The sequence below is a fragment of the Bdellovibrio bacteriovorus genome, assembly GCF_001592745.1.
Taxonomy (GTDB): domain Bacteria; phylum Bdellovibrionota; class Bdellovibrionia; order Bdellovibrionales; family Bdellovibrionaceae; genus Bdellovibrio; species Bdellovibrio bacteriovorus_B.
Window position 1 is genome coordinate 1,868,914 of the sequence record NZ_LUKD01000001.1, and the last position, 57,671, is coordinate 1,926,584.

Annotated in this window: 49 protein-coding genes (1 of these 49 running past the window's edge); 30 read left to right on the plus strand and 19 right to left on the minus strand. The window is 46.0% G+C overall.

Annotation, left to right across the window (positions count from 1 at the left end):
* Positions 1-35: 35 nt before the first annotated feature.
* The 4 genes from AZI87_RS08995 to AZI87_RS09010 all read right to left on the minus strand — a co-directional run bounded on the left by AZI87_RS08995 (position 36) and on the right by AZI87_RS09010 (position 6,017).
* Positions 36-2,714, minus strand: a complete 2,679-nt coding sequence (locus AZI87_RS08995) for a valine--tRNA ligase (RefSeq protein WP_063206213.1) — start codon at positions 2,712-2,714, stop codon at positions 36-38.
* Between the two features lie 576 nt (positions 2,715-3,290).
* Entirely contained in the window at positions 3,291-4,352 is a 1,062-nt protein-coding gene (locus AZI87_RS09000) for a porin (protein ID WP_063206214.1), read from the minus strand.
* Between the two features lie 106 nt (positions 4,353-4,458).
* A complete protein-coding gene (locus AZI87_RS09005; RefSeq protein ID WP_253696600.1) occupies positions 4,459-4,797 on the minus strand; it encodes a rhodanese-like domain-containing protein in 339 nt (112 codons plus the stop codon).
* 2 nt (positions 4,798-4,799) lie between these two features.
* The gene (locus tag AZI87_RS09010; RefSeq protein ID WP_063206216.1) at positions 4,800-6,017 is read right to left on the minus strand and encodes an MFS transporter; all 1,218 of its coding nucleotides are present in this window, start codon (positions 6,015-6,017) and stop codon (positions 4,800-4,802) included.
* Positions 6,018-6,046: 29 nt separating this feature from the next.
* Between AZI87_RS09010 and AZI87_RS09015 the strand changes: the two genes are divergently transcribed.
* The gene (locus tag AZI87_RS09015) at positions 6,047-7,195 is read left to right on the plus strand and encodes a hypothetical protein (protein ID WP_253696602.1); all 1,149 of its coding nucleotides are present in this window, start codon (positions 6,047-6,049) and stop codon (positions 7,193-7,195) included.
* Between the two features lie 18 nt (positions 7,196-7,213).
* On the opposite strand, the gene AZI87_RS09020 is transcribed toward AZI87_RS09015, so the two are convergent.
* From AZI87_RS09020 to AZI87_RS09045, 6 genes are all read right to left on the minus strand, one after another.
* Complete coding sequence (locus AZI87_RS09020) at positions 7,214-7,495, minus strand: DUF167 domain-containing protein (protein WP_063206218.1); 282 nt, start codon at positions 7,493-7,495, stop codon at positions 7,214-7,216.
* An 18-nt stretch (positions 7,496-7,513) separates the two neighbouring features.
* Positions 7,514-8,065, minus strand: coding sequence for a DivIVA domain-containing protein (locus tag AZI87_RS09025; RefSeq protein WP_063206219.1), 552 nt, complete (start codon positions 8,063-8,065; stop codon positions 7,514-7,516).
* Positions 8,066-8,125: 60 nt separating this feature from the next.
* Positions 8,126-8,953 carry a pyrroline-5-carboxylate reductase family protein gene (locus AZI87_RS09030; protein ID WP_063206220.1) on the minus strand — a complete coding sequence of 276 codons (828 nt, stop codon included), beginning with the start codon at positions 8,951-8,953 and terminating at the stop codon, positions 8,126-8,128.
* A 44-nt stretch (positions 8,954-8,997) separates the two neighbouring features.
* A complete protein-coding gene (locus tag AZI87_RS09035; RefSeq protein ID WP_063206221.1) occupies positions 8,998-9,657 on the minus strand; it encodes a YggS family pyridoxal phosphate-dependent enzyme in 660 nt (219 codons plus the stop codon).
* Positions 9,658-9,678: 21 nt separating this feature from the next.
* Positions 9,679-10,521, minus strand: a complete 843-nt coding sequence (locus AZI87_RS09040; RefSeq protein ID WP_063206222.1) for a S1 family peptidase — start codon at positions 10,519-10,521, stop codon at positions 9,679-9,681.
* Between the two features lie 128 nt (positions 10,522-10,649).
* A complete protein-coding gene (locus tag AZI87_RS09045) occupies positions 10,650-11,246 on the minus strand; it encodes a Maf family protein (RefSeq protein ID WP_063206223.1) in 597 nt (198 codons plus the stop codon).
* A gap of 29 nt (positions 11,247-11,275) precedes the next feature.
* Between AZI87_RS09045 and AZI87_RS09050 the strand changes: the two genes are divergently transcribed.
* The 6 genes from AZI87_RS09050 to AZI87_RS09075 are packed head-to-tail and all read left to right on the plus strand — an operon-like array spanning position 11,276 to position 18,067.
* The gene (locus AZI87_RS09050; protein WP_253696604.1) at positions 11,276-12,184 is read left to right on the plus strand and encodes a type II secretion system F family protein; all 909 of its coding nucleotides are present in this window, start codon (positions 11,276-11,278) and stop codon (positions 12,182-12,184) included.
* A gap of 2 nt (positions 12,185-12,186) precedes the next feature.
* Positions 12,187-12,537, plus strand: coding sequence for a DUF192 domain-containing protein (locus tag AZI87_RS09055; protein ID WP_253696606.1), 351 nt, complete (start codon positions 12,187-12,189; stop codon positions 12,535-12,537).
* A complete protein-coding gene (locus AZI87_RS09060; protein WP_063206224.1) occupies positions 12,524-14,188 on the plus strand; it encodes an FHA domain-containing protein in 1,665 nt (554 codons plus the stop codon). The genes AZI87_RS09055 and AZI87_RS09060 overlap by 14 nt, the downstream gene beginning before the upstream one ends.
* Positions 14,188-15,339, plus strand: a complete 1,152-nt coding sequence (locus AZI87_RS09065; RefSeq protein ID WP_063206225.1) for an FHA domain-containing protein — start codon at positions 14,188-14,190, stop codon at positions 15,337-15,339. Before AZI87_RS09060 ends, AZI87_RS09065 begins: the two co-directional genes overlap by 1 nt.
* A complete protein-coding gene (locus tag AZI87_RS09070; protein ID WP_063206226.1) occupies positions 15,339-17,381 on the plus strand; it encodes an FHA domain-containing protein in 2,043 nt (680 codons plus the stop codon). The genes AZI87_RS09065 and AZI87_RS09070 overlap by 1 nt, the downstream gene beginning before the upstream one ends.
* A complete protein-coding gene (locus tag AZI87_RS09075) occupies positions 17,381-18,067 on the plus strand; it encodes a hypothetical protein (protein ID WP_063206227.1) in 687 nt (228 codons plus the stop codon). Before AZI87_RS09070 ends, AZI87_RS09075 begins: the two co-directional genes overlap by 1 nt.
* Positions 18,068-18,069: 2 nt before the next feature.
* Here the strand turns inward: AZI87_RS09075 and AZI87_RS09080 are convergent, their stop codons facing one another.
* Positions 18,070-19,881 (minus strand): sulfatase-like hydrolase/transferase, encoded by a 1,812-nt coding sequence (locus tag AZI87_RS09080; protein WP_063206228.1) that lies wholly within the window; start codon positions 19,879-19,881, stop codon positions 18,070-18,072.
* 78 nt (positions 19,882-19,959) lie between these two features.
* Here AZI87_RS09080 and AZI87_RS09085 point away from each other — a divergent pair, with 78 nt between their 5' ends.
* Both AZI87_RS09085 and AZI87_RS09090 read left to right on the plus strand, forming a co-directional pair.
* A complete protein-coding gene (locus AZI87_RS09085; RefSeq protein WP_063206229.1) occupies positions 19,960-20,589 on the plus strand; it encodes a MotA/TolQ/ExbB proton channel family protein in 630 nt (209 codons plus the stop codon).
* Between the two features lie 3 nt (positions 20,590-20,592).
* Positions 20,593-21,000 carry an ExbD/TolR family protein gene (locus AZI87_RS09090; protein ID WP_063206230.1) on the plus strand — a complete coding sequence of 136 codons (408 nt, stop codon included), beginning with the start codon at positions 20,593-20,595 and terminating at the stop codon, positions 20,998-21,000.
* Positions 21,001-21,050: 50 nt separating this feature from the next.
* Here the strand turns inward: AZI87_RS09090 and AZI87_RS09095 are convergent, their stop codons facing one another.
* On the minus strand, positions 21,051-22,136 hold the full coding sequence (locus AZI87_RS09095; protein WP_063206231.1) for an immunoglobulin domain-containing protein: 1,086 nt from the start codon (positions 22,134-22,136) through the stop codon (positions 21,051-21,053).
* Positions 22,137-22,274: 138 nt separating this feature from the next.
* On the opposite strand from AZI87_RS09095, the gene AZI87_RS09100 reads away from it, so the two are divergent.
* The 6 genes from AZI87_RS09100 (at position 22,275) to AZI87_RS09125 (ending at position 27,996) form a co-directional block, all read left to right on the plus strand.
* Entirely contained in the window at positions 22,275-22,784 is a 510-nt protein-coding gene (locus tag AZI87_RS09100; protein ID WP_063206232.1) for a hypothetical protein, read from the plus strand.
* A gap of 226 nt (positions 22,785-23,010) precedes the next feature.
* Entirely contained in the window at positions 23,011-23,598 is a 588-nt protein-coding gene (locus tag AZI87_RS09105) for a diacylglycerol/polyprenol kinase family protein (protein WP_253696608.1), read from the plus strand.
* A gap of 37 nt (positions 23,599-23,635) precedes the next feature.
* Complete coding sequence (gene pssA, locus AZI87_RS09110) at positions 23,636-24,490, plus strand: CDP-diacylglycerol--serine O-phosphatidyltransferase (protein WP_063206234.1); 855 nt, start codon at positions 23,636-23,638, stop codon at positions 24,488-24,490.
* Entirely contained in the window at positions 24,474-25,481 is a 1,008-nt protein-coding gene (locus tag AZI87_RS09115; RefSeq protein ID WP_063206235.1) for an aspartate-semialdehyde dehydrogenase, read from the plus strand. The genes pssA and AZI87_RS09115 overlap by 17 nt, the downstream gene beginning before the upstream one ends.
* Before the next feature lie 110 nt (positions 25,482-25,591).
* Positions 25,592-26,920 (plus strand): CFI-box-CTERM domain-containing protein, encoded by a 1,329-nt coding sequence (locus tag AZI87_RS09120; protein WP_063206236.1) that lies wholly within the window; start codon positions 25,592-25,594, stop codon positions 26,918-26,920.
* The gene (locus AZI87_RS09125) at positions 26,917-27,996 is read left to right on the plus strand and encodes a hypothetical protein (RefSeq protein WP_063206237.1); all 1,080 of its coding nucleotides are present in this window, start codon (positions 26,917-26,919) and stop codon (positions 27,994-27,996) included. Before AZI87_RS09120 ends, AZI87_RS09125 begins: the two co-directional genes overlap by 4 nt.
* Here the strand turns inward: AZI87_RS09125 and AZI87_RS09130 are convergent.
* On the minus strand, positions 27,990-28,247 hold the full coding sequence (locus AZI87_RS09130) for a hypothetical protein (protein WP_063206238.1): 258 nt from the start codon (positions 28,245-28,247) through the stop codon (positions 27,990-27,992). The genes AZI87_RS09125 and AZI87_RS09130 overlap by 7 nt on opposite strands.
* Positions 28,248-28,461: 214 nt before the next feature.
* Between AZI87_RS09130 and AZI87_RS09135 the strand changes: the two genes are divergently transcribed.
* The 4 genes from AZI87_RS09135 (at position 28,462) to rpsI (ending at position 30,965) form a co-directional block, all read left to right on the plus strand.
* Positions 28,462-29,133: a L,D-transpeptidase family protein gene (locus tag AZI87_RS09135; protein WP_081112157.1), complete on the plus strand. Its 672-nt coding sequence runs from the start codon at positions 28,462-28,464 to the stop codon at positions 29,131-29,133.
* An 80-nt stretch (positions 29,134-29,213) separates the two neighbouring features.
* The gene (gene truA / locus AZI87_RS09140; RefSeq protein WP_063206239.1) at positions 29,214-30,002 is read left to right on the plus strand and encodes a tRNA pseudouridine(38-40) synthase TruA; all 789 of its coding nucleotides are present in this window, start codon (positions 29,214-29,216) and stop codon (positions 30,000-30,002) included.
* Between the two features lie 110 nt (positions 30,003-30,112).
* Positions 30,113-30,553, plus strand: coding sequence for a 50S ribosomal protein L13 (gene rplM / locus AZI87_RS09145; RefSeq protein WP_041871184.1), 441 nt, complete (start codon positions 30,113-30,115; stop codon positions 30,551-30,553).
* A gap of 13 nt (positions 30,554-30,566) precedes the next feature.
* On the plus strand, positions 30,567-30,965 hold the full coding sequence (rpsI, locus tag AZI87_RS09150; protein ID WP_041871182.1) for a 30S ribosomal protein S9: 399 nt from the start codon (positions 30,567-30,569) through the stop codon (positions 30,963-30,965).
* An 881-nt stretch (positions 30,966-31,846) separates the two neighbouring features.
* On the opposite strand, the gene AZI87_RS09155 is transcribed toward rpsI, so the two are convergent.
* Positions 31,847-32,230 carry a hypothetical protein gene (locus AZI87_RS09155; protein WP_063206240.1) on the minus strand — a complete coding sequence of 128 codons (384 nt, stop codon included), beginning with the start codon at positions 32,228-32,230 and terminating at the stop codon, positions 31,847-31,849.
* 222 nt (positions 32,231-32,452) lie between these two features.
* Here AZI87_RS09155 and AZI87_RS09160 point away from each other — a divergent pair, with 222 nt between their 5' ends.
* The 3 genes from AZI87_RS09160 to AZI87_RS09170 all read left to right on the plus strand — a co-directional run bounded on the left by AZI87_RS09160 (position 32,453) and on the right by AZI87_RS09170 (position 37,305).
* A complete protein-coding gene (locus AZI87_RS09160) occupies positions 32,453-34,300 on the plus strand; it encodes a hypothetical protein (protein ID WP_063206241.1) in 1,848 nt (615 codons plus the stop codon).
* A gap of 19 nt (positions 34,301-34,319) precedes the next feature.
* The gene (locus AZI87_RS09165; protein ID WP_063206242.1) at positions 34,320-36,617 is read left to right on the plus strand and encodes a hybrid sensor histidine kinase/response regulator; all 2,298 of its coding nucleotides are present in this window, start codon (positions 34,320-34,322) and stop codon (positions 36,615-36,617) included.
* Positions 36,618-36,720: 103 nt separating this feature from the next.
* Positions 36,721-37,305 carry a hypothetical protein gene (locus tag AZI87_RS09170; protein ID WP_155722523.1) on the plus strand — a complete coding sequence of 195 codons (585 nt, stop codon included), beginning with the start codon at positions 36,721-36,723 and terminating at the stop codon, positions 37,303-37,305.
* A 68-nt stretch (positions 37,306-37,373) separates the two neighbouring features.
* Here AZI87_RS09170 and AZI87_RS09175 read toward each other — a convergent pair whose 3' ends face one another.
* From AZI87_RS09175 to AZI87_RS09190, 4 genes are all read right to left on the minus strand, one after another.
* Positions 37,374-38,312, minus strand: coding sequence for a trypsin-like serine peptidase (locus AZI87_RS09175; RefSeq protein ID WP_063206244.1), 939 nt, complete (start codon positions 38,310-38,312; stop codon positions 37,374-37,376).
* Positions 38,313-38,470: 158 nt separating this feature from the next.
* The gene (gene alaS, locus AZI87_RS09180; protein WP_063206245.1) at positions 38,471-41,197 is read right to left on the minus strand and encodes an alanine--tRNA ligase; all 2,727 of its coding nucleotides are present in this window, start codon (positions 41,195-41,197) and stop codon (positions 38,471-38,473) included.
* Positions 41,184-41,648 carry a regulatory protein RecX gene (locus AZI87_RS09185; protein WP_063206246.1) on the minus strand — a complete coding sequence of 155 codons (465 nt, stop codon included), beginning with the start codon at positions 41,646-41,648 and terminating at the stop codon, positions 41,184-41,186. The genes alaS and AZI87_RS09185 overlap by 14 nt, the downstream gene beginning before the upstream one ends.
* A gap of 11 nt (positions 41,649-41,659) precedes the next feature.
* The gene (locus AZI87_RS09190) at positions 41,660-42,814 is read right to left on the minus strand and encodes a metallophosphoesterase (RefSeq protein ID WP_081112158.1); all 1,155 of its coding nucleotides are present in this window, start codon (positions 42,812-42,814) and stop codon (positions 41,660-41,662) included.
* Between the two features lie 107 nt (positions 42,815-42,921).
* On the opposite strand from AZI87_RS09190, the gene AZI87_RS09195 reads away from it, so the two are divergent.
* The 8 genes from AZI87_RS09195 (at position 42,922) to AZI87_RS09230 (ending at position 56,662) form a co-directional block, all read left to right on the plus strand.
* A complete protein-coding gene (locus tag AZI87_RS09195) occupies positions 42,922-44,610 on the plus strand; it encodes an AMP-binding protein (RefSeq protein WP_063206248.1) in 1,689 nt (562 codons plus the stop codon).
* An 80-nt stretch (positions 44,611-44,690) separates the two neighbouring features.
* Complete coding sequence (locus AZI87_RS09200; protein ID WP_172795508.1) at positions 44,691-45,482, plus strand: substrate-binding periplasmic protein; 792 nt, start codon at positions 44,691-44,693, stop codon at positions 45,480-45,482.
* 365 nt (positions 45,483-45,847) lie between these two features.
* Positions 45,848-46,327 (plus strand): phosphatidylglycerophosphatase A family protein, encoded by a 480-nt coding sequence (locus tag AZI87_RS09205; RefSeq protein ID WP_253696617.1) that lies wholly within the window; start codon positions 45,848-45,850, stop codon positions 46,325-46,327.
* 2 nt (positions 46,328-46,329) lie between these two features.
* Positions 46,330-46,830 (plus strand): CinA family protein, encoded by a 501-nt coding sequence (locus AZI87_RS09210; RefSeq protein ID WP_063206250.1) that lies wholly within the window; start codon positions 46,330-46,332, stop codon positions 46,828-46,830.
* A 67-nt stretch (positions 46,831-46,897) separates the two neighbouring features.
* Positions 46,898-48,025 carry a recombinase RecA gene (gene recA / locus AZI87_RS09215; RefSeq protein WP_063206251.1) on the plus strand — a complete coding sequence of 376 codons (1,128 nt, stop codon included), beginning with the start codon at positions 46,898-46,900 and terminating at the stop codon, positions 48,023-48,025.
* Positions 48,026-48,268: 243 nt separating this feature from the next.
* A complete protein-coding gene (locus AZI87_RS09220; protein WP_063206252.1) occupies positions 48,269-52,090 on the plus strand; it encodes a tail fiber domain-containing protein in 3,822 nt (1,273 codons plus the stop codon).
* Between the two features lie 182 nt (positions 52,091-52,272).
* Entirely contained in the window at positions 52,273-56,184 is a 3,912-nt protein-coding gene (locus tag AZI87_RS09225) for a tail fiber domain-containing protein (RefSeq protein ID WP_081112160.1), read from the plus strand.
* Between the two features lie 106 nt (positions 56,185-56,290).
* A complete protein-coding gene (locus tag AZI87_RS09230) occupies positions 56,291-56,662 on the plus strand; it encodes a hypothetical protein (protein ID WP_063206253.1) in 372 nt (123 codons plus the stop codon).
* 26 nt (positions 56,663-56,688) lie between these two features.
* Here the strand turns inward: AZI87_RS09230 and AZI87_RS09235 are convergent, their stop codons facing one another.
* Positions 56,689-57,671, minus strand: partial view of a methyl-accepting chemotaxis protein gene (locus tag AZI87_RS09235; protein ID WP_063206254.1) — the 3' portion only. Its footprint extends 463 nt past the window's final position; the window shows 983 of its 1,446 coding nt (coding positions 464-1,446); its start codon lies off the right edge, out of view — the gene reads right to left on this strand; it ends in the stop codon at positions 56,689-56,691.

Sequence of the window (57,671 nt, forward strand, 5' to 3'; positions counted from 1 at the left end):
TGACCTCGCCTTTTTATTTTAATAGCTTACTAAGCTTACTGGAAGCGTGTTAACGCGTCTTTCAGTGATTCCAACTGGATCTTAGATTGCGCGAGCAAAGCTTTATCCGTTGCTACCACGTCTTCATCCGCATTGGCGATAAACTTTTCGTTCGAAAGTTTACCTGTCAGCATTGTGATATCTTTTTGAAGTTTTTCGATCGTTTTATTGATGCGTTTTACTTCTTCATCAAAATCCACAAGGCCTTCAAGTGGGATGATCACTTTCACGCTGGCATCTTTAACCACAACCGGTGCAACGGCACACTTCATCAGATTGCCTTCTTCACCGATGTCCAAATTTTCCAAGCGGCCCATCGTCATGATAGCTGTTTTGTTGTTGCCCAAGATTTTTTGAACTTGGTCATTCATCACTCCCAGGCGCGCATTGATTTTCGTCGCTGGGCTGATGCGGTTTTCACCACGGATGTTACGAATCGCTGTGATCACTTCTTTCACGATATCGATTTCTAAAGCCGCTTGAGCAGAGCCCAGGCTTAAGAATTCTTTGTCGTTACGAGTGTTCGGGAATTGATCCACGATACAAGCAGCACCCTTGATCGGAAGCTTTTGGTAGATCTCTTCAGAGATGAACGGAGCAAAAGGATGCAACAAACGAGTGATGCGGTTTAGAACCTGAGCAATCACAAGTTGAGTTGCTTTTTTCTCATCTGCGTTTGTTCCATTCATAATTGGTTTTGTGAACTCGATATACCAGTCACAGAACTGATTCCAGATGAAGTGGTAAAGAGCGTTGGCAGCGTCCGAGAATCTTTCTGTCTCCATCGCTTCTTCAACTTCTTTTGTCACCTCTGCCAGTTTTGTAATGATCCATTGGTCAAACACGCTGATATCTGATTGCTTCGGAAGAGCTTTCACGCCTTCTGCAGGCACTTGGAAATCCTGCAAATTTGAAAGTGCGAAACGAGCCGCATTCCAAATCTTATTCATGAAGTTTCTGTAGCCTTCAAGACGTTGTTCGCTAAATTTAAAATCTTTTCCAGAATACAAATGAGCCGAGAACGTGAAGCGCAAGGCATCTGCACCATATTTCTCGATCATTTCGACTGGATCGACAGAGTTCCCCAAAGACTTAGACATCTTACGACCTTGAGAATCGCGAACAAGTCCGTGGATGTAAACCGTACGGAACGGAACATCACGCTTGAACTCAAGACCTAGCATGATCATACGAGCCACCCAGAAGAAGATGATATCGTGACCAGTAACTAGATAATTCGTTGGGTAGAATGTTTTTTGCGTTTCAGTGTCATTCGGCCAACCCATTGTAGAGAACGGCCATAAACCTGAACTGAACCACGTATCCAACACGTCTTCGTCTTGGTGAATCTTCGTGTTGCCACATTTTTCACAAGCCGTTACATCGGTTTCGCTGACAGTTTGGTGTTCGCAGTTTTCGCAATACCAAACCGGAATGCGGTGACCCCACCACAATTGGCGAGAAATACACCAGTCTTCAATATTGTTCATCCAGTGAAGATAAACTTTTGTCCAAGACTCGGGTTCAAAACGAATTGTTCCGCTTTCAACCACGCGTTTAGCTGGGGTTGCAAGTTGTTCCATTTTTACGAACCACTGTTCAGACAAGAAAGGTTCTACCACCGCGCCCGAGCGAGAGCAGTGACCTACTGAGTGAACATGAGGTTCTTCCTTCACGAGGAAGTTCAACGCTTTTAAATCTTCAAGAATGCGCTTACGAGCTTCTTGAACTTTAAGGCCTTTGTATTGACCCGCGTTTTCATTCAACTCCGCTTTTTTTGTCAGAATGTTGATGAATTCAAGGTTGTGAGCTTTACCGATTTTGTAATCGTTGAAGTCATGCGCCGGAGTGATTTTTACCACGCCCGAACCGAAAGACTTATCAACATACGTATCGGCGATCACTTTGATCTTTCTGTTGATCAAAGGGATGATCGCATTTTTACCGATCAAGTGTTTGTAGCGCTCGTCTTCAGGATGAACACACAAAGCAGTATCACCCAACATAGTTTCAGGACGAGTTGTTGCTACAGTCACAGTCTCTTGTGTGCCTTCAATAGGATAAGAAATATGGTACAACGAGCCTTTGATTTGTTTGTGTTCAACTTCCAAATCAGAGATGGCTGTTTCAAGAGGGCCTGACCAGTTCACCAATCTTTGGCCACGATAGATCAAACCTTTTTTGTGCAAAGTAACGAACACTTTACGAACGGCTTTAGAAACGCCTTCGTCCAAAGTGAAAACCGCGCGATCCCAATCACAAGAATCACCTAAGCGGCGCATTTGCGAATAAATACGATCGCCGTATTGGTGCTTCCACTCCCACACTTTTTCCACGAATTTTTCGCGGCCTAAATCATGGCGAGTAACGCCGTCTTTTTTAAGTTCTCTTTCAACAACAGATTGCGTAGCGATACCCGCGTGATCCGTTCCCGGCAACCACATCGCATTGTAGCCATTCATTCTTTTCCAACGGATCAGAATATCTTGAATCGTATGATCCAAAGCATGACCCATGTGCAAAAAGCCAGTGACGTTCGGCGGAGGAAGAATGATAGAGAATGGAGGTTTTGTGGATTGATCTTGGGCTTTGAAATAGCCGGAGGATTCCCACCACTGATACGTACGACCTTCAACTTCAGCAGGATTATAACGATCCGATAATTGTTGTGACATTTAAGCGACCTCTAACTGACTTTAAGAATAAGAAATTCTTAGGTTTTTAACCGTTAGAGATTAGCAAATTCGGGGGCTTTGCGATAGTTCTAATGCCCTTGATCGGACCTTCCTTTCTTCTCTGCGTCACGGGCTTTGGTCTTAAGGGGTTCTTTAGATGGATTTAAATCGCTTCGAGCGACGGATTTGGGTTTGGGAGGAGGCTTGGTGATGGGCCGCTTCGTGCGGGCACGCCATCCGGGCTCGGTCGGTGCCGAGGCTTTGCCTCGGTTCGCGCCATCCAGGCGCCACCGAAGGCCCTTACTTCGGGCCCATCACCAAGCCTCCTCCCAAACCCAAATCTGTGCTGATGCTTTAATCGAGCTTCGACTTTTAAAATCACAGCGGATGTGGGCGGTATGAAAATGGAAAAACGTGCTGAGGGATTTAGAAAATCAAAGGAACGATTTTGAAATATCCAAAGGTAGGAACTTAGAAAAATCTTTTTTAATGCGGTTTGCGGGCATAAAAAAACCCACAACATTTTTGTTGTGGGTTTTTTCTTGTGAAGTTGATTTGGTTGAAGTGTTTTTGGGATTACTTCAAGAAATCGGCCATAAGGCGTGCGCCAACAACCACTTCGTCTCTTTTAACATCGTCGCCTGTTTCTGGCTTTTCTGTGATGTTGTTGTAAGAAAGGTGGTAGCGGAAGTTTGTGTCTACGTAAGGTTTGTATTCAACAACTACGCCGTAGCCCATGAATTTTTGAGTGATGTCGCCCGCGATTTCTTGTTTGTCTTCTGTTGATGTGAACTCAAGACGTGGAGTCCATTGTTCCCAACCAGTGTATGCCAATTTTGCTACCATAGATGTCGTTGTGTCTTTTGCATCTGTTGCATCTTGTTTGAATTCAGATACTAGGTAGTCGAATTGGAATGTGATTGGAGATGAGTTCCACAATACGCCTGCTGCCATAAACTGATGTTTGTCATCAGCTGTTGGGCCGGCCATTGTGTGGTAGCTCAGGTTGAAGTTCAAAGCTTTTTCTAGGAAAGCGCCACGGTAGATCACGCCGTACATAGAAGAGTTTTGAGATGCTGAAGGTCCTACAGCTGTGTCGCCGCCAGCTTCGTTTGTTGCTAGAACGTGAACTGTTTGACCAGAGAAAGAGAAAGTACCTTTAACACCAGTTGCATATAGAAGAGCAGAAGTACCTAGGTTGAAAGCACCCAAAGTTTGGCCCGCAGCACCTGTCAAGTTAGAGCGAGTGTAGAACTCAGAAGTTAGATACAAGTCAGCGCCACTTGTTGCACCTTCGAAACCACCGAATTCTGTGTTGAATTTACCGAAGCTCAAAGAGAAAGTGTCGTTCATTTTGTGTGTCAAGTAAGCGTATTCAACAGCTGTTTGTGCTGCATCTACACCACGAGTAGCGTCTTTATTAAAAGCAAGACGTACACGGAAAGAAAGATCTTCTAAAGCTTTTGCTTGGTAATCAAGACGACCTGTTTTGAAGTAGAACTTCGTTTGGTCTGGCAGAGTTGAATCTGTGTAAGTTGTTGAGTTGTAGTCAGCGCGCAAGTCTAGGTTCAAAGAACCTGCTTGAGCTGACAAAGCTGTCGCTGTTGTCACCAATGTCGTGAACAAAAACTTTTTCATAGTACATCCTTGTGTAAAGTTTTAAGTTGTTTCGATGTACTTAATGCTACAAACAAGAGCGTCGACTAACAACGCTTTCTTTTGTTTTTTTATTATATGAGTTTTGTCAGATTTGCTGCGTTCGTTCGTTCGCTAAAGCGGTGAATCCGCCTTTGACATAGTACGCGTTTGTAAAGCCGGCTTTTTCTAAAGCCTCCACCGTGGAAGCACTTCTGATGCCATCGTTATCCAAAACCAGAACAGCATAGTGCATGGGTAATTTTCTTTCTTGCACCAGAGATAACACTTCTTCCGGTTTAGAGTGGACAACTATATTCTCTAAATGAAGACGCGTTACCTGATTGAACCACGGTGCTAGATCAATGTTGTCTAAAAGCACCAGTAACATAGGAATGCGGCCTTGGATCAGGTTGTTGAATTGGAAGTATCCGATTGTGTTAAACATAATTATGCCACTCTTCCGTGTTCAGGAATGAATCTATAAATATAAAGAACGATCGCAAGACCCGTAAATGCCAATGCGCCCGAAGCCCAAAACGGTGCGGTGATGGCCACGGCTCCGTACAAAAAACCACCGAAGGCAGGGCCAATGATGCGTCCTAAAGAGGCCATGCTTTGTGTGACTCCCATAGTAACACCTTGCTCTTTGCTGTCAGTAAGTAGACTGACACTTCCTAAAATGCTCGGGTTAGAAAGTCCGTTTCCCAAAGAAAGCAACGTCATCGCTACGGCCATCATGCCGATACTATTGGAAATGGCGATTGTCGTTAAACCCAAAGCAAAAAGTGTCAGACCCAAGCGAAGGACTTTTCTTTCGCCCCATTTTGGTAAAAGTCGGCGTACTAAGAAGCCTTGGGTGAATACAATGATCACGCCAATATAAGCAAAACCGAAACTGACTTGTTTAATGTCCCACTGAAATTTTTCACCCATATAAAGGATCAAAGTCGCTTCCATTGAAGACATCGCAAAAGAGGCCAACAAAAAAACCGCCATCAAGGCGCCCACCGTTTTGACATTCAGGTAATGCCACATCACTGAGAATCTCTTTTTCTTTTCTGCCGATTCGCTCTTGGCCGTTAAAGATTCTTTCAAGAATTTGATGCCGAAAAGCAAGTTGGCGAAACACAAGGCGGCCACCCAGTAAGCTGAAAAAGAAGTGTCGAAGTGTGGTTCGGCAGAAATTGAGTGACCCCATACCGCCAGGCCTCCGCCTAACGCAGGACCGACAACGAATCCCAACCCGAAGGCAGCGCCAATCAAAGCCATGCCTTTTGAGCGCTCATGTTTTGGAGTGATGTCCGAGATATAAGCGGATGCGGTTGATAAGCTTGCTCCAAAAAAACCCGCTAAGATACGAGCGACGAAAAGCCACTCTAAACTGCGAGCCATCGCAAACGCGATGTAAGAAAGTCCTTCACCTAAAAGGCAGAACAATAAAATAGGTCGGCGCCCTAAGCGGTCACTCAGTCTTCCCCAAAAAGGAGAAAATAAAAACTGCATTAATGAATATACGGATAATAACAAACCGGTTTGCAAAGCAGTTGCGCCAAAGTTTCGGCTTAAAATTGGAAGAATAGGGATGACTACACCAAAGCCTACTAAATACAGGAAAACAGTGAAAAAGATGATCGCAAGCTGTGATTTGTTTGATGTCGAAGTCATAGGGTTGTTAATATTAGGAAGTTATGAAAATGGCAAATAATCTTCAGCGTTGGCAGCTTCTCATTGCAGTCCTTTCTTTCCTGTCGTTACCCGCCGGGGCCGTGGATAACTACAAGGAATACCGTCGAGACCGATGGGACTTTGAGCTCAGCACTCAGTACTTTTATTCTGAAGCCAATTACCCTTCCTCCGGTGGAAGTTCGCAGAACCTTCCAAGCGGAAATACCTATTCTTTATTGGATCTAAATCTTGAATCTCGTTATATGCCGCGTTCGGATTGGTCTTTGTTCGGTTGGGGGCAACTAAGCAATTCCGAAAGCAAAGACTCTTTGGCGACTCGTTCAAATAGTTCGATCACGGAAATTGCCGCTGGAATGGATTTTTTAATGTACAACGGCGCCTTTCAGTTAATTCCTGAATTCATCGCGATTGTTCCTTTAGAAGATGTCGATCCAAACTCAGATGCGGTTTTGAATTCAGAAGGGGTCTTTGAGTTTCACTCTCGTTTGATCGCTCAAAAAGACTTCGGTTCGTTCCGGGGCTATGGTTGGGCAGGCTTTAACTATCGTGGAGATGGACGCTCTTTCCTTTTACCCTATGGTGTGGGGGCTCAGCTTAAACTTCAGCGCATGCGTTTGGGCGCCGAGCTTTTTGGATATCGCAGTATCACGGACGATACCGAAGATACGGTGATTCGTACGGGTTATATCAATGGAGCCAATGCGGGGTCTATGAAGTTCTATTCCGTCAATCCCAACCTCCTGGATTCGCAAGTTTATTGGAACTGGTTGATATCGCCGAAATGGACACTGCAAGTGAACGGTGGAACAACTTTGACGGGTTCTAATATGGCCGCCGGTTTTCACGTCGGTGGATTCATTCGTTACTCGTTCGATATGACGGAAGGGTATGCCGAAGAACCTGCTTACGAGCCGGTAAATTCGCCGGTTCCGAAATATCGTTCCAATATGTATGAGTCTGAAATGAGTTCCGAAAAACAAGTTCCGACGTTCCGGGAACAAACTGATGACGGAATTGATCAGAACTTATTTAAACCTCGTCCGACGAAGAAGCCGCGTAAGAAAAAAGTCGATGATACTTACTTGCAGCAGCAGCTTGATGACACCGAATTTAGCGTGGAGCTAAAATCCGATAAAAAGAAAAAGAAAAGCCGCTAACCAGCGGTTTTTCTTTTTTTAAAGCTTCAAAAGTTCGCGAGCCGTTTTTTCTTCCACACCAATAAGGTCGATAGTTTTATGGCGACCCGTATCGCCTTTCACTAAGACAACCTGTCTTTTCGGAATATCAAAATAGTCTGAAAGAAATTCGATCAACTCTTCGTTGGCTTTGCCGTCGACGGGGGGAGCCGTGATTTTAATTTTAAGTTCGCCGTTGTGAGGTCCCACAACTTCGTTTTTAGAGGACTTGGGCTGAATAAAAAGGTGGAGTCGAACTCCACCTTTTATAATTTCTAACATGGATAAAATGAATCCCGCTTACTCTGCAGATAGCGGAGAAACATTTGTTGAGCGGCCGGGACCATTACCATTTCCATTCGTGTTGTTTGCGATGTTATGGTTTGGAAGCTGCATTTGCGGCATGTACTTTTCACCTTGTTCAAGCAACGAAAGGTGAGCTTGCGCCAAAGCTTTTAAGTTGGCTTCAAATTGCATACGAGCACGTTTTAGTTCCGTGACTTCTTGATACATTTTTTTCAATGAATCGCGAGAATCACGAGTGATGATTTCCGCTTTTTGTTGAGCATCGGCGATGATCAATTTAGCTTCGCGGTCTGCATCTTGACGAAGACGCTCTGCCATTTGAGAAGCTGTCGCGATGGTTTCTTTCAACACTTGATCGCGCTCTTTGTATTCCATCAAGGAAAGTTCTTTTTCGCGGATGCCTTCTTTCAAAGCATTGCGTTCTTGAATTAAAGACTCCATTTGGGAAGCCACTTGCTGAAGGAAATCCATAACCTCATCAGCATCAAGACCCATCATCTTTTTAGTGAAAGACTTATGAGCAATATCTATAGGAGTGATTCTCATTTTGTTCCTCCTTGAACAATATGAATTAAGGATAAAGGCCGAGTCTGTGCCAGGGCAAGGTTATTTGATTTCCCTCGCCATTTCTTTGTTCCTCATGGCTGCCTTTTCAAAGCTAATGCGCAAAGCGCGTTCGATTTCAAGCTCGCGCATGGACTGAAGTCCAGCTGCCGTGACGCCTTTCTTGGAGGTCACACGGGCCTGCAGATCTTCAACACCTTCTCGGGCCTGCGCTGCCAGCAAAGACGCTCCCACAAAGGTTTCGATCGTCATCAGGCGGGCTTCTTCGTTAGAAAAGCCATGCTCTTCGATCCAATCCTGCCAGTACATCATCATCTCAAAGACAAATCCGGTTCCACTAGAGCAAGAAATCATCAAGGCTTCAAATTGATCCTCATCGCCGACTTTGATCACACGGCCTAAAGGTGCGAAAAGATCTTCGACGGTGCTTTCTAAAGCTGTGTCATCGTCATCATTTAGAAGATAGCCGATGACGCCGCGACCGATTAGGGACGGTGTGTTCGGCATAACACGAGCTAATCGCGCCCCTTGAATGAAACGTTCCAGTTTTTCCATGCGAATGCCGGCAGCAACGCTGATCACGATTTTATGTTCGTCAAAAGCGCGAGTGACCGGCTCAAGAGCGTTGAGCAAGTCTTGAGGCTTCACCGCCAGAATAATAATGTCACAGCGATCGATCAATTCATCGTTGCTGGACACGGGATTGATTTTAAATTGTTCTTCTAGTTTTTGAAGTTTACCGGGAGTGCGGTTGGAGGCGAAAATGTTCTTTGCCGGAACTCCGCCTTCAACGAGACCCTTAATCATGGCTTGAGCCATGTTTCCTGCACCCAGAAATCCTACTTTTTGCGTTTTCAACAGTGGGTTCATGTTACTCCAGAACGCAGCCTGTATTATCTGCGACTAAAATAATCCTACCTTTTGATGGGGCGTTCGCCAAACAAAATAGTCCCAAGACGCAGGATTGTCGCTCCTTCTTCGACGGCGACGGCATAATCGTGACTCGTGCCCATTGACAGCTCATTCAGTGGATGAAGTTTCAGGTCCGTTTGACTCTTCAGCTCCTCCATCAGTTTGCGAAGCTCCTGAAAGTAAGGACGTACTTCCTCGGGGTTTTCGGTTAATGGTGGCATGGTCATAAATCCATTAATTTTTAGGCATGGAAGAGACGTCAGCTCTTTCCAATGCTTCTTCAGACTATCTTTGTCAAAACCGCCCTTTGTTTCTTCCTGAGCAACATTGACCTGAATCAGGATGTTTTGCTGAACATTTTTGTTTTCGCATTGCCGGCTTAAGACTTGAGCGAGTTCCAATGAATCCACGGAGTGGATCAAGGCGAACTTTCCGGCGACATACTTCGTTTTATTTTTTTGCAGATGGCCGATCAAATGCCATTGAATATCGGAAAGATCCTGCAAGTGCTCGATTTTATCTAAAGCCTCTTGCACGTAATTTTCACCAAACATTCGCTGCCCTTCATTATAAAGAGCGCGAATTTTTTCTTCCGGCTGTAATTTAGAGACAGCGAGGATGCGGGCAGGGGCTGTTTGCTTATGAAGCTCTTTTAAGTCCATGCCCTCACTGTAGCAGAAAGCTTACTTCAGGTCGACAAATTGAGGTTCTTGCGCACCCAGCTTTTTCGCCGCTTCCAAAATGAACTGTTTGTGTTTTGAAGCGTAAGTGTACTCACCATATGTATGGCAATCTGGAGCCTTGTCGTGAGGACCACGCGTGATACCTGCAACGATAAGTCCGTCTTTAGATTCTAGATAAGCCGGGCCGCCAGAGTCGCCACTGCAGGCCCCTGAACGCAACTGATCTGTTACGAGAATTGTCTCCCACACTTTAGCCAGTGGAACTTGAGTGTAGTTCAACCCATCGGATCTGACGCCTTTGACGTCATCAATCAAACCATATCCAGCAAGAAGTAAAGATTGACCCTCTTCTAATTGTGTTTCTGGCGCAAGTACTGGAACAACAAGGGTGCCCGCAGGTGCTTTGCTTTGAAGACGAATGACGGCAACGTCATTGATGCCAGTTACCGGATAACCCGTGTCATCGAAAATCATCTCGTAACCTGAATGTCTTTCAAAGTTTTCGACCGTCAGAAGGCGAGTGTCAGAAAGCTCTTTAGGAAGATCGGTACCAAAAAAGATCCAAACGTCCGAAGGCTTTTCTGTGTATTCCAAGCAGTGGCTTGCGGTCAGAACTAGGTCTTCTGAAATCAAAGTACCAGTACAAAAAGAATAAGGTTTGCCATCGTACTTTGCAATAAGGGCAACTGTTGAAGCTGTCACTCTATCTTGAGGCAGCGCCGCGGACCCATTCACGATCGAAGTATTTTTATTATCCAAATTTAAAGAAGACGTCTTGCTATCCGTACAAGCTGTGAAAAGCAAAGCGGCAGACGCAAGCAAAAGAGATGATCGAACGTTCATGAAAGCCCCCCTCGGGTGATCGAACCGAAGGTATCAGAGTTTTCTCAAAAACACTAAATTTTGAAGGGTGTAAACAAAATGGACAGCACTATTTACAGGAATGCTGTCCCAGCGAACATAGGCCACACTTATAGATTTAAAAATCCTATTTCCACGAGGAGGTGTTTTACTAAATTCATAGGAAGTCCCACTACGTTATCAAAAGGGCCGTCGATTTTTTGAACGAACTTTCCGCCCCCGCCTTGGATGCCATAGGCACCGGCTTTATCCATGGGGTCACCCGTGTGTATGTAGTCCCAAATTTCTTGGTCACTCAAATCTTTGAAATGAATTTGCGTTGTCTCAATTTGAGAAATCTCTTTGCCGGTGGAACTATTCATCACGCAAACCGCAGTGATGACTTCATGAACATGCCCCGACAAAAGTTTTAAAATGCGATAGGCATCGTCTTTATCGGAGGGCTTTCCGAGTGGGGCCCCACCGAAAATAACTTCGGTATCGGCCGTTAAGATGACGAAGGGGCTTGTGCGACTGGACTTCAGAACCTCATGGACCGCTCTGGCTTTACGTCTAGCAATATCCAAAATCTGATCGTTTACATTCAGGTTTTTGTTAGGAATTTCCGATACTTTAGATGGAACCACGTCAAAGTCAAAACCAGCTTCTTTAAGAAGTGCACGACGACGTGGAGACTCTGATGCCAAGACAAGTTGAAGTGGTGTCATGAGATTTACTTGAACACAAAGAGGCACAAATGGGAAGCGCAGAATTAATGCTGATTCTAGGCTTGCTACTCGCGGGAGTGGCGGTGTTCCTATTTGTAAATTCCATCTTCGCTAGTAACACCGACAAACAGCAACTTTCATGGGCCAACAATGATGAGCCGGTGAAGTCTAAGAATGCAATTATCAATTTTTCGCGTCCGTTGGTGCATCAGTTCACTTTGCAACATGCCTTAAGAATTCGCAGTGAGGGCTATCGCAAACGGGTTCGTAAATACATTAAAACCTCGGGGCTTTCGGCAGAAATCAACGAAGATGAATTCATCGGCTTGCAACTTTTATGGGGCGTGATGTTCCCTATCTTCTTGTTGATCATGAACTTCTCTTTGCAGTTAGGTCTGCCAGTTCCTATGGTTATCGGTGTGGGCTTGATGGGTTTCTATCTGCCACAAATTCATGCCAAGGGTGAAAAAAAACGTCGTGAGCTTTCGGTGCGTGCGGATCTTCCTTTTTTCATCGACCTACTGGCTTTGTCTGTTGAAGCTGGTTTGGATTTCTTTTCGGCTATTCAAAAGATCGTGGACAAAGCACAAGGCACAGAAAGTGTGCTTGCCGATGAGTTGGGAACAGTTTTGAAGGATATTAAAATCGGTGCTTCCAAAACTCAGGCTTTGAAAGACATGGCTGAGCGTTTGGACATGAACGAAATTACAAGCTTCGTTGCCGTTCTTGTGGATGCGGAATCAACGGGTGCCAGTATTTCTCAAGTGTTGAAGGACCAATCCGTGCAAATGCGTCTGGAAAGATTCGTTCGTGCGGAAAAAGCCGGTGCGAAAGCATCACAAACCATTCTGATTCCTTTGATGTTATTTATTTTACCAGCGGTCTTCATTATCGTGTTTGGACCGGTGGCCGTGTCCTTTATGTACGGCGGGAAATAAAGATGATGGCAGCTTTGATTAACAAAACGACAAATCAAACTTTAGTTCCGGATCTGAAAGTCGCAAAAACTTTCTGGAGTCGTGGCAAGGGGCTTTTGGGTCGCGCCTCGTTACCTCAAGAAGAAGCATTGTGGATTTTAAGATGCAACAGCATCCACACATTCTTCATGCAGTTTTCCATTGATTGTGTATTCGTAGATAAAAACTTGAAGGTCAAAGCGATCTTCGAAGATGTTCGCCCGGGACGCTTGGTTTTCCCTGTATGGGGAGCCAGTTCCGTTATTGAAATGTCAGCAGGTTCAGTCAGCAAAATGAAAGTCAGCGTGGGAGATCAACTTTATGTGGGCGCTTAGGATTTTAACCGGCCCTCAAGCGGGACAAATTATCGAGCTTAAGATGGGGAAAAACCTCATTGGCCGTGCTCCGCAGTGTGATATCAAGTTGGTTTCTCCGGGTGTTTCCAAAGAACATACCGAAGTCGCTGTCTTTAAAGAAAAAATTGTGATCACTGATTTGAAATCCAGCAATGGCACTTACTTAAATGGAATCCGTATTCAAAACGGCATCATGCGATTGGGTGATAAGCTTGGTGTTCATGATATTTTGGTAGATGTAATTCCCGCGCCTGAAGCTCGTCCGCAAACACCTCGGCCTCAACAGGGACAAAGTGTTCCTGCACCAATGCCTTATTATGGCGGAGGAGCAGCTCCACAAATGCCTCAGCAGATGGGAATGCCGAATGGAATGCCTCAAGGTATGCCGCAGCCGATGGGAGCAATGCCTGGCGCCGCACCCGGTGCTCCGGCTCCAGCGCCTGCATATCAGCAAGGTGGATTTAAAGGTTTGATGGATAAGGTCAACGATTACTTGGATCGAGTGGCTTTACCTGGAGTTTACAAACTTCCGCAATTCTTAGAATTAAAATTGGTTCTATTAGGCTTTGTGGCTCTATTCATTTTCTCGACGACCTTGCTTTCTATGATTCCGATGGTGGCAATCACAAGAGCCAGTATCATCAGTGAAAGTAAACGTCGTGCGGCTTCTATTGCAAGAACATTGGCGACAATCAATCAAGCGGCGCTTATTCAGAATAGCTATTCGTCACTAAGCACAAATGCAGCCGAGGCCGAAGACGGCGTGAAGCAGGTTTTGATTGTGCAACAGTCTGACGGAATGATTTTAGCCCCAGCAACCCGCGCAGGAACGACGCCGGACTTGCCGTTCGTACACAGAGCGCGTACTGAAATGCGCCCTCAGTCCGTTGAAGTGGATTCCACAACTATTGGAGCAAGCTTCCCGATCGGGCTCTTTGATCCAAATACAGGTGAGCAAGCCGTGAAAGCTCATGCCATTGTTCTTTATGACATAGGAAGTCTGGCTTTTGATGACGGCAGAGCGATCAGTTTGTTCATGCAGACACTCGTGATTGCGTCACTGATAGGTCTCTTGATTTACTTCTTCATGTATAAACTTATCGAGTATCCGATTGTGACTTTGAACGCGCAGTTGGACGCCGCGATGAGAGAAAAGAAAGACAACACGCAAGTAGACTTCCAGTTCCCGGCACTTCAAGCCCTGATTGGAAATATCAACAGTCTTTTAACTCGCTACATTCATGGCGAGGCTGACAATGGGGCCGGAGCTGCGGGCTTCGTCAATAAAGACGGGGAAGCAGAAAATTTAGTGCAGCTGATTGGTTTTCCATCCATTGCGATCTCACGCGAAGGTCGAATTATCGCGTGCAGTGCCTCATTTGCTCAAGTTGCTAGGGCGGAAGTGGCGCAACTGCAGGGTCATATGTTTAACACTATCCCTGATGCGGCCCTTCAACAGAACCTGGATGGTCTTCTTGCGCGCACGCGCGAAAATCCGCGAGCTATTCACACCGACCAACTCGAATTCAGTGGTCACTTGTGTATCTTGAGCTGTCAGGCGATGTGCTCTAGCGGACAAGAAATTGACTATTACATCGTGACAGTTTCACCGACAGAAGGGGGCTCTTGATGAGTGCTGCGCCTCAGGTGAAAGACACAATTAAATTTAATATTGAAGTGACGAAGGGTCCGCATGCGGGTCTGAAGTCCACTTTTGCCAAAGCGTCAGTCACTATAGGTCGTGGTCCTGAAAATGATATCGTTCTTTCCGGGGATCCACGCACCAGTCGTCAACATGCCGAAATTAAACAGCGCTCGGGTCACGAGTTTGTGATCGTCAATCTAAGTCAAAAAAACTATGTTTTGGTGAATGGCCAGAATATTCAGTCCGAAATCATTAACAATGATTCGGTGATTCAGATTGGTGATACAGAAATTCGTTTCCATGCTGAGTTGCCTCCGTCGGTTTCTCAATCGGCGCCGTTGGCATCTCCGACAGCTTCGATTTTAACTCCGACACCATCCCCCGTAACGCCGCAGATGCCGAAGCCGCAAGCGCCGACACCTCGTCCGATGCCTACACCGAATGGATCGCAGGGTTATGGCGGATTGCCAACGATGCCAACTCAAGGAATGCCACCCGCTCAGCCCATGGCTTACGGAGGATATCAGCCTCCACCTCCAGGAGCGGGGCCGATGCCAGGTCCAGCACCCCGAGCAGCCGGTGGTGGTCCTTTAGCAAATCCAAAAGTTCGCTTTTATGGAATCATCGCGATCGTCGCGATCGTCGGATGGTGGTTCTTTTCATCGTCGGATACAAAAGCGAAAAAAGATCCTAATGCGATTCGGACCAGTTCTATCAGTATGCAAGACGTGATGGATGCGGAAAAACGCTCGCAAGAGCTTCTGACCATCAAAAAAGAAAAATACGATTCGATTCAATATCGTCGTGCTCAGGAGAACTTTATCAAGGGCTTCCGCGACTTTCAGCAAGGTCAGTATGCCCGTGCGAGAGAAGCATTTCAGGTTGTATTAAACCTGGACCCTGACAACGAGCTGGCAAAACGTTATTATCATTTATCGAAGATCAAGTTTGATGAGTTGGTTAAGTTTAATATGATTCAGGGCAATCGTTATAGAGAGAAAAGAAACTGGCGTATGTGCCAGTCAAATTATCAGAACGTGCTGACGATGCTTCAAAATCGTAAAGATGATCCTACATTTAAAGAAGCGAAGCAGTTTTATGAAGAGTGTACTTTGAATTTGGAGGGTAGATTCTAATGGCCCGCCTCAAAGTCCGCCTGCGTGGCAAACCTGTTTACGATATCCAGCTTACGGAGGATCGCACTTATGTAGCGGGCCGCAAGGAGGATTGTGATATCGTATTGCAGCCAGAAAAAGGCATCTCTCGCGAGCACTTTAAGCTGTCATTTGTGAGTGGTGCGTGGACTGTGGATGTGATCTCTCGCTATGGTGATATCACTTATAAGGGTGAGCCCGTACAACAGTTCGCCTTAGAGCATGGCAGTCAGTTTTCTATTCCGCCTTATGAATTTGATTTTGTTTTAACGGCCGCAACAACATCTGATGAGTCGGTGGCCCCAGCACCCGATTATGGTGGAGGCACATCCGCAAATCTTCCAGCTGTGCAAGGCGAAGGTTCCGACGGCTTTGGTGGCAGTGAAGAAAAGACTGTCATTGGGGTGGCACCGCAAGTGGCCTACATCAAAATCATGGATGGTCAAAATAATGAACCTAAAGAACTGATCCGACTTGATGCCGGAGAATCCTGGGTTGCGGGCCGCGAATCTTCGTGCCACATCCAAATTCGCGATCAGCGCGTCAGTCGTCGCCAGTTCGAAATTCGTCGTGCAGGCTCTCAATATGTGATTATTGATCTAGGCAGCGTGAACGGAACTTTGTTGAACGGAAACCCGATTTCGTCAAGTGATCCGACGACCATTCGTTCAGGTGATGCGATCAGTGTTTTAACCAATTATTTGTATTTTGAATTGCACGACGCCGGTTTTCAAAGCCGTTTAGAGCTGGTCAATGTGCCGCCACCAAATCCTTTGGTTCAGGTTGGCAACGACGCTTTGCCGATGGAATATCAGCAGCAGCAACAGAATGAATTGATGGCATATCAAGGTGGTATGGCACCGATGCCTTACCAACCGCAAATGCAGTATCCCGGAGCTCCGATGCCACACCAGGCACCCGCGGCTACCGGAAAATTTGATTTCCAAAAGAATCGACCTAAGATTATCGCGGGGGCGGTGCTATTGTTAGCGCTGGCTTATTTTTTTAGCGGAGACGACTCGGCAAAACCTCCAACACCTCAGCCAGGGGCTTCGTCGGCGCCAGGCTCACCTTTAGAAATCTTCAATAAGCTTCCGCCCGAGCAACAAGCCTTGGTTCGTCAGCGCTATAAAGATGCGAAGAACCTGTACATGCAAGGGAAGTATCAATTAGCTCAAGACGAAATCATCAAGATTCAAGAACTAGTTCCTGATTATGAAGACATCAGAGAGATTGAACGTCTTTCGAAAGAAGCCATTTTCATTCAAGAGCAGCAACGTCGCCAAGAGCAGATCGAAAAGGCGAAAATAGAAACAGAAGAAAAAATTCAGAAGGCCGCAGCGGAATGTCAGAAGAAAATCAACCCTGATATCACCATGCCGGAAATTGAAGAGTGCTTAAGCGACGTGATGCAGTTTAATCCAGAGCACCCGAAGATCGTAGATCTGAAAATGCAGGTGGAAAACATCACGACCCAAAGAGATGCTAAAGCGGCTGAAAGAGCGGCCTATCAATCTCAAGTGTCGAAGCTTCGTGCTATTTATAACAGCGCGGAACAGGTTCATAAAAAAGGAAAGCCGTTGGATGCGATTGCCGCTTATGAAAGAGTGATTGCCGCGCAATTGCCAGACCCTAATGGCTATAAAGGTCAAGCGAAGCGCAATATCGCCTCGATCCGCCAAATGATGAATTCTAAAACGGCCTCTTTGCAAGGTGAGGCAGAAAAATTTTATCAAGCGCAAAACTTAAAAGGCGCGATCATGTCGCTGCGTAAAGCACGGGTGATGGATCCCACCAACCCAGATCTTCCCGAAAAGATCGAACGCTACACGGGTGAGTTGCGCAAACAAATGATGACGATCTATCAGGAAGGCATTCTTGAAGAAAGTTTTGGTAACGTCGACGGCGGTGAATCTAAGGCCGGAGCCAAAGACAAGTGGCGAAAAATTCTGGAACTCGATGTTCCAGACGGCGAGTACTACAAAAAAGCATATATCAAGTTGAAGAAGTATGGAGCACTTTAGTGAAGTTGCAGGAAAGATCTTACAGCACGAAAATTCTGCGTCCTAAACCTATGGTGCATCAAGAAGACGATGGGTCGTTGATTGTCGTTGCTACATCCTGGGGTCAACCAGAGCACGCACAAAGAGCTTTGGATGAGGTTGTAAAATACGTCAGTGCGGCTAAGTCTGACGTCGAAGTGACATCTCCGTTTGAGTTTTTAAGTTGCCTGACGGACGAAGTGAACTATGTGCGCACAGGAATCCTGATTGCCAACGACATTCTTTATCGCGGTGAAAATAAGATGGAATATTTTTCGGGCGTTGAAGTCCTGGCTTTATTCCGCCGTGGAACTCAACTTGCGTGGGCGCAAGTGGGGTGCCCGAGTTTGTTTATTCAAAGAAAAAACAAAAGTCTTCAGCCTCTGTCGGTAGGGTTGGACCTTTCTAGTGAACGTCTGGGGGACGGGGAATCTTTGCCGCCACTGCCGGCACAGCTTTTAGGACTGGAGCCCACGTGTTCAATTCAATGTGGTCATACCTCTGTGAATGAAGGTGATCGATTGATTCTTTTAGCTAGTACGACCATCGCCACCTCACTGTGGGTTTCCCAGTCAGAGCCCGCCGAACTAGGTTCCGTGACAACGAAGATGATTCAGGAGAATCCTGAAGCTCCATTTTGGTTGGGTCTAATCACAGTTGAAGAATAAATTTAATAGTCTTCGGTTTGCAGAGCTTTATACGCTAGCGAACGAATCTTTGCGTATTCTGGCAGGCTGAGGGCGAATTCAGTTCGTGAGGGCGCAAAAATATTCTCGCGCGAAGTATCCCAAATCAGTCCTGTCGCGATGTTCGCACGTTGAATTTGTTGGTCGAGCATGTAGTTTCTGAATGAGCGTTCGAAGCGTTTTCGTTGAGCTTCTTTGGACAAACCTCTCACATCGGCACGAAGCCAGTCGATGAATTCCAAAAATAAAGGATCGCTGCAGTTCTTAAGCTGTTCGGTTTCAATAGTTGTCGCCGTCAATAAAGGGAAACACGTATCGTTCACCTTCGCCGATTTGGAGTTTAAATTTCTTTCTGCGACATACTGCCACACCGAAATTTTATTTTTGATGCCCAGGTTTTTTAGCGTTTCCCAGTCTTTTTGGTTTAAGGCAATTTGTGCGGTCCAATTTAGCAAATCCAAGCTTTGCGGCTGTTGAAGTAAAAGGCGTTTTAAGTCACGTAATAGTTCAGCCTCTTGGTCAGCGCGCATCCAGCGCGCAAAAGGCAAGCTGAGCTTTTTCGTCCATTCAGACTGAATCGGTGGAAATGCCGGGAATTGGTTTTTACTTAAAAGTCCTTGCAGTTTTTGCGTCGTAGGCAAAATGCTTTCTTGTAAAAGCGGCAGGGGATTGACTTCAAATCGGTCCACAAGAGTGTTGTAAAGCAAAGGATTTTCGTCATTGATGTAAAGAACATGGTGAGAAATTCCCGCAGTGCGAATAGGGCCGGCTTTTCTCCAGAACGCCCAGCCGGATTCAATCAAAAGCGGCCGGTCATCAGCCCACGCCACATTCGGACTTTTTAGAGCCCCCAAAAGAGAGTGTACGGGGAATGAACTCGAGTCAGCATCGAGGTTGCTTTCGCCTAAGAGTTCAAAAAGGGTTCGTCCGACATCCACTAAAGAAACGTTCTGATCAATCTTCCAATGAATTGCTAAATCACGCTTTCTTTTTTGGGCGGGTTTAATAAATAAAGCCACTTGCGTGTTCTCGCCATGCAAATTAAGCGGCGAAAGTTCTTTATAGCGATCACTGGTGGTGTGTCCGTTTAATCCGACAAGGACTACGGTCGTATTATCCCAGCGCTTGGCGGACTTTAAATTCTGAAACAGCTCATAGAGGCTTTCATCAAGTTCATCCAACTGACTTTCAAAGCTGAGATTTCTTGTTTCACCAAGATCAGTCACGGTCTCCGTTGTCGTAAAGATCAGATCGGGAACGTACAACACGCTGAAGAATGCATCCGTATCGACGTCCTGTTGCAGCCATTGTGTGAAAGCATCCGCGTTCTTTTTAAAAGGACGAAACAGACTTGAAAAGGTTGGAACGATGTTATCTTCAAAAAGCTCAAAGCCCTGATTTAATCCTGAACGACGAAAAACCGGAGCTCCGCCTGAAAAGAAACTCGTACGATAGTCTTGCTGAAGGGCAAGCTCAGAAACCATTTCAATTTCGGGAGCTAGACCAGGGCGCCCGTTGTGTCGCACTTTGTGTTGGTAGGGGTAGAGTCCGGTTAACAAAGACGATAAGGCCGGAACTGAAAGTGTCGAAGGTGAAAAGGCGTGAGTGAAGCGAACGGATTCATTGCAAAGCAATTGAAAGCCGGATCTTTCCACTTCTTCTTGGCTGCATAGTACGTCGCTGATGGTCAACTCATCCACGGCGATGACTAAAACGGAGTTTTTGTCATTCGCCTTGCAAGAAAGCTGGACCAAGCTCAGGAGTGTGAGAAGAAGAGTTAAAATGACTTTCTGCATACCTTGACCGGAAGTAATGGTTTTAGAGATAATGGATCAATAATTTTGCGCAGTCAAAAATTTTGGAGGAAATCACCGATGCTCACAGAAAAAATATTTACGGTAGCTCACCTGGCAGATCAGGTCGTTTTATGGATCTTACTTGTGCTCAGTGTGCTTAGCATCGGCATGATTTTAGAACGTTACTTCGCACTTAAAAAAATCGCTGCGGAATCTCAACGCGTTCGCGCGCGCATCAAACTTGCTTTGCAAAGCAACAGTCTTGATGATGTTGAAGATCTTGCGAAGGATCCAAACTCTGTCGAGGGTCGCGCCGCAGGTTACGCTTTGAAACACATGCGTGAATCGGGCAGCCGTGGTCTTGAAGAAATCTTCAACACATTCGCTTTGACTGAAAGACCCGAGCTTGAAAAATTCTTGGGCTTCTTGGCAACTGTTGGTTCGAACGCTCCGTACATCGGTCTTTTTGGTACGGTTCTAGGAATCATGAAAGCCTTCAACGATTTGGCGACAGCTCCAGAAGCAGGACAACAAACGGTGATGGCCGGGATTTCAATGGCCCTTGTGGCAACAGCGGCAGGTCTTTTCGTGGCGATTCCCGCAGTTGCGTTTTACAACTACTACAGCAAACAAGTGAAAAGCATTTTCCAAAACTTAGAGAGCGTTAAAGAACTTTGCCTTGCTTATGCGAAGAAAAAAGGTGTTTAAACCATGGCATTTAAAGACGGTGGAAATGATAACGAAGCCATAGCGGACATAAACGTTGTTCCGCTCGTGGATATCATCCTGGTGGTTCTGATCATCTTCATGGTGACAGCGCCTATGTTCATGAAGCCAACGATCAATGTGAATTTGCCTAAAGCGGCCAGCGGCGATCAAACGGCTCCAAGTAAATTGAACATCGCTCTGACAGCTGACGGAAGAATCAATTTGAATGGTTCCTTCGTCACCGAGGCTGACGTGCAGGCAAAAGCGCAAGAAGAAGTGGCGAAGAATGCTGATGTGCAAGCCATTATCTCTGCAGATAAAGATGTTCCGCACGGAAAAGTCGTCGGAGTCCTTGATGTCGTCAAGGGTTCTGGAGTGAAGAAGTTTGCCATTAGTATCGATAAAAAATAATGAAAAAGGGCTCTGTAAAGAGCCCTTTTTTTATTTCATCGTTCACAGTATTAATTCCCGCCGCCGCCGTTACCGTTGTCGTAGTTCGGGTTGTGCACCCACTGACAAGTATTCGTAAGTAGTTTCAATTTTTTGTTGCGACATTCAAAACTGATGCGACCGTGATAAGTCCAATAACCGTTGTCGTCATAGCGTCCATAGCCCGAATCATATTGATAAGAAGGATTGGGTTGAGGCGTGTGAATGCGGGGGATCGTAGTGCGGCAAGACACTGTTGTTTGCTGTAAGTAAGATAAATTGGCTGGTACGTTGTAATCAGAAAGTTTCGTGAAGTTACGATTGTTATAAAGGAAGTTTAAAGTGTCATAACTGGAGTGCAGAAGAAATTTTCCGCGCGGGCCATCGAAATATTCTGGAAAGTATCCATACGCAGCATCGTAAGCCGCTTCAGTGAACGTGAAATAAGATCCCGCAGTACAGCCAACCGCAGGCTCTGAGATCGAAACACGCGCTAAGGTACTTTGCACACTCTTGCCGGCCGCATCTTTCACGATAACGTAATAAGTTCCCTCTTTAGAATAGCTGGTCGCACTGTCACTGATAAAACTATAAGTGCCCCATACACCTGTCATGGCTTTGCTGTCTTTGTACCATTGATAGGTATACGGTTGAGTCCCGCCCGTTACGAGGACTTCAAGACTGTATTGAGCGCCTTCTTGCACCGTCACACCTTGAGGTTGAGTGACGATACGAAATCCCGTCTGACTGGGAGTTCCGCCTCCGCCAGGATTTACGCCGCCACCTGAAGATCCGCCGGAGCCGCCGCTACCAACACCGACACTTCCGCCACCAGAACCGGTGTTTCCACCCGAAGATCCGCTGCCGACCCCCACGGTGCCACCACCGCCCGAAGATCCGCCTCCACCAATGGTAACGCCATTACCTCCACCACTTGAGGGACGAGAGTTCCATATAGATGAATCTTTGCTAGTCGATGAACTAGAAGTTGAACCTTCTGTTTTTTCTTCCATAGGAGCAGGAGCACAGTTTTGGAACGACAAAACTGTGAGGGACATGATCAAAAGACCAGAGAAAACGCGAAATTTGCGGATCTTTTTGAGAATACGCGTGTTCATTAAACATTCCCCCGAAAGTTTACTAGACTTAAATACGGAAGAAATGTGGAAAAACTTGAGGAAACAGCTGGTAATTCTGTTTAGTTTCTCAAATTGATACGGCTAAAGTCTGGAAGCAAATATCCGATCTAGGATATTATGTTTAAGAGTCAGCCAACAGATACCCATCTTCTTATAATTACGTCTTGTCTTGTAGCCCTTCTAGGCATCCCTACGTTTTTTACGCTGACAAGCAATGATCCTGTTGAAGTTGTAAACGCAGAAGTTCAAGTGTCGCCAACTCTTTCTCAACATCGTCAACCCGCTAGCGTACCGCAAGGTGCGTCCGTGTCTGCTCAAGCGGCTTTGTCCCATTTCACCCACTACGATTTGAACTGCGAGAAAAAAGGCGCAGGCAAAGTGACGGTGACAGGTGGATATGTTCAATTTCAAGGAAAGAACTGTCTGAAAAATCTGAAAAACGGAGAGATTGAAATCATTAATAAGAGCAATGGTTACACTGCTTCGATCTTCAACAGCGGTGCTGACAAATATCAAACCGACCTCATTCAACTTCAGAACGGCGACAACGAAATCGCGATTCGTTATCGCGAACGCTCTGGAAAAGCGGTGGAAGAGGTCGTTCGTATCCATTCGTCTAAGATTTAACATAAACAAATCAATATCTTAATGCGCTCAGCTAGAGTAGGATCAATTAAATTGATCTTCCGTTCCTCACCCTTTAAGGTAGCCGCCGGCGTTGCAAATTTAGCACACTCCAGGCTCCTTTACGGATGCCTAACGTGGGATAAAATTGATGTTACTTGAAGGATTTTTACAGCCAGTGGATTTAAAGAAGCGTTCGGACATTCATTATGCTCGAAAAATTTGGCATATGTCGGGAGTCTCCGTGATGTTCCTTGCGTACGTCTATCTTCCGCCTGCTGTATCTATGACAATTCTTGTGGCCGCTTGGTTGATGTTTGTTCCTTTCGATTTTTTGCGTCAAAAAAATGCAGCTTTGAATGATTGGGCCGTTCACGCGTTCAAGCCCATCATGCGCCAAAGCGAAGTGAAAAAGTTGGCAGGTACAACGTTTTTGCTTTCCGGTGTTCTTCTTGTAGATATTTTGTTTCCTCGCCAGATCGTAGCTTTGACTTTGTTGTTCCTGGCTTTCGCGGATCCGATCGCAAGTTACTTTGGAATTTTGTACGGGAAAGATAAAATCTTTGGACATAAATCAATCCAAGGTTTCATGGCGGCGTTCTTTGTTTGTGCGGCGCTGACTTTCTTCTACTTGCTATATCACAATTATCTAATGGATCGCATCGTGGTGGTCAGTTTGTTCGCCGGTCTTGTCGGCGCGTTCGCAGAGCTTATTCCTATTGGCAAGCTTGATGACAACCTCACTTTGCCTGTGATGAGCGCCGTTGGCCTCACCATCCTGTTTTATTTCTTTGGATTTTTTGCCACTGTAGGATAATGTTTCCCTGCCATGGACCACATGGCGGGAGAAGACAATGGCAGATACTCATCTAGAAAAAATTGATTCCGAAGATGCCAAAGCACAGCGCTTGGCAATGTATATCTATATTCTTCCGAATTTGATGACGACAGGAAACTTGTTCTCTGGTTTCTTTGCAGTGATTCAATCTATCAAAGGAAATTATCTTTATGCCGCTTATGCGATTGTTGTGGCGGCGGTCTTTGACCAGTTAGATGGTCGTTTGGCACGTTTGACTCGTTCGACAAGTAAGTTCGGTGCCGAGTACGACTCTTTGTGTGACCTTGTCAGCTTCGGTATGGCTCCAGGGACTTTGTTGTTCTTGTGGGCGCTTCAACCCTTTGGTCGTTTGGGTTGGGTGGCGTGTTTCCTTTTCGTAGCCTGCGGAGCTCTTCGTTTGGCGCGTTTCAACGTTCAAGCAAACGTTGTTGAAAAAAACTATTTCCAAGGTTTACCAATTCCAATGGCTGCGGGTATCGTAGCTTCTTCAGTTCTTGCCTTCCAAGATTTGGAATTAGAACCACTAGGTAACTATGGTCTTTTGATCATGACGATCCTTTTGGCGCTAGTGATGGTAAGTAACTTCCGCTTCCGTAGCTTTAAAGATTTAGATCTGAAAGAGCGTCTTCCATTCCGCTACCTGATTTTGGGGGTCGGTGTTTTGGTTGTCGTTGCTCTTCGCCCTGAAGTGATGCTGTTCGTGCTTTTCATGGGTTATGCCGCTTTGGGTGCAGTTTTCGGTGTCTTCAAGCTTGGAAAGAACATTCGTAAAATTAAGCCCAGTGTGTATGCTCCCGCGCAAGTACACGAGAGTGACTTAGTCCTCGAAGAAGAGGAAGAAGAGGCGAAGAAAGATGAAAAGAAAACTTAAAGTCGGAGTTGTTGGCGCTACCGGCATGGTAGGCCAAACTTTCATGAAACTTCTTGAAGAGCGCAGTTTTCCCATCCAGGAACTGCGCCCTTTTGCATCTGAGAACTCATTAGGAAAAAAGATCGACCTGCAAGGGGCTTCTTGGCCCGTGCAAGTTCTTAAAGAAGGTTGCTTCGACGGCCTTGATCTTGTGTTCTTTTCTTCGGGTGATGATATTTCCAAAGAGTGGGCGCCGAAGGCTGTGAAAGCCGGGGCTTTTGCCGTCGATAACTCTGCCGCTTTCCGTATGGATCCCAACACTGTTTTGGTAGTTCCTGAAGTGAACGGCAACTTGGTGACTAAAGATTCCAAGCCGCAAATCATTGCTAATCCAAACTGCTCAACCATCCAGTTGGTTGTGGCACTAAAACCACTTTTAGATAAATTTGGTTTAGAAGAAGTGCGAGTCAGCACTTATCAAGCGGTGAGTGGTGCCGGTCAAGGCGGTTACGACGAATTGATGGAACAGACGTCAAACCACAAAGACGATCACCAACCAAAAACTTTCCCGCATACGATTCTTTTCAACTGTATCCCGCAAATCGGGTCCTTTAACGACGAGGGATACTGCAGTGAAGAAGTAAAGATCATGAAAGAGACACGTAAGATCCTGGGTCAGGACAAATTGAAAGTTTCGGCTTTCACGGTTCGTATCCCAGCACTGAACGCGCACAGTGAGTCCGTATGGGTGACTCTAAATAAAGAAGTCAGCCGCGATCAGATCATGGCCACTCTTTCCGAATTCAAAGGCATCGTCCTTCAAGATGACCCTAAGAAGAGCGTTTATCCTTTGGCCCGCGATGTTTCTGGAAAAGATCCTGTTTACGTGGGACGCGTGCATCGCGATCCTGAAAACCCAAAAATGTGGTTGATGTGGGTTGTTTCGGACAACATCCGTAAAGGGGCTGCTCTGAATGGCATCCAAATCGCTGAACAAATCTTCTTCAGTTAATAAAAAGGTGGGTCTTCCCACCTTTTTCCATAGTCCCTGTCTGATTCGACGAAGGTCTTGAGTTTGAGCTTTTTTTGACATCTCGACCTTCGCATGGTTCGATTAAAAGGATGAAGCTTTCGGTAATCACGGCAGCCAGCATTTTCCTTCTTTCGTTCAATAGTCATGCGACCATGACATTGAATTCTATTTCTGGCGATTCAAATCGTGATCTTTCTGATCCAGCTAAACCTATTATTTATGCGGGATTTACTCCGGCGGTAGCTTGTACTGGCGACGGGTCTTTTACATGCGACAGCTGCACAGGAACTTCTGCGGGCGGAAAACTTTTTTCGTGTAATAAAACCAGCGCTTATCCCAATCTTCGTTTAGTCATTCAAATGACTTCGACGAATACGACGGGGACGGTTTACGCGAAAATTGGTGAAGACGATGTCAGCTCTACTTTGCCTTGGACTTTCGACAGTGGTGTTCTGACGTTCCAAGCGACCTGGGCTGAAATCTGCCAAGCTGCGGGTGTAGGCAATTGCGATAGCAGCATGAATAAGGATTTGGTTGTTGGAATCAACACGACATCCGGGGGATCGGCGACGACGGATTCAATGACTTTCCGGTTGAACACGCGAGTGGCTGCAGCGGATGCTTCGGATTCTTTCTACACAGATTGCAATACGGCTGCGGTGGCCAACAACCAGGGGTTTTGTCACTTCAATGTCTTTCCGGGCGATGAAAAACTTTACGTCGAAAACATGGTTTACTCTGATGGGTATCCGGCTTCACCGGCTCCCGGTGTTGAATTCCGTTCGGTTGTTTTCTTTTACGAACCTTTTGTCACTGATGACAATACGACGATCGCAAGTATCAGCAACGCTTCTTCGATGTTTGAACTTCCAGTGAATCGTTCCGCAAATCCTCCGATTGTTGATGACCGCGTGGATGGACTCGTCAATGGTCAGCGTTATTGCATGGTCATGGCGAACATGGATATGACCGGAGTGATTTCTTTCTTTACTCCAATTCCCGGAACTTCAGGATCGCCAGTAACCGCTGCTGAACTTTGTGGTACTCCGGCGGCGGTGGTGGGCTTACTTGATGATAAAAGCTGCTTTATTGCCACTGCGGCCTTCGGCAGTCAGATGGCGCCTGAAGTGGAAAGCTTCCGTGAATTTCGTAATAAGTTCCTTCTTCCCAATAAATGGGGAAAGGCCTTTGTTAAGTTCTATTACAAACACAGTCCTTATTACGCCAACATGATCGCTGAAAGTGAAATCGCGAAAACAGCAGTCCGCGCGGCTTTGTGGCCTTTGCTTTTATTTGCACGTGCCAGTGTGGCTTTGGGATTCTGGACTGCCTTTGCACTTCTTTCTTTGGGTGGTTTGACTATTTATGGTCTTTATCGCCGTTTGATTTTAGGCCGTCGATTTCGAGGTGAACTGTGAGTTGGTCGAAATATTTTATCGCTCTTTTAGCAGTGGTTTCGTTTCACACAGTTCAAGCGCAAGATGCCGAGTCGGCTCCGCAAGAACCACCGTTTGTCCAAGAAGACACTGAATTTGATTCAGAAGCGTTAAGCATTGAAGATGAAATTCAAAGTGCCGCTCCGGAATCAAATCTTCAACCTCCGCAAAAAGAGACGGTGAATCTGAATGAGGACGCCGATCCGAATAAAGATTTAGAAGAAGAGCTTTCCATTGAAGATGAATCTCCGGTTGTAGCAGAAGAACCTGAAATGGTTCCTGCGCCTCCGACTCCTGTTGTTGAAGTCAAACCGGCGAGTCCGATTCAATCGGGAAAAGTCATGCGTCGATCTGCGCGTGGCGGGACCGAGTACATCGAACATCCTCAAGCGGCGAACGGCCTAATCGCGATCACTAAAGAAGGCGCTTACATCTATCGCACTAAAGAATCGGGTGAATACAATCACACGGGAAGTTTCCGTCTGGGTTTGATCGATCCACCACGAATTATTTCTGCGGATGGAACGACAAGCTTCGATACGATGTATTCCGGATCTTCGCAGCCACTTTTCATGTTTGATTATGAGTGGCAGCCGTTTAATGGTTACGGAAAGTTCGGTATTCAAGCGGGCTTTGGGTTTATGATCGCTAACGGGAAGGGCCGCTTCATTGAAGGGGACTTAGTCGGTCAAGAAGCGAAAGAAAGTTATACCTTCTTGGCGGTGCCTTTGAACTTGGGTCTGGTCTATCGTTTGGAGTGGATGGACCGTCAGTGGTTCGCGCCTTATGTTTCTGGTGGCGGAACTTATATCGGAGTGGCTGAATTCCGTGACGACGGAGCGACACCATCTGCGGTGGGAACGCCAGGTGCTTACGGAGCTGCAGGATTGTTAATTAATATTTCGGCGATGGATCGAGAAACCGCATTCACTTTGAAATCCGAATACGGCATCTCTAATTTGTGGGTGTCTTTAGATTACCGCTATCTCCAGACCTTCAATGAAGATCTGGATTTCACATCCGGCATAGCGGGTGCCGGTATCACAGTCGATTACTGAGGTTGGCAAGAAGCGAAGTGAATAGTGCGGTTCATACGGTGCATTGAACCAGCTGTGCATTTCAAACCTTGTTCAGAACAGTTGTAGCGAGCTTCAACTTCACCTTTTGAGTTTTGGCCCATAACGTAGTTCTCTTCACACCAGCTAAGAACGTCAACTTGGTAGTCAGATTCACGATGGCTAACGATATCTTCTTGAGCCATAGCAGTTGAAGAAACAACTAACATCAAACCTACGATTAATGATTTCATGATTTACTCCTTGGATTTGGTTATTAAAAAAGATGGCATGGAGTACGACTTTCCTTAGGGGTGGTCAATACACCGTGAAAAGAGAACAGAGGTGACTACAGTCTGTACACCGTGAAGTCCACTTAAAATCGTGCTCGCTGTATTCATACTTGTTCCGCGAAATACGCCATAAATTTTTAGGGGTTTTTTCGGTGGCCGTGCTATCAATTCCGCTATGAAAAAACTTATTCTTCTTGCCGGATTATTCATTACGTCTTTGTCATTCGCACAAACTCGCTACTGTGATGACATTCAACGTGTCGACAACTTTCCTCGTCTGAATTCAGACCAGTTTAAGCGCTTCGGTTTGGATAAAAAGAACAAGATCGACCGCATCCTTGTGAGTAAAGATCGCAAAGAGCTTTATCTTTTGAGCAAAGATGTTGTGGTGAAGTCTTACAGGGTCGCTTTCGGACTTGTCCCTGAAGGTCACAAACAATTTGAGGGAGACTACAAAACGCCGGAAGGTATCTACTACATCGATGGCAAGAATCCGAAGAGTGCTTATTATCTTTCTCTTCATGTCTCTTATCCGAATAAGCAAGATCTTGAGTATGCGAAGTCTAAAGGGAAGTCCGCTGGCGGCGACATCATGATTCACGGATTCCCGAATGCTTCATCTCGCCCGGATTTTAATAAGTTTGTCGGCGCTATCCATCCGAGCAATTGGACGGCGGGCTGTATCGCGGTGACCGATCAGGAGATCTATGAAATCTACAACCTGGTTCAGCAGGGAACGACGATTGAGATCTGTAAGATGACTCCGAAACCACCAAAACCTCAAGAACCTCAGGTGCCGCAAGAGCCGACAGAGCCTGAAGCTCCCGAACAAACGGCTTCAAAGTAAAACACCCAAAATTTTCTTAAGTCAGGGCTATGGACAACATAGCCTTGTCGCGAAGAACCTAAGCTGATACTTTGCCGTCCATGTTGACGAAAGTGAAATTCACCGTGGCCTATGACGGCACCGGGTTCTGCGGCTGGCAGAAGCAAAAACAAGAAGACCAGATTTCAGTGGGCCATGTGATCGAAAGGGCCTTAGAGAAGGTTTTTGCTGAAAAGATCACTTTGTTCGCTTCCGGCCGTACCGATGCCGGTGTTCATGCCTTGAACCAAGTTTGCCACTTTTCTACGCATCGCAAGATTGATCCAGCTAAAAAATGGGACTTCTGCTGGGCTTTGAATTCTCAATTGCCTCCATCCATCGTCGTGAAAAGGGCCTGGATTGCCCCGGAAGAGTTTCACGCGACGTTGTCGGCGACCCACAAGACATATAGATATCTGATCTTGAACCGTCCTCGCCCCAGTGCTCATCTGGCCCGTTACATGGCTTGGGAGCGCAAGCCTATCGACATCCGTCATTTGATCTCAAGTTCTGAATTTCTTTTGGGAAATCATGACTTTAAGAGCTTTCAATCGGTCGGAACGCCGGTTTTAGATACCGAGCGCGAGATCTATCAGGCGGATTGGGAGTGGCGTCGTCCTGACGTTCTTCAATTTACGGTCACCGGAAACGGCTTTTTAAAGCAGATGGTGCGTAATATTGTGGGAACCTCATTAATGTTAGAGAAAAAAGGCTTAGATCCCCAAGAGATGGAGCGCATTTTAAGCCTGAAAGACCGCCGAAAAGCCGGTCCCCCAGCCCCTGCGGAAGGCCTTTATTTAATGAAGGTTTATTATCCCCAGGACCTTGACAATGGGTGTATAGAACTTTAAAACATCCCTTCCCGCAAAATAGTGTAAGAGCCCGTTGTTAAACTCAAACATTTTTTGCCGAATGCGCAGACGGTAAAACTGACGTATTCAAAATGAAACTGGAGACCCTAATGAAAACTTTCAATGCAAAAGCAGATGAAGTTGAAAGAAAATGGTGGATCGTTGATGCCGCTGACCAAAAGGTCGGTCGTGTAGCGACAACTGTTGCAAACATTCTTCGTGGAAAGAACAAACCTATTTTCACTCCTAACGTTGATACTGGCGACTTCGTTGTTGTTATCAACACGGACAAAATGGAGCTTTCTGGAACTAAGTGGGATGACAAAAAATACTACCGTCACTCTCGCTTCTTCGGTTCTCTGAAAGAGATGACTGCAGCTCAAGCGAAAGAGAAAGATTCTACTTTCATCATTCACGAAGCTGTTCGCGGAATGCTTCCTACAAACAAGCTTTCTCGCCAAGTTATCATGAAAATGAAGGCATACACTGGTGCTGAGCATCCTCATGCTGCTCAAAAGCCAGCTCTTTACACACTTCCTTCTAAGAAGTAATTGGAGATAGACAATGGCAGCAGCAGATAAATTCTATTATGCAACTGGAAGAAGAAAAACGAGCTCTGCGCGCGTTTTCTTGAAGCCTGGTAAAGGCAACATCACAATCAACGGAAAAAAATCTGATGATTATTTGAGCCGTATGCAATCACGCATGGTGATCGTACAGCCTCTTGATCTATTGGGCCAACTTGGCAAGTTCGACGCTAAAATCACTGTTTCTGGTGGTGGTGAGTCTGGACAAGCTGGTGCAATCCGTTTGGGTATCACTCGTGCTTTGATCGCTTTCAATGCGGAGTTCAAAGGAACTCTTAAGAAAGCTGGATTCGTTATGCGTGATCCTCGTATGGTTGAGCGTAAAAAATACGGTAAAGCCGGCGCTCGTCGTAGATTCCAATACTCTAAACGTTAATCGTTTCGGGTTATCGGACGAGAAAGGGAGCTGTTTCAGCTCCCTTTTTTTTTGCTTTTTTCTTGGGGCTTGGCTTGTCGTTCTTGCGGTGGATTTGCGGATGGAAGTGCTGCCTGCCTTAGCTGGCTGGTCGCTTCGGTCGGCACGCCTTCCGGGCTCGGTTGCCGCCGCCTTTCAGGCGGTTCGCGCATCCATGCGCCGGCAAAGGCCTCTCTTAGGACCAGTCAGCTAAGGCAGGCAGCACTTCCATCCGCAAATCTTTGCTGGATTCGATGTTCGTTTCTTCGAATAATTCTAAAAAACTGGGATGAACTGTATTTCGTGATGACGAGGGATTTGTTTTATTTTGGAATCTATTGGGACGTTCGGTGTTTTGGGATCTGGGCTTCGCCGTGATTTCGTTTGTGGTGGATTTTTAGATTTTCACTTGATGGTTGAAAGTTTATGGGTCCCAATTATTTCATGTTCTAACGCAAATGCTTACTGCCACGGTGGCAGTAAAAGGTGGTTATCATCCACGTTGTTTCGTTCGCTTCCCATTAATTAATCTAATCAAACAGAAGTACGATAATCATGGAGCTCAATTTTTACTTCCACCGTGGAAGTAAACAGCTAAGACGCTTCCTTTTTTCGAAGGCACGGTAACATTGATTTGCGGTTTTGAAGTGACGCACTTGCTTACCGCCACCGTGGCAGTAACTTAGTCTCTTCGTTGATTAAATTTTGGGAGTCGTGAAGTTAGGCTGCTTTGCCGTTCACTCGGAGTTGATTAGTTTAGTGAGTGTTGGACTTGGACTTTTCCCTAGGTTTTTTTGAAACTCACTTCCAAAATAAAAAAGGCACCCGAAGGTGCCTTTTCAACTCTCCATTTTTCTTTCTAATTACTTAGAGCAAGAAAGTGGGTAGATGTTGCCGTTAGCTGCTAGGAAGCCGCCGAATGAACCGTCTGCTTCTTTACCAATAGCTAGGAAACCTGTGTTTTTGATAACGCCGTCTTCTTGAGCTGACTTGTCAGTCAAAGCTAGAAGTTGCAAGAAACCGTTGTTCAATTGCTCTGTTACTGCGCCTTTGTCCATTTGAGAGAAGAAAATCGATTGTTTTGATTTTTCGCTCAAAGAAACAGTTACGAAGTCTGCTGATTGGTCGTCAGCTAGGTCGATGTTCATAGATACGAATTTGCTCTCTGGAACTGCGCAGTTGAAAAGAGTTTCAGCCATTGCAGAAGAACCCATAAGAACCAAAGCTGCTACGATAAGTGATTTCATTAAAACCCTCCTAAGGTTGTTGCGTAGGGGAGGCTATTTCACCCACGCGGGGCAGGCAATGCAAATGCAACGCACTATCGGCTCTCGGCGTGGATGATCCGCTCCGGCAAAGTGACCGCAAGTTTCTAGCACAAGGTCTGAGCTTCCAGGATTTAATGTCTCTCACAGTACTAATTAGTTTATTCTTTAACAATCTACAGCAATTCAAAAGAGGGACGTTTCGTGAAACTGGTTATTGCATCACTGATTTGCAGCTTAGGTTTTTCGCATTTTGCCTTTGCACAAGAAGCACCAAAGACTGAAGCCGTAAATAAAGAAGAACCGAAAAAAGAAGAAGCTTCAGCAGCAACGACCACGGATAAAAAAGCGACAGAGTTCGATAAACCTCTTTTCTTTTCCGTTATTGATCAAGAACTTAAAATCAAAAACCCGCGCGTTGATTTCGATTTGCAAAAGTCTAAAGGGCAGGAACTCGATATCAACGGAGTTACTTTTAACAACAATTCTTTCACCGCGAAACTTGAAGAAGACAGCTTGAATTTTACTTGGGACACGGAGCTTGTTTCCGGCGGAGACATCTCGGTCATCAACGAGCAAGGTAAAGAACTTTGGAAAAAAGCCGCGAAAGGAAATGGCACTTGGTCCTTCAAAGGTGTTCGTGGATCTGATGGCCCTCAATGGAAAGACGGCGAAAGATTTCACTTTTGTATTCGCTCGGAAGTAGGCCGCGGATATTCAGGTATGTGCACTCAAAACTACGCCGTGGAAGTCAAAGAGTCTGGCATTCAGTTGGGACTTGCGAAATCATCAACGACCCCGCGTGTGATTTTCCAAAACGATGAAAAGAAACTTAAAGGTGGAGAAGAAGTGGCTGTTGGAACTCCTGTGCAGTTTCTGGCTACTTTAAGTACGAATGCGACCTATGAATTCGTTTCTGAACCCGTGGCTCCCATCGTGAAAGATATGATCGAATCTGAAAAGAAAGATCATGTCACTATCACGGGAGAACTGCCGAAGCCTTTGAAAGCAGAATCAAAAATGATCTCTGGCAATGACTATGGCAAGATCACGCAAATTCTTGGCTTTGAAAGTACGATCGCTGAAGCGCGTGATCTATGGGCGGCAGATTTTCCGGTAAAAAAGTCTCGTTTGGTGATCCCGGGTAAGTCGGGCGGTATCTTCAGTTACGAATTGGAGATTCAGAATCCTCCGCGCCAACAAGACCGCCGTTTTATTTCTGACAGAGCGATCAAAGGAACCTACAGATCCAAAGATCAAATGCAGGTGCGTGACTCTGCCGACAATATTCAGACGTGGGAATTTGAAACTCCTCAGAAATTTGCAAGCAACACAGTCTATCTGGATGTGCAGGGTGAAAAGGCTACTCACAGGTCTTATCTGGAAATTTATCGTGCGGGCGCAGGTGAAGCGAGCTTGCGTCTGACAGGGGTTGTGACTACGGATGGCGATTTCGTTGTATTAGGCGAAGGTCACGTGTCGTGGTGGTTCAATGATATTTTCGGAGCGCAAAACTATTGGCTTTCAAAACAAAGATGGGGTGTGAGCGCACGCTACTTTACGTCTTTAACTCAATTGCCGGCCACGGACGAATCCGGTGCCAGTGAAGATGTTGATTTGAAAGTGGCCGAAGCGGATCTTCGTTATAGATTTACTCCGGGACTGTGGGAAAAAGATGAGACTGTCGGAGCGATTGTTGCGTACGAGGCGATGACCTTAGGTGACGCCAATGTTCCGAAGTTGGGTGTCGGGCTTTTTTGGGCTCGTTCGATGCCTAAATCCATTGATACTTGGTTCAGTAAACTTCCATTCATGAACTACCCAAAGTGGGTGGATATGGAATTTATCAAATACGTGTCGTCTACGGACAGCGATATCACGTTGGGCGATGACTACGTTCTTAACTTCCACGGCAAAGTTTTGTGGACTCCGAGCTTTTTCGGAGAAGCCGGCTTTGGTTTAAAGAACTACTACTTTGAAAAGAACTCTGACGGCAGCGGTGCTAAATTAACGACTTTTTACGGAACTGTAGGTTTAGGTATTAATTTTTAGATTTTCTGTTTAAAGGTGCATGAAGAAAAAGCTGACTCTTGTCCATATTTTCTTGCTCAATCAGCTGACAACGACACTGGTTCTGTTGCTAGTGATCGTCGTATATGGCACTCATTTATTTATTTCAGAGCAGCGTGCGATCCGCGAAAGAATGGATCCTGCTTTAAGTCGCGAAGTTGAAAGAACCAATAACGAAATCTCCAGCCTTGAAGCCAATGTGCAGCGGCTAAAAAGTATCGTGGATCTTTTTGAGGTGATGCCACCGTCCATAAGAGTCGAAAAGTTTCGCAGCTTTGCGGCGATGACGATTGCTCCGCATTCAACACAATTCAATGCCTATTTTGCTTTAGGACCTGAACTTGCAAAAAAGTATTTCGGAAAAAGTTCCTACGTCTATGTAGTTCTTCGTGATTACTCTTTATTTGCGAACACTCGTTACAATGACCCCCAGTATTTCATTCATGAAGAATTCCTGGCACCGGGCTACAACACGGACCCCGACATGCAGTGGTGGCACATGAACGAAAAAAATGTCGGAATTAATTTTTCAGATTTCTATTTCGACAAAGGCTACATGGAAAAAGTCATGTTCAGCACGACCACCGGCACTTACAAGGACGGCAAGTTAGTGGCTGTTGTGGGAATTGATACCTTGGCCGGAGACATTGCACACCGTTTAGGTGCATTTCGACTGGGCGAAACTGGCGGAGTAATCATCGTCGATAATCATGGTCGCCCTGTTTTACCTTTGATTGCACGCGATCTACCCTTAATAGATTTCAAATACCTAAGAGCTTTTAGCCGAGACGAGTTTAAGAAACTGCCGACGCTTTCACAGAAAGTATTTAATATTCAAGGAGCAAAGCTTCAGGATTTTGCCGGTGCCGATGGCAAAACATATATCACCTACTCTAAGCCCATCAAAGGTCGTCCTTGGCATATGGTGATCTATCAAGAAAAGTCCGAAGCCTATTCAGGACTTTATTTCCGGATGTTCTTCTTTGGCTTTGTTGCCATGGCGGCGTACTTTCTGCTGACGCTCATGGTGTGGTTGACCGGAAAGTACGTTGTCAATCAGGACAAAGTGGTCTTAAAGGAACTGCTAGAATCCCGTGATAAGGCAGAAGCGGCGACAAAAACGAAGTCTTTGTTCTTGTCGACGATGAGCCATGAGATTCGCACACCTTTAAACTCAATGCTCGGCTCTTCCGAATTGTTGGCCGAAACTCCGCTGACCTTAGAGCAAAATGAGCTTCTGCGCTCTTTGCAAAGTTCGGGAGAAACACTTTTAAGCATGCTCAACAATATCTTGGATTTTTCAAAGTTCGAGTCGGGGCGTATGCAGTTGGAAAAGCGCGAGTTTTTACTCAGTGATCTTGTGCGTGAAGTGGATGCCTTGGTTGCGACATCGATTCTTCGTAAAGGTTTAAAGTTCTATTTCCACGGACCCGAGCAGGATCGTTGGATTGTCGGTGATTCTTTGCGTTTAAAACAAGTTCTGATGAATCTGCTAGGAAATGCGGTGAAATTCACTGATCGCGGAAGTATCGAACTGACCATTCAGCCTTACCCCGGAAAAGACTCCGAATCAGAGTATTTTCTGTTTGAAGTGAAAGACACCGGATTAGGAATCGCAAAAGAAAATCTTCGTAAGATCTTCGATGAATTTGGTCAGGAGGATTCCTCAGTCACGCGTCGTTTTGGTGGGACGGGATTAGGTTTGAGTATTTCCAAAAAGATCGTACAGGAAATGGGTGGCGAACTGCACTGTGAAAGTGAACAGTACATGGGCTCACGCTTTTATTTCTCTGTGCAGATGCAAAGTCGAAAAGCCGAAAACTGGAATGTCCGGTGGACGACAAAAATGAGTGCCGCGCTGACGAAAGAAATCAAAAAGTCTGTTTCCGAAAATCAGCGTCGCATCCTTATTGTGGACGACATGGAAGAAAATCACACTCTTCTAAAAGCGTACATCCGCAAGTTAGATAATATCCACGCGGATTCCGCTTTTAATGGCTACGAGTGTTTAGAAAAATGGGAGCGTAACGACTACGATCTTATCTTCATGGATGTTCAGATGCCTGAAATGTCTGGTCTTGATACGATCCGCAAGCTGCGTGATCTGGAGCGAATTCAAGAGCGCAAAAGAACTCCCGTGATTGTTATCTCTGCCAACAGCTTTGCCGAAGATATCGAAAAGAGTCTGGCTGCCGGGGCGGACAATCACGCTGGTAAGCCGGTGCGCAAGCAAACCGTGATCGAATTGGTGCAAAAATACTGCGTTTCTGAAGCCGAAACGCCCTCTGTGAACTCTTAATACAGCGTTAAGTTTCTAACACCTTATCCCGATATTACAAAGGCCTGGGGTCGGAATGAATATTGCCTTTATTCATTACGAGACGGGGAAAAAGGGGGAATTTGTGAAAAGAGGTTTGGCACTCATCGGGATACTGTGTCTCGTATTGGGATTCCAGAACTGCAGTCAAAGCGCCTTGCAGGGACAGGGAGACTTGGCATCGACCGATGTTTCCATCAATATGCCTCCACAAATTTCTGAAGAAGAATCTTCCGTGGCAAAGGCCGTCACGTTCATCGAAATTCCTAATATCTCTGACGGACAAACTTCTGTGTCGGCAAAAGCCACTGAAGTAACCCCTTATCGTTTGGTGATCTCAACAGAATCTGGTTCTATTCAACTTGTCGATGATGCGAATAACGTTTTAGAAAAACGCTGTTTGAATTCAAGTAATCTTGATGAACTAAAAACCATCTTAAGCGGTTCCAGTATTTGTGAGGCCGAAGTGCAAAGTGATGATCAAGTGTGCTCGATGAAGTACAAGCCTTGGTATGCCGCACTTTACGTAAACGAAGAGCGCGTGAAGTTGGGTGAAGAAAAAGACTCTTGCGGTAAAGGCAGAAAAGATCTTTGCGGAGCTCTGACTGATGTCTTCCAAGCTTACGTAGCGCATGTAAAGCAGCATTGGAATGAAATGAACTGCGAATAGTGATGAAATTCCCGCAAACCGATGCAATAAAAACAGCTTCCCGATAGGAAGCTGTTTTTATTTGTAGGCTATTTTGAACTCATACTTTTATCGATAATATCTTTATAAAACAGAAGGCTCTGCACTTCAGAAAAGGTGTTCGGAAATCCCTGAAGGGGATAACTCGGTGCCAGGCTTTTGCAGTTTCCACCCTTGGAATCACAGCTATTATATCGTTCGCATCCGTGAACGGGATCGGTGTAGGTGGAAATACCAGGATTTCCACCGATAAGAACACCCACGATCTCATTTTTAGCATTAAAGACGGGACTGCCACTGTTGCCCGAGAAAGCATCTAAGTCTGTCAAAAACGAACGACTGCGATACTGCGGAAGAAAGACCTTAGCACTGTCTGTGTATTTTAGAGGAAGTCCCATCGGGAAACCCAGCATAGTGACAGGTTCATTCATTTTGACCGGACTGTTAGATATCTTAAAAGGCATTCTATTTACGGTCGGGCGATCCAAGCGAATAAGGGCAAAGTCATGGTTTTCGCCCTTCTCACTGACCGTTGCATAGATGATTTCTTTGCACTTAAAGATCTTGTCGTTGGCGATCTTTGCGGGATTCACTTTTGAATCGTAGTCAAACATCCAAGTGTAGACTTCACAATACTGGTCAGTAACACTGCGAATTTCACCAAAGGTCACGGCGCAGTGGCCGGCCGTGATCAGAAGATCTGGAGCAACTAAAAAGCCCGAGCAAGCGTAAGCGATACTTGTTTGGTTAGCAAAGCGTTCATCCCGGCACATGAAATCGCTCATTTTGTTAATATCTAAAGAAGAGTGACCATCTCCAAGATCGGTCCAAAGGCTGCTTAAGACACCGACAGCAACAGAACGCGCGAGTGAATTCTTCGCAGGCACTTGCAAGATATCTTTACGATCATCACGTCCAAAGATATCGGCACAGGCAAATGCAGGAACGATAAAAATGAAAGCCAATGCGACACGAGAAAGCAGTTTCACGAGAAGGTTCCTATCCTAGTGAGAGCGTTCGAAAGGCGCACCTTACTAGAAATGGATTCTAAGATCCACCCAGTTGAATTTATTTCCCGTCATGAATTCATTTGGCTAATAGAGAGAGAAATTAGGACCCCGAGTGGGGCCCTAATATTAAAGATTCGTTATACTCCTAAAAGAGATTTTACCTTGTCGAAGGCCTGAGGAAGGCTTGCTCTGTTGGGAGCCGCGCCTTGAGCGAAGTCAGGGCGACCGCCGCCTTTGCCGCCCATGATGCCTGCGACTTCTTTTAAAAGATCACCGGCTTTGGTTTCGCCAGAAATCTCTTTAGAAACGCTGACGATGATAGGGTTTGAGCCTTCACCTTGTCCGACAACAACCACGACACCATTTTGGATTTTGTTTTTCAAATGGTCTGTGACTTCTGCTAGAACCTGGCGATCGTCTAAAGCGAGATCTGCAAGAACCAGTTTCGCAGATGCTCCTGCCTTGGTTTTGAAAGTCAAAGCTTTCGCCGCAAGATCATCGACATTCACTTGTCCACCTTGAAGCTTCTTCATCTCTTTTTCCATTTGCTTGATCTGCTCTTTTAAAGCTTCCACGCGATTAGCTAGTGTTGCTGTTTCGCCAGTGGCTTCAAGATGTTTCAAGTAATGAGGGCTTTTTTGGAAACCAGCCGCTGAAAGTGCCTCATCCAAGTGAGAAACTGCATTCATCGCATAGCGAACAGCCCCATCACCCGTGATAGCCTCAACACGACGAACTCCAGCGCTAACGCCTGCTTCAGAGACAATCTTAAACAAACGAATCTGTGAAGTGTTCTTAACGTGAGTTCCACCGCAAAGTTCGCACGAGAAATCACCCATTGTTAAAACGCGCACTTTGTCGCCGTATTTTTCACCGAACAAAGCCATCGCGCCTTTCGCCTGAGCCTCTTTAGGCGACATCACTTCGACTTTCACTTCGTTACCCATAGCGATCTGTTCATTTACCAGATCTTCGATTTGACGAATTTCTTCGGAAGACAATGGTTTGTTATGAGTGAAGTCGAAACGAGTTTTTTGCGAGTCCACTAAAGAACCTGCTTGAGTCACGTGGGCACCCAAAACCTTACGGAGAGCGGAGTGCAACAAGTGGGTCGCCGAGTGATTGCTCATGGTATTGCGACGTTCAAAAGGATTTACGATCGTGTCTACTTCTTGGCCGACTTTAAATTCACCGTGTTCGACTTCAACGTGGTGAAGAACGATATCGTCAGTCTTTGTTGTGTTCACAACTTTAGCGCGCGATCCGTTCTTATCCATGATGTAGCCGATGTCACCAACCTGACCGCCACCTTCACCATAGAATGAAGTTTCATCCGTGATGATAACGCCATGGTCACCTTCTTTTAAGGACGTCACGACTTCTTGGCCGTTAGAAAGCGCTGTAATACGACCGCCACCCGCGAAGTCGCCGTAGCCTGTGAACTTCACAGTTTTTCCGGTAGCGACATAGTCTTTCGCGAATTTGATCAAGTGTTGTTCGTCCGCACCTAAAGCTTTCCCTTTCCAGGAGGCTTTGGATTTTGCGCGGTTGGCTTCCATTTCTTTTTCAAAGGCGGCTTCGTTCACTTCGATGCCTTGCTCGTTCGCAATCACGCGAGTCAAGTCTGCCGGGAATCCGTAAGTGTCGTACATTCTGAACACAACTTCACCCGCAAGTTCCTTAGCGCCTTTAGCTTTCGCCTTCGCGATTTCATCCATCAGGATGTTTGTGCCGTTATCCAAAGTGCTGATAAAGCGGTCTTCTTCGTCACGAATCGTATTTAAGATATGATCGCGACGCGCGCTTAATTCTGGATATACCGAACCCATGCTTTCAATCAACGCTTCCGCCATTGCTGGCAAGAACGATTGATCGGCAGAAAGCTTACGGCCGTAACGGATCGCACGTCTCATGATACGACGAAGAACGTAACCACGTCCTTCGTTTGAAGGAAGGGCTCCATCCGCGATCAAGAAGGACGTTGAACGACAGTGGTCTGCAAGAACGCGCAAAGCAGAAGTGATTTCTGCCGCATGTTTGTCTTTAGCTAAAACTTCTTTGTCTGTGATGTATTCAATCTTTCCGATTTTGCAAGCGCGCTCGATCATCGGCATGAAAAGATCAGTATCGTAGTTGTTGAATTTGCCCTGCATAGCTGCCACGACACGCTCAAGACCGGACCCTGTATCCACGGAAGGTTTTGGCAGCGGAGTCAATGTGCCTGGAGGATTTTCGAAGTACTGCATGAAAACCAGATTCCAGATTTCCACGAAGCGATCTTCACCCGCGGCGATCCCTTTAAACGGATCAGAAATAGTTCCTGCTTTAGGCCCGTGATCGTAAAAGATTTCCGTACAAGGACCGCAAGGGCCGGTATCACCCATTTTCCAAAAGTTATCAGCATCAAAACGGAAGATGCGATCTTTGGGGATGCCTTCTTGCGTGTGCCAGATTTCAGCCGCTTCGTCGTCAGAGATATGAACCGTCACATAAAGTTTTTCTTTCGGAATGTTCAATTCTTTTGTCAGGAACTCCCAAGCAAAATGAATCGCATCTTTTTTGAAATAATCGCCGAAAGAAAAGTTCCCCAGCATTTCAAAGAACGTGTGGTGACGAGCCGTGAAGCCGACATTTTCTAGGTCATTGTGTTTACCGCCGGCGCGCACACATTTTTGAACAGTGACAGCGCGAGAGTAATCGCGTTTTTCCAAACCCAGGAATGTATTTTTAAATTGGTTCATCCCGGCATTCGCGAAAAGCAATGTCGGATCATTTTCTGGAATCAAAGAAGAAGAACCTACATGCGTGTGACCCTTCTTTTTGAAGTATTCGACAAAGGCGTTGCGGATCTCAGAGCTTTTCATAAATAACCTTTCTTACGGTCTCGGAATCAAATCCTCGTGAAGCCAAGAAGCGACCGACACGGGCCTTTTCTTCGCGCGAGAATTCATAATCTTCATCATACTTAGTTTTTACAATTGAAAGAGCCTTTTCAAGCTCCAAGTCTCGGTCGGTAGAAACAGAAGGCAAACCTTTTTCGCGAAGGTAATTGTTGATGTAGTGAATGCCTTTGTTGCGACGGTGAAGCATATCGGCCATGCGCTGAGCAAGGTCCGCAGGATCGCCAATCCAATTCTGGTCTTTGGCGAAATCAATAGCCTCATCAATGATCTCTCCCAAAGAGTCTTCATCCGAAAATTTTTCGCGCAGTTTCGTGCGCAATTCTTTTTCGGAATGGTCCCGGCGGGCGATCAAGTCCATGACTTTCTTTTTCGCGGCCATACGGGTTTTTTGGGGATCTTTCTCTCGAGACATGACAGAGATTATTACTCTGTTTTGGGCTCCTTGCGAAGAACAATTTCGGTCAGCTCACAATATGTTCCTAGACGAAGTCGCGGCCCCCAATAGCCCGTTCCCTGATTGACATAGAGCTGCATACTTCCAATGCGGTAAAGCCCTTTGGCGTAACGCTCAAAAAAGACAATCAACCAGTTCCAAGGAAAGAACTGACCACCGTGGGTGTGACCTGATAGCTGCAAATCAACGCCCAAAGCCTGGACTTTAGGTGCCAGAGACGGCTGATGAGACAAAAGAACCTTAAAGCTATTCTCGTTAAACTGCTTTTGTACGCCGGCTAAGTCAGGACCCTCTTCCCGAAAGTGCAAGGCGGCGGGATCGGGAATGCCTGCCATCTGTAAGGTGGCCGATCCGAATCCAATATTTTGAACCTCATTGATCAACACTTTAAAACCAATATCGCGGAAAGCCTGTAAGCCTTTTTGCGCATTCCAGTAGTACTCATGGTTTCCCGGAACGTAGTAAATGCCGTGCTCTGCTTTCAAATCCTTAAGCATGTTGAACTCTGCTTCATGCTTTTCCACGAAGCTATCCAGAATGTCGCCGGTGAATACGATCATATCTGGTTTCAAACTCGTGGCCTGTTTCACCAGTTTTTTCACGAACGAGGGGGAAAGGCTGGGGCTGATGTGAAGATCGGTGATATGCAAAATGCGTAGGCCTTCTAAATCCTTTGGAAGATTTTTAAAAAAGACCGGCACTTTTTTTAGACGAGGGCCCACCTGGATGACGGCGTTTCCAAAAATCAAAAACACCAGAGGAAGGCCCAGCATCGCAAACGTCGCCTGCGAGCTGTATAAGTTCCCAAATGGAGAAGGCATCGCCCATTTTTCCACAAAAGCAAAGACGTCACGTAATATGACTAAACTCACAAGGAAATTAATGTACGCCATCACCGTCAAAGAGCCATCGAGAAGGCGATCTCGCCAAGGGCGATGGTCTAAATTCTTTTCTTTCCAAAAGAAAAGAAAGGTCCCTATGACCAAGGCAAAGAGGAATGCCAGCAATAGAATGACGGCGGCAGTTCCCACCCAGGTAAAATCCGTAAAGCGCGTTAACTGGTGGGATACATAGATAAAAATGAGCAGAATAAAAGAGCTGGCGAGCGTGCGAAATAAACCCATAGGACTTCTTACCATGGTGACCTGCCTTTGCACAGTCCAATGTAAAAACACACGTCGGAGTCCTGTAGAAAGAATGATAAATTTATAGAGTCGCACTGGGAGGTCCTATGAGTTTCCGCAGCGAATTCGAACAGGCGAGGGATTTTTTAATTTTACACCGTTCTGATTACGACTACGCCTACTCACATTTTGAGTGGCCACGTCTTGAGGAGTTCAATTGGGCCCTTGATTATTTCGATCCCATGGCTGAAGGCAACGACAAGACGGCTCTTTGGATTGTCAGCGAAAACGGGGACGAACACAAATACAGTTTCAATGAGCTTTCACAGCGCTCAAACCAGGTTGCCAATTATTTGCGCCAGCACGGCGTGCAAAAAGGTGATTCGATATTCTTGCTGATCGAAAACGATGTGGCGTTGTGGGAACTGATGTTAGGCGCAATGAAGGTCGGAGCCGTTCTTGTGCCGAATAATCCTTTGCTATCGCAACAAGAACTTTCAGACCGTCTGAATCGCGAGCAGATTAAAGTGATCGCGACAACAAAAAAGCACTCTGATAAATTCTCAGTGAAAGGAACAAGTGTTCTTTCACTGATCGTCGACGGTGAAGTGGCGGGATGGAGATCATTTTCTGAATATCAAAAAGAAAGTGCGGACTTTGAAGGTGAGGGGCGCACAAAAGTCAGCGATCCTCTTTTTAGATACTTCACTTCTTCAAGCAGCGTAAAACCTCGCATCGTTGAGCATAGTTATGGTGGCTTCCCTATTGGGCACCTCTCGACGATGTACTGGATCGGTTTACGCCCTGGAGACGTTCACTTTGGTGTGAATTCAACGGGGTGGGCGATGCATGATTGGAACAATTTTATTGCTCCTTGGAATGCAGAGGCGACGATTTTTATTTACAAACAAGAGCGCTTCAACGCGAAAACTGTATTAGATGCATTGTCAGAGTATCCCATCACGACATTCTGTGCGCCGCCTACGGTATGGCGTCTGCTAATGCATGAAGATATGGCTTCCTACAAAGTGCAACTTCGCGAAGCCGTCAGTACTGGTGAAGCGCTAAGTGCAGAGGTGATTTCAAAAGTCTATAAGGCGTGGAAACTGTTTGTACGCGATGGATACGGTCAGACAGAAACGCCCACTATTATCGGGATTCCCCCTGAAGAAAAAGGGGCTTTCGGCACGATGGGTAAACCTTTACCTGGATTTAAAATTGCGCTTTTAGATGAGAAGAAAAACTTAGTGGATGCGGGTGAAGTTTGTATCAGTCTTGAAAACCAACCTTTGGGACTTGCTTCCGGAGCCGGAGGTGACAGTGGTTACTTCCACACTGGAGATTTAGCTTATCACGATGATTCGAATAATTATTCATTCTCGGAACGAGTCGACGGCTTGTTTAAGTCTTCAGACTATCGCATCAGTCCCCACGAATTGGAGTTTGTTCTTAAAGAATTTCCTGCCATTCGCGAAGCCGTCGTGATTCCAAGTCCAGATCCCATCCGAGACTCTGTTCCAAAAGCACTCGTGGCTCTTATCAAAGGTGTTGAGCCGACCAAAGAGCTTGCTCTGGACATCATGAACTTTGCGCGTACGCGATTGTCCCCATTTAAGCGCATTCGCCGGGTTGAGTTCACTGAGATCGCCATGAACACTCATGGAGAAATTTTGAGGTCCGAACTAGTTGCCCGCGAGAGGGATAAAGTTCACTCTGGAGAGAAATCCCCTTACGAGTTCTGGGAAGAAGACGCAAAAATCAGCATTCCCGATGCATGGGCACAAGAGCTTCCATAGGGAAAGTGTCTCAAATTTGTTTATTTTTCTAACTGCTTTGTAAGGCGTTTCTTTGTTAACATCCTGCTAAGATGTTAATCGTGAAACACTTAATCTTGACTGCATTTTGCGTAACACTTTGTCAGCTTGCACAAGCTGAAACAAAGATCTGTGAACGCCGCTACAAGGTCACTGTCAACAATCAGGCCCCTTCATTTGTGCCTGATGTTCAGAAAGGCGGTAAGGGTCTTTCTTTTGATTTGATTAAGGTGATTGAAGCCCGTATGGGTTGCACGATGACTTTGAATCCGGTGGAGTTGCCGCGCGCTTTTGAAGATTTTAAAAGTTCACGCACAGATATTTTTGCTTTTGGAACTTCCGATGAAGAATGGTCAAAGCCAGGTCGATTCATTCCATTGTACAAAGCGGCTCGTCTTCTGGTCGTCAGTAACTCTGTCTATGATCCTAAAAAAAGCATCCAAGATTATTTGAAAGATCCGCGCATCAAGTTTGCGGATCAGACTGGTGGTCGATTCTTTTATCTTCCAGCGGAATCTGAAAGTCTGGAAAAACAACGTCGTGTAATTCGCAGTCCTCGTCCCGAGCATCTTTATGACTTTCTTAAAGATGGCCGGGCACAAGCGATGTTTTCTTCGGCGGTCTTTAATAAATATTTTGTCGACAGCAAAGACATGCATAACAAAGTCTCTTTTATTCGCGATCCAAAAAATAAAATTGAAATTGGAATTTACGTTTCCAAGCGTCGTGTGACGCCGACAGAGTTTCAAGAACTTCGTAAAATCATTAAAGACCTACAAATCGAAGGGGCTTTCCGTGATATCGTGTCTCGTTACGTGTATCCGGAAGATCTGACTTATTACGAAGATTTGTAAGAGGGTCGATAAGACTTCTTAAATATTTCCCATCACAAGCTACTGAATTTCCCCTTATTCAACGTGGGTCCATCTGATCCGAGTTCGTAAGAGTCTTCGAAAAATTACGAACACCGTGTGAGCTGTGATGGGATTTTAAAAAATAATTAGACGGCGGCGACCAAGGTGTCCGCTATGTAGACAAGAGTTGCTATTATCATCATCCACTTCAACATGGTTGACCTCCGCTTAAAGAAGATGCGGGAGTTCTGCACCAAAGTCGAATCGCTAATTTTGATTGAAGGTATAAGAGATTCTTTGGCAATCCCGTGACGCCGTTCATTTTGCTTTGCAATAAAAAATGGGACAGCGTAGTTCTTCAAATCATGCGCACATTCTTAAAACAGCTGGCGATTCTCTTTGGTATTGGACGTTTTCCGAAAGGACCTGGAACGGTCGCGACTTTAGCGACGATTCCTTTGGTGATTTTGCTTTGGAAAACGGGGCCGCTGATCTATATGGCAGCGATTGTTTTGCTGCTCCCAGTCGGAATTGCTGCCTGCGAAGTTTATGAGCAGGATAAGGGCGGTCACGATCACAAAGAGATCGTAATTGATGAGGTTTTAGGTTTTTTAATTACTATGGTCTGGTTGCCTTTGACATGGCAGGCCATTTTAATCGGTTTTGCACTGTTTAGATTGCTGGACATTACAAAGCCTTTATTCATAGGATATTTAGATAAGAAGATCCAAGGAGGTCTTGGAGTGATGGTGGACGATGTGGCCGCGGGGATAATTGCGAGTCTCATCATGCAAGTTCTCTACACTCAAACCAACTGGTTGGGCTCTCAGGTTTTGGTGCCGTAACGATGTCACTGAATTCTGAAAAGCTTCAAGAACTCATTCGATCCCTTCGCGACCAAAAACTCACAGTGGGTTTTGCGGAAAGTTGTACTGGAGGTGCACTTTCGGCTTTTTTAACAGAGCAGCCTGGCATATCCGACATCTTTTTAGGCTCTGTGGTTTCTTACTCTAACGAGGCGAAGGAGGATCTTCTGGGGGTCCGTCGAGACACTCTCATGCAAGAGGGTGCGGTGAGCGAAGCGGTCGCTCGTCAAATGGCGCACGGAGTGCGTCGACAGCTTAAAACTGATTGGTCTGTGGCAATCACAGGTATTGCTGGTCCGAGTGGTGGAACACCCACAAAGCCAGTAGGAACTGTCTGCATTGCTATTGCTGGACCGGCCTTTGAAGATTCACGAAGACTGTTGTTTTCGGGAGATCGCAAAGCCATCCAGAATGCATCGGTCGACTATTCAGTGAATTGGCTGTGTGAAGCGCTGGACGCTTCTTTGAAATCTCGACAATAAAAACGGCCTCGGCCAGAACATTTAACATTAAAGAGTCGTAGCAAGTGCTACGAGAGAGGAACAACAGATGGCAAACGCTTCTGTAGACGGCAAAGTGAACGGCGAAAAATCTAAAGCTTTGGAGCTAGCAGTTTCTGCTATTGAAAAGCAATTCGGTAAAGGTTCGATCATGCGCTTGGGCGCAAACGAAACTCTCGTGAAAGATGTTGAAGCAATCAGCACAGGTGCTTTGAGCTTGGATATCGCTTTGGGTATCGGTGGTCTTCCAAAAGGTCGTATCGTAGAAATCTACGGTCCAGAGTCTTCTGGTAAAACAACTCTTTGCTTGTCCGTGATCGCTCAAGCTCAGAAAAAAGGCGGCGTTGTCGCTTTCGTCGATGCGGAACACGCATTGGACGTTAACTATGCTCGTAAATTGGGTGTTAACACTGAAGATCTTTTGATCTCTCAACCAGACACGGGTGAACAAGCTTTGGAAATCACAGAGACTCTAGTTCGCTCTGGCGCGATCGACGTATTGGTTGTCGACTCCGTAGCGGCGTTGGTTCCTCGTGCAGAGATCGAAGGTGAGATGGGTGATTCTCACGTAGGTCTTCAAGCTCGTTTGATGTCTCAAGCACTTCGTAAATTGACTGCGGCTATCAACCGTTCCAACACACTAGTTATCTTCATCAACCAAATCCGTATGAAGATCGGTGTTATGTTCGGTAACCCTGAAACAACAACAGGTGGTAACGCTTTGAAATTCTACTCTTCAGTTCGTTTGGATGTACGCCGTGTAGGCGCGATCAAAAACGGTGAGGACGTCACTGGAAACCGTACGGCAGTGAAAGTTGTGAAAAACAAAATGGCTCCTCCGTTCACTAAAGTTGAATTCGACTTGATGTACGGTGAAGGTATTTCTGAAGAAGGTGACTTGTTAGACTTAGCGGTGACTGCAAACTTGGTTGAAAAATCAGGTGCCTGGTTCTCTATGAATGGTGAGCGCATGGGTCAAGGCCGTGATGCTGCAAAAACATTCTTGAAAGAACATCCGGAGTACATGACTGAACTTCGCGCGAAAATCTTGGCAGCGAATGGTATCGGTAAATTGTTGGTTGATGCTAACGGCAACAACGGCGAAGACCACGAAGGCACAGAGCCGGTTGAAGCAGAAGAAGCAGCACCTAAAAAATCAAAAAAAGGTAAGCACTAATTTTTTTGATTTATTGATTCAAAATCAGGAAGCCCCGTCGAAAGACGGGGCTTTTTTTTTTAACTTCTGCCTGGGGCTTTCAATACGAACTTACCTTGAAAATACGGTAATTTAAGGTGAAGACTTCTCCGATAAATATTAAAAGTTACCCACACTTGCACTTTAAGCTGATTTAATCCGATTTGAACAAGATTCAGTTAAAAACTGCTCTAAGTTTCTCCGAACTCTTCCGATAGAATGAATATGAATTACTCCGGTACGTATCTTCTCATATTGGTACTTCTTTGGAATTGCTTCGCAATGGCTGCGCCTAAGTATTTCACGTATCAAGGTCGCATCGTTAAATCTGATGGAACTGCCTTAGAATACGGGAACGTCAGCTTTCTTTTTGAAATTACTAATCCCAATGGCACTTGTGTGATTTACCGTGAACAAAAAGACGGTATTAACATGCAAAGCTCAAAGGGTGTCTTTGATGTTCCTATCGGAAGTGGAACGAAGTTGTTCCCAACGGATCCTTTGTTTTCTTTGTTAGATGCTTTCAATAATTCAGAATCGCAAAATTGTGCAGGAGGCGCGACATATTCTCCTTTATCAGGGGACGGGCGTCTGCTGAAAGTGCAATTTCACGATGGAACGGGCTGGAAAGTCATCGATCCACCAAATGAAATTCGTACCGTGCCTTTTTCAGCGTTTGCTCATTCGGCAGAAAAGCTGGGCGATAAATTAGCGAGTGATTTCCTTTTAAAAAACAGCGTCGCTTCTTGTTCGGCGGGACAGTATCTGACATTTGATGGAACAAGTTTTACTTGTCAAAACGATGCTGGTGGAGCTGGTGTGGTTTCAGACGTCAACGTCACGGCTCCACTTACAAAGTCGGGCACGGCATCCATTCCGGTGATAGGAATTTCAGTTGGAACCACAGCGGGAACTGTCGCCGCGGGAAATGATGCTCGGTTCAGCGATGCCAGAATTCCTACGGGAACAGCAGGTGGAGACTTAAGTGGGACATATCCAAATCCTTCTGTAGCTAAAATTCAAAATGTCGCGGTGTCTTCGGTGGCTCCTACTTCCGGTCATTTCTTAAAGTTCGACGGTGCTCAGTGGTTGTCGTCGGCAATCACGATGTCGGATGTTGCCAATTTAAATACGACTTTAACAAATTATCTGACGACATCTGCGTTTAATACGGCAGTGGGAAGTGCGAACTGTGCGGCCCACCAAACTCCTTATTGGAATTCCGTTTCAGGATCTTTCCAGTGTCAGTCGATCAACGTTTCTGTTGCTGGTGACGTCAGTGGCACGATCGGTGCGGTGGTTGTAAATAAAATCAAAGGCGTGACGGTTGATACGACCGGCCTTACGACAGGACAAGTTCTTAAATATGATGGCACGAAATGGGCGCCAGCTTCGGATAGCAATGCGGGCGGCACAGTCACGAATATCGCGACGGGCACTGGTTTAAGCGGTGGACCTATCACTTCAACGGGAACTATTTCGCTTGCGAATACGGCGGTGACGGCGGGTTCATATGGTTCTACAACTCAAGTTCCTACCTTCACGGTGGATGCTCAAGGTCGTTTGACGACGGCAGCGAATTCTGCGATCGCGTTTCCAGTTTCAAGTGTGGCGACCAAAACAGGTGCGGTGACTTTAGATTATGGTGATATCAATAACGCCGCTTCAAAGTATTTCACCTATCGTCCAAACAACGTTTCTTGTAGCGATGGACAAACCTTGAAATGGATTAACGCAAGTTCTCGTTGGGAGTGTGCGAATGACACTTCTTCGGGTGGTACCGTCACTAATATTGCAACAGGCACAGGATTAAGCGGTGGTCCTATTTCCTCAACGGGCACTATTTCCTTAGCGAACACCGCAGTGACAGCCGGTTCTTATGGTTCAGCAACCCAAGTTCCCACTTTCACGGTAGATGCTCAAGGCCGTTTGACGACCGCATCTAATGCTGCCATAGCTTTTCCGGTAACAAGTGTTGCTTCTAAAACAGGTGCGGTGTCTTTGGATTATGGAGATATCAATAATGCCGCTTCAAAATATTTAACTTATCGCCCTAACAACGTGGCTTGTTCTGACGGACAGACTTTAAAATGGGTTAACGCCAACTTGCGTTGGGAATGTGCGAATGATGTCGATACGTCTTCAGGTGGAACTGTCACCAATATTGCTACGGGAACGGGACTTAGCGGTGGACCGATTACATCTACGGGAACAATTTCTCTAGCGAACACGGCGGTAACGGCAGGTTCTTACTCTCGCGCTAATATCACGGTCGATGCTCAAGGTCGTCTGACAGCCGCGAGTAATGGGGCCGCTGTAAATCTTGGGACCGAAGTGACGGGAACTCTTCCGATTGCTAACGGTGGTACAGGACAAACGACTGCGACGGCAGCGTTTAACGGTTTATCGCCAGCCACGACGAAAGGTGATTTGATCGTCAACGATGGAACAAATGATGTTCGTTTGCCTGTAGGAACAAACGGCCAAGTGCTTTCTGCAAACTCTGCTCAAGCTTCTGGTTTGCAGTGGATCACTCCAACTAACGGCACGGTGACAAACGTAACAGGTACGGCGCCGATCGCTGTGTCGTCTGGTTCAACAACTCCTGCCATTTCAATCAATGATGCGACGACTTCGACGAAAGGTGCTGTGCAAGTCGGTGCGGGGCTTTCTGTCACTTCCGGTACAATCAGTGCGGATCCGGTGAATTTCCCTGCAACGGTTCCTGTTTCTAAAGGTGGTACGGGATCGACATCCTTAACGGCCAATAGACTTCTAGCTTCGAATGGCACTGGCTCTGCTGTGATTGCATTTAACTGTGCTAACGGTCAAATGGTGACGTTTGATGCAACGGGATTGATGACGTGTACTTCATTCGTAAATAGCAGTGTGATTTTAAATGGCGGAAATTCCTTCGGCGCCAACGCCACTATTGGAACCAACGATGCTTACGCGCTGGGTTTTGAAACAAGTGGGGCGACTCGCATGACAATTCTTTCGGGCGGTAACGTCGGTATCGGCACGGCTTCACCTGGAGCAAAACTTCATGTCAGCGGTGGAACAGCGACAATCGAGAACTCGGGTGGCGAAGCCTTGATGATAAATAGACCGAATGGAACCTTTGGATATTTGAACTTCACAACATCAGGTGCGCGTCGCTGGCACTTGGGTATTAGCAGTGCTTCCGAGGGTGGCAGTAACTTGGGTTCTGATTTTTATATCAACCGCGCGAACGATGCGGGAGCTTATATCGATACTCCCTTCCAGATCTCGCGTATGACGGGCGATGTGACACTCTCAAGTCTTTTAAGCACGGGCGCGCGGGTTCAAATGGCTCGTGATGGTGTGAATAACTCTTTCCTTTCTGCTCAAGGAACCGGAACGGATATGGAAAGAGCGGCAATAGGATTTAGATCCAACGTGGGGACGGGGCTTATCAATGCCTTGATTTTCCGAGTGAATAACATGGTGGGTGGAGAATGGGTCGCAATGAACTCAGGCACGTCACCATTTTTAAAGTTGCATCCGATAAATTTAACTGCGCCACCCACAGGTTGGGGCGGTGGTCTTTGGACCTGGGATGCTTACGTTGAAGCGACATTGGCTTTGGGTAACAACGGTGTACAGAATACTTACTTTACCGCTAGTGGTAACGGAGTCATGGCGGGAACACTAACGCAAAACTCGGATATTCGTTTAAAAGAAAACATCGAAAGAATCCCGGCAAGTTTAGCGAAGATCAATCAGCTTAATGGTGTGACTTACTATTGGAAAGACCGCGCTCGTGACTCTGAAAAGCAAATGGGACTCATCGCTCAGGACGTGGAAAAAGTTTTTCCAGAGGCCGTGCGAACGACAAAATCTGGATACTTGAGCGTTGCTTACCAAAACTTGGTTGCACCCCTTGTCGAGGCCGTCAAGGAACTACATAAGCTCTATTTAGATCAGACCGCTGAAATAGAGACTTTGAAAAAAGAAAATGAAGCCCTGAAAGAACGTTTAGATAAAATCGAACAGCGTCTTGATAAGATAGACACTCAAAAGTAGAACTTCCTATTTTTTCGAGATTTGAAGCTACGATCAGTGCTCGAATTACTTCTGATTTCTTAAGGAAAAACCCGACGTGTTCTTGGAAAAGTGTCTCAGTTTGAGACCATACGGAACACATATCTTTATTAACTTTTAACAACAGTCTTTCGGCGACCGTTTAAAATGCCGATAAGATGCCTATGAGAAACAAAATCTCCGGCACGTCATTGTTGATCATGAGTTTACTTGCGCTCTCGGTGCAGGCTTCACCGCCTCTTTTAACTTATCAGGGACGTATTCTTAAAGCCGACGGATCTCCGTTAGAATTTAATAACGTCAGCTTTCAGTTTGAAATAACAAGTCCTAATGGTCAGTGCATTATCTATCGCGAACAGATCGACCACATCGACATGACGAATTCAGGTGGGGTGTTTGACGTTCCCATCGGTGGGGGAGCACAAAGCCATCCCGTTTCTGCGACATTCAAACTTTTAGATTCTTTCAACAACTCGGCGTCGTTTTCTTGTGATGGAGGTTCTACTTATAACGCGGCCTCCGGTGATCAAAGACGTCTGCGCGTGCGTTTTCACGATGGTTCAGGTTGGAAAACAATTTCACCCGATAACACCATTCGTTCTGTCCCGTATGCCGCGTATTCTGCGGCCTCCGAAAAGCTTGGAACTTATCAGGCGAATGATTTCGTTTTAAAAAATACGGTTACAAGTTGTCCGGCGAATAACTTTCTTACTTTTGATGGCACTGCTTTTTCATGTGCTCCAGTAACGGGGGCTAGTGGTGGAACAGTTACCAACGTGACTTCAGGAAACGCCTACGCGACCGTAACGAATGGAAACTCCACCCCACAAATCACGGTGAATGTGGGAACCGCTGCAAATACCGTGGCGGCAGGAAATGATTCACGTTTTACTGATGCTCGTACACCCACAGGAAATGCTGGCGGAGATTTAGGCGGCACATATCCTGATCCGACCGTGAGCAAGTTGCAAGGTGTCGCAGTGGCGACGACAGTTCCTACATCGGGGCAGTTTTTTAAATATTCCGGAACCAATTGGACTCCAGCAAGTATTGCGATTTCTGACGTCACAAATCTTTCTTCGACTTTAAGCAACTATCAAACAACGTCCGCGTTTAACACAGCCGTGGGCAGTGCGAACTGTGGCGCGCACCAAACCCCTTACTGGAACTCCGTTGCGGGCGCATTTCAATGTCAGGCAATCAATGTTTCCGTAGCGGGTGATGTCAGTGGAACTATTGGTGCTGTGGCCGTGAATAAAATTAAAGGTGTGGATGTCGATACCACAGGTCTTACTGCAGGGCAGGTTCTTAAATACGACGGAACAAAGTGGGCTCCGGCCAATGATTCTAATGCTGGCGGGACTGTCACTAATATCGCAACGGGCACGGGTCTCAGTGGTGGTCCCATTACTTCAACCGGAACAATTTCCTTGGCAAACACGGCGGTGACTGCGGGATCTTACGGTTCCACAACCCAAGTAAGCACTTTCACTGTCGATGCTCAAGGAAGACTGACTACGGCAGCTAATGTGAACATTGCCTTTCCAGTAACTTCAGTTGCCACCAAAACGGGAGCCGTGACACTGGATTTTGGTGATATTCAAAGTGTTGCTACAAAGTACCTAACTTATAAACCCAATAATGTGGCCTGTAGTGATGGCCAAGTTTTAAAGTGGATCGCCGCCAGCTCTCGCTGGGAATGTGCGAATGATACCGATACTTCTTCCAGCGGTACTGTTACGAACATTGCAACGGGCGCCGGTCTTAGTGGTGGTCCTATCACTTCTACGGGGACAATTTCACTAGCAAACACGGCGGTGACTCCCGGATCTTATACGAAAGCAAATATCACGGTCGATGCGCAAGGAAGAATCACGGCAGCTACAAATGGATCGAGCACCGTGGATCTTACGACGGATGTAACGGGAGTTCTGCCAATTGCAAATGGCGGTACAGGTATTTCTACTGGAGGCAGTGCCAATCAAGTTTTGAAATGGGATGGTGGCACCAACAAATGGGCGCCTTCCTTCGTTAAGTTAAGTGAACTGACAAACTCAACTGGTGGAAGTGCTTTCAATATTGCGGGCTGTACGGCTTCTCAAACTTTGAACTGGAGCTCTATCACTGACAAGTTTGAGTGTCAGAGTATTTCTATCGCGAATACGCAAGTCACGGGACTTGGGACGGCAGCGACAAAAGCGGCTGGTACGGCGGCGAACGAAGTTTTATTACTTGATGGCTCTGGTCGACTTCCAGCAAGTGCTTTGCCTTCGACTTTAGGTCAATGGCAGGCGTCTGGAACAAAACTCTTCTATGATGACGGTGTCATTGTTGCTGGTGGCTCCGGCACGGCCTACACAGGGACGAATCATTCTTTCGTCGTTAAAGGGGATACAGGACAGTATTCTCAATTCATTATGGATCGTGGAGGTAATTTAACCAGCTTTTATACCAACGGCACAAGCATGAATATGGGAAAGTGTACTTCGGTTGCTTGCGGGGGTTACACGAATTTCTTATCGGTAGATTATTCTAGCAGTCGCATGGATTTGGGGATGGGTGGGACTTACCAGAAACTCTATCTGACTTCTTCAGGTTATCTAGGTGTCGGAGCTTCTTCTCCTTCTTACAGCGTCGATGTTCAATCGACAGATGCTTTCCAACAGCGCTTATTCCACTCATCTGATTCAGACTATAACGGTGCCGCTTTGATGATGACACGAACTCGAGGCACCTTGGCATCGAACACCGGTGTCCTTTCAGGGAACACTATTGGTGGATTTTATTTCCGCGCGCATGATGGCTCAGGCACGGGTACGACGACATCAGCGATTGAAGTCAGTGCCACGGAAAATCAATCCACGACAAATCGCGGTTCTAGAATGACTTTTGAAACTACAAGCACCGGAGCAGCGACACGCACGGAAAGAATGCGTATTGATGGAAATGGCTACGTTGGAATCGGAAATACTTCTCCGACGGTTCCTTTGGATGTTTTAAAATCCTTTGATGGTTTTACGGCCATTCGGGCTCAGAATACCAACACATCCGTCGGGGCTTATGCGGGATTTGCTGCAGAATCAGATACTGCCGCAATGGAAGTCGTGGCTTATTCATCTACCAACTCGGGCATGTTCGGGAGCGTTGCAGCAGCTGATGCCGTGGCTGTTCGTAGTTGGAATGGGAAGCCAGCGTCGTCTATGTTGGTCGGTACCGGAAGTGCGGTGCCCTTGCACTTGATCACGGGTAACGCGCCAAGATTGACTATCAACGGTGGTGGGTATGTCGGTATAGGAACCACGTCACCTTCTTCCGATTTAGATATCATGAACTCCGTGAATGGCGGTTACATCCGCGCGTCTTCTCAAGATGGAGGCTTTGAAATCGCCAGTGGAAATGATGATACGTCCTTCATCGACTTTCGAGGAAGTTCCAATTTGGCGGTCGATTACCACGGGCGATTGCGGTATACCGATAGCGTTGGATTCTCATTTGAAACAAACGCATCTGCCGTAAGTCGATTGTTTATTCGCAGTACTGATGGCTTTGTTGGCGTTGGTACGACAGCTCCTTCGCATTTATTCACGGTGAACGGAACGGCCTATGCCACTTCTTGGAACACTCCTTCTGATCAGCGCTTTAAAAAAGACATTCGCCCCATCGAGAGCGCTTTAGAGCACGTACTAAAATTAAATGGTGTCCGTTTTAACTGGATACCTGAAAGCACGCCGGTGGCTATCGAAAAAGTTTCTGATATTGGTGTGATCGCTCAGGAAACGGAAAAAGTTTTCCCTGAAGCTGTCTCTACGGATGAAAATGGCTATAAATCAGTGAATTACGCTAAGCTCGTGTCACCATTGATTGAGTCTACAAAAGAGCTTTACGGGCTTTGTAAAGCGTCTGAACAGCAACTGCAAAGACTGTCCGCGAAAATAGAAGCTCATGACCGTCGTATTGCTTCGTTAGAAGCCGAAAACAAGCAAAAGAATGCGGCTATCAAAGAGTTGAAGAGCGAAAACGCCGATCTTAAAAAACGTCTGGAACGTTTAGAACAAAAGCTGGGTCTTTCAAAATAAAAATGACTAATATCTGAAATAAGAAATTTTCGGTGAAGGAAGTTTCTTATTTTATTGGAATTTAAAATAAAACTACATAGACTTCCTCAAGCTTTGAGGGGGGCTTATGTTCAAAAGTATCTTATCTTCGGTTTTCTTATTTCTTTTACCCGCATTGTCTTTTGCGGCTTCTGAAAAAATTGAATGCACCGCCCAGGTCTTTGAATCATTCCCAGACGGGACGGCTCGCAGAGAAAGCGTACCGCTCACTATCGAAACCGAGTCAGCTTATCATATGGCCTTATCGGCATCGCTAGATGGAAGGGCCTTTGTGCTTAGTGGTGATAAAAGCAAGGGGCCCTACTTCGTGAGCATCACTGAGGAACCTGATTATACAAAAGGCTCATTAACGACGGCGGAATTTTCTAAAGAAGGCCGACTGCAACTCTCAGTTGTGCAAGGAAGACTGACCCACAAGTTAGAATGTTTTAAGAAGTAAAAAAGGGACCGCAAGGTCCCTTTTTGTTAAGCGGCTTTATTTCCTTCAATCAGTTTTCGTAGATCCAGAATCAAAGCATCGACGGAATTGGTTTTATCATTCAGTTCGTCTGCGATGAACGACATTTCCTCAGAAGCTTTGCTATTGCTCTGTGATGTGGAATCCAGATTGACCAAAGCTCCGCTGACCTGTTGGATCCCGGCTTTTTGTTCTGCCGCCGAGGACGCAATGTCTTGATTGAAACCGGAAACTTGTTCGATGTTCATTAATATTGTTTTCAGCACTTCCTGGCTTAACTCTGCCTTGGAGGCACCCTCTTCAATATATTCTGCGCTTTGTGAAATCAGGTCCGAGATCTCTTTAGCAGAAATCGAACTTCGTTGCGCTAAAGATCGAACAGCTTCGGCCACGACAGCAAAGCCACGACCTGCTTCACCCGCTCTCGCGGCTTCTACGGCTGCGTTTAAAGCCAGAAGATTTGTTTGGAAAGAGATATCTTCAATAATGTTGATGATGTCTTGCATTTTCTTCGAGCTTTCACTGATTTTTGTCATCGAATGCATCAGCTGTTGAACCGCATGGGAACCGTCTTCTGCAGAACGCTTTGATTCTTCCGAAGCCAACTTAGCCTGCATCGCTCTTTCGGTACTAGTTTTCACGATGGATTCAATCTCGGTCATTGAGGCCGTGCTTTCTTCCACCATCGCTGCGGCCTTGCTGGAGCCTCCATGAACTGTCTTACTTGTTTCAGTTAGCGCTGAAGATGCTTTGTGCACTTCCAAAGAATTCTCAGCCAAGGCATCACAGATTTTTTTAACTGTCTTGCTAATGGAGATCGAAGCCAGGAATGAAACAGCCCCCGCTAAAACGATCGAAACCACAGCAAATACACTGACCCAGGTTTTTGATTCGTTTTCAGCTTTGTGGGCTAAAGCAGATGCTCGCTCAGCGTATTCGACTTGATACTGTGTTTCACGCAATAGCGGAGCATAGACTTTCTCGGCCTTCC

Bases quoted from the DNA above. Each gene is read 5' to 3' on its own strand.
- AZI87_RS08995 (WP_063206213.1), bottom strand. From the start codon at position 2,714: ATGTCACAACAATTATCGGATCGTTATAATCCTGCTGAAGTTGAAGGT.
- AZI87_RS09000 (WP_063206214.1), bottom strand. From the start codon at position 4,352: ATGAAAAAGTTTTTGTTCACGACATTGGTGACAACAGCGACAGCTTTG.
- AZI87_RS09005 (WP_253696600.1), bottom strand. From the start codon at position 4,797: ATGTTTAACACAATCGGATACTTCCAATTCAACAACCTGATCCAAGGC.
- AZI87_RS09010 (WP_063206216.1), bottom strand. From the start codon at position 6,017: ATGACTTCGACATCAAACAAATCACAGCTTGCGATCATCTTTTTCACT.
- AZI87_RS09015 (WP_253696602.1), top strand. From the start codon at position 6,047: ATGGCAAATAATCTTCAGCGTTGGCAGCTTCTCATTGCAGTCCTTTCT.
- AZI87_RS09020 (WP_063206218.1), bottom strand. From the start codon at position 7,495: ATGTTAGAAATTATAAAAGGTGGAGTTCGACTCCACCTTTTTATTCAG.
- AZI87_RS09025 (WP_063206219.1), bottom strand. From the start codon at position 8,065: ATGAGAATCACTCCTATAGATATTGCTCATAAGTCTTTCACTAAAAAG.
- AZI87_RS09030 (WP_063206220.1), bottom strand. From the start codon at position 8,953: ATGAACCCACTGTTGAAAACGCAAAAAGTAGGATTTCTGGGTGCAGGA.
- AZI87_RS09035 (WP_063206221.1), bottom strand. From the start codon at position 9,657: ATGGACTTAAAAGAGCTTCATAAGCAAACAGCCCCTGCCCGCATCCTC.
- AZI87_RS09040 (WP_063206222.1), bottom strand. From the start codon at position 10,521: ATGAACGTTCGATCATCTCTTTTGCTTGCGTCTGCCGCTTTGCTTTTC.
- AZI87_RS09045 (WP_063206223.1), bottom strand. From the start codon at position 11,246: ATGACACCACTTCAACTTGTCTTGGCATCAGAGTCTCCACGTCGTCGT.
- AZI87_RS09050 (WP_253696604.1), top strand. From the start codon at position 11,276: ATGGGAAGCGCAGAATTAATGCTGATTCTAGGCTTGCTACTCGCGGGA.
- AZI87_RS09055 (WP_253696606.1), top strand. From the start codon at position 12,187: ATGATGGCAGCTTTGATTAACAAAACGACAAATCAAACTTTAGTTCCG.
- AZI87_RS09060 (WP_063206224.1), top strand. From the start codon at position 12,524: ATGTGGGCGCTTAGGATTTTAACCGGCCCTCAAGCGGGACAAATTATC.
- AZI87_RS09065 (WP_063206225.1), top strand. From the start codon at position 14,188: ATGAGTGCTGCGCCTCAGGTGAAAGACACAATTAAATTTAATATTGAA.
- AZI87_RS09070 (WP_063206226.1), top strand. From the start codon at position 15,339: ATGGCCCGCCTCAAAGTCCGCCTGCGTGGCAAACCTGTTTACGATATC.
- AZI87_RS09080 (WP_063206228.1), bottom strand. From the start codon at position 19,881: ATGCAGAAAGTCATTTTAACTCTTCTTCTCACACTCCTGAGCTTGGTC.
- AZI87_RS09085 (WP_063206229.1), top strand. From the start codon at position 19,960: ATGCTCACAGAAAAAATATTTACGGTAGCTCACCTGGCAGATCAGGTC.
- AZI87_RS09090 (WP_063206230.1), top strand. From the start codon at position 20,593: ATGGCATTTAAAGACGGTGGAAATGATAACGAAGCCATAGCGGACATA.
- AZI87_RS09095 (WP_063206231.1), bottom strand. From the start codon at position 22,136: ATGAACACGCGTATTCTCAAAAAGATCCGCAAATTTCGCGTTTTCTCT.
- AZI87_RS09100 (WP_063206232.1), top strand. From the start codon at position 22,275: ATGTTTAAGAGTCAGCCAACAGATACCCATCTTCTTATAATTACGTCT.
- AZI87_RS09105 (WP_253696608.1), top strand. From the start codon at position 23,011: ATGTCGGGAGTCTCCGTGATGTTCCTTGCGTACGTCTATCTTCCGCCT.
- pssA (WP_063206234.1), top strand. From the start codon at position 23,636: ATGGCAGATACTCATCTAGAAAAAATTGATTCCGAAGATGCCAAAGCA.
- AZI87_RS09115 (WP_063206235.1), top strand. From the start codon at position 24,474: ATGAAAAGAAAACTTAAAGTCGGAGTTGTTGGCGCTACCGGCATGGTA.
- AZI87_RS09120 (WP_063206236.1), top strand. From the start codon at position 25,592: ATGAAGCTTTCGGTAATCACGGCAGCCAGCATTTTCCTTCTTTCGTTC.
- AZI87_RS09130 (WP_063206238.1), bottom strand. From the start codon at position 28,247: ATGAAATCATTAATCGTAGGTTTGATGTTAGTTGTTTCTTCAACTGCT.
- AZI87_RS09135 (WP_081112157.1), top strand. From the start codon at position 28,462: ATGAAAAAACTTATTCTTCTTGCCGGATTATTCATTACGTCTTTGTCA.
- truA (WP_063206239.1), top strand. From the start codon at position 29,214: ATGTTGACGAAAGTGAAATTCACCGTGGCCTATGACGGCACCGGGTTC.
- rplM (WP_041871184.1), top strand. From the start codon at position 30,113: ATGAAAACTTTCAATGCAAAAGCAGATGAAGTTGAAAGAAAATGGTGG.
- rpsI (WP_041871182.1), top strand. From the start codon at position 30,567: ATGGCAGCAGCAGATAAATTCTATTATGCAACTGGAAGAAGAAAAACG.
- AZI87_RS09155 (WP_063206240.1), bottom strand. From the start codon at position 32,230: ATGAAATCACTTATCGTAGCAGCTTTGGTTCTTATGGGTTCTTCTGCA.
- AZI87_RS09165 (WP_063206242.1), top strand. From the start codon at position 34,320: ATGAAGAAAAAGCTGACTCTTGTCCATATTTTCTTGCTCAATCAGCTG.
- alaS (WP_063206245.1), bottom strand. From the start codon at position 41,197: ATGAAAAGCTCTGAGATCCGCAACGCCTTTGTCGAATACTTCAAAAAG.
- AZI87_RS09185 (WP_063206246.1), bottom strand. From the start codon at position 41,648: ATGTCTCGAGAGAAAGATCCCCAAAAAACCCGTATGGCCGCGAAAAAG.
- AZI87_RS09190 (WP_081112158.1), bottom strand. From the start codon at position 42,814: ATGGGTTTATTTCGCACGCTCGCCAGCTCTTTTATTCTGCTCATTTTT.
- AZI87_RS09195 (WP_063206248.1), top strand. From the start codon at position 42,922: ATGAGTTTCCGCAGCGAATTCGAACAGGCGAGGGATTTTTTAATTTTA.
- AZI87_RS09205 (WP_253696617.1), top strand. From the start codon at position 45,848: ATGCGCACATTCTTAAAACAGCTGGCGATTCTCTTTGGTATTGGACGT.
- AZI87_RS09210 (WP_063206250.1), top strand. From the start codon at position 46,330: ATGTCACTGAATTCTGAAAAGCTTCAAGAACTCATTCGATCCCTTCGC.
- recA (WP_063206251.1), top strand. From the start codon at position 46,898: ATGGCAAACGCTTCTGTAGACGGCAAAGTGAACGGCGAAAAATCTAAA.
- AZI87_RS09220 (WP_063206252.1), top strand. From the start codon at position 48,269: ATGAATTACTCCGGTACGTATCTTCTCATATTGGTACTTCTTTGGAAT.
- AZI87_RS09225 (WP_081112160.1), top strand. From the start codon at position 52,273: ATGAGAAACAAAATCTCCGGCACGTCATTGTTGATCATGAGTTTACTT.
- AZI87_RS09230 (WP_063206253.1), top strand. From the start codon at position 56,291: ATGTTCAAAAGTATCTTATCTTCGGTTTTCTTATTTCTTTTACCCGCA.